Raw genomic sequence first — 42,268 nt, forward strand, 5'->3', positions numbered from 1 at the left:
AGTCGGCTACCTGTCGTGGGCGGGTGACATGGATACCGCCATTGCAATACGCACCGCGGTGATCAAGGACGGCAGGTTATACGTGCAGGCCGGCGGTGGCGTGGTTGCTGACTCGGTGCCGCATCTGGAGTGGAAGGAAACGCACAATAAAGCCCGGGCGATGTTCCGGGCAGCCTCCATGACCCTGGCCGGAGATGCGTAATGTTGCTGATGATCGATAACTACGATTCCTTTACCTACAACGTGGTGCAGTACTTTGGCGAGTTGGGTGCCGATGTAAAGGTGGTGCGCAATGACGAGATCGCCGTGGCGGATATCGACTCACTGGCGCCCGAGCGCATTGTGATATCCCCGGGGCCCTGCACACCCAACGAGGCGGGCATCTCCATGGCGGTGATCGAGGCCTACGCCGGCAAGCTGCCGATTCTGGGTATTTGCCTCGGTCACCAGAGCATTGGCCAGGTCTTTGGCGGCAAGGTAGTGCGTGCGCGCAAGGTCATGCACGGCAAGACGTCACTGGTACATCACCGGGGAGAAGGTGTATTTCGCGGCCTCAGCCAACCCTTCGAGGCAACCCGCTACCACAGCCTGGTGGTAGAGCGCGAAACGCTGCCCGATTGCCTTGAAATTACCGCGTGGACCCAGAACGAAGCCGGGGAGATGGACGAGATCATGGGCCTGCGGCATCGCGAACTGGCTGTAGAGGGCGTGCAGTTTCATCCCGAATCGATACTTACCGCGCATGGGCACGACCTGTTGCGCAATTTCCTGGAGCAATAGCATGGACATTCAGCAGGCTATCGCCGCACTGGTTGACGCACGGGACCTCACTCGACAGGACATGGCTGCAGTGATGCACCAGGTAATGTCCGGTGCCACCACGGATGCGCAGATAGGCGCGCTGCTGGTTGCGCTGCGCATTAAAGGTGAGACCATCGAAGAGATAGCCGGCGCCGCCCAGGTCATGCGTGAACTTGCCACGCCGGTGGTGGTGGATTGTCCGCACCTTGTAGACCTGGTGGGCACCGGGGGAGATGGCGCCAACCTGTTCAACGTGTCCACCGCCTCTACCTTCGTGGTGGCAGCGGCCGGTGCGCACGTGGCCAAGCACGGCAATCGCGGCGTCTCTTCCAGCAGCGGCAGTTCCGACGTGCTGGAGACTCTGGGCATGCCGCTGGACCTGAAGCCGGAGCAAGTGGCGCGCGCCATTGAAGAGATCGGCGTTGGCTTTATGTTTGCACCGGCGCATCACAGCGCTATGCGTTACGCTGTTGGACCCCGCCGTGAGCTGGGCATGCGCACCGTGTTCAACGTCCTCGGCCCGCTCACCAATCCGGCCGCTGTGAAACGACAGGTCATCGGCGTTTTCAGCCCTGAATTGTGTACACCCATGGCCGAGGTGAGCAAGGCGCTGGGCGCCGAACACGTGATGATCGTGCACTCGGACGATGGCCTTGACGAGATATCCATTGCCGCGGGCACCCGGGTCGCCGAGTTGCGCGACGGCAGTGTAGAGACCTACCACATTACCCCCGAGGAGTTCGGCGTTGAACGCCAGAGCCTGGACGGCTTGTCGGTGACAGACGCCGCGGCATCGGCAAAGCTGATTCGCGGTGCACTGGGCGGGGCCGCGGATGAGGCCTCGCGCAAGGCCGCCGCCATTATTGCGCTGAATGCCGGCGCCACTATCTATGTAGCCGGTGTGGCCAGTACCCTGGCGGACGGTGTGGCGATGGCAGAAGACCTGCTGGCGAGTGGCCAGGCGGCGGAAAAACTGCAGTCGTTTATCGACTTCACCCAGCTTATGCGCGGCAAGGGAGGCTGAGCTTATGGCTGTGAATGCGCCTACCATCCTGCGCAAGATTCTGGCGCGCAAGGCCGAGGAAGTGGCGGAGCGTCGCGCCAGGGTGTCGCTGGGGGAGCTGGAGTCACGTATCTCCGGGCAGGCGGCAGCCCGTGGTTTTGCCGCGGCGATGGCCGCCAGCGTGGCGGCCGGTAATCCTGCCGTGATTGCCGAGGTGAAAAAAGCCTCGCCCAGCAAGGGCGTTATTCGAGCGGATTTTCACCCGGCCCGGATCGCGGCCAGTTACCAGGCCGGCGGGGCCAGCTGCCTGTCAGTGTTGACCGATATCGACTTTTTCCAGGGTGCCGATGCCTACCTGCAGGCAGCGCGCGAAGCCTGCGAGCTGCCGGTTATTCGTAAGGATTTTACTGTAGACCCCTATCAGGTGGTGGAGGCACGGGCGATCAGTGCGGATGCCATACTGTTGATTGTCGCGGCCTTGGCAGATGAGCAGATGCGAGAGCTGGCTGCCACAGCTGCGGAGTGTGGGCTGGATGTGCTGGTGGAGGTTCACGACCGTGCGGAGCTGGATCGGGCACTGGAGCTGGAAACGCAACTGATCGGTATCAATAACCGCGACCTGCACACTTTCGATATGCGCCTGGAGACCACGCTGGACCTGCTGCCACACATACCGGCGGATCGTCTGGTGGTAACCGAGAGCGGCATTCATACGCCTGATGACGTGGCGCTTATGCGGGAACGGGGTGTGAACGCTTTCCTCGTTGGTGAGGCATTTATGCGTGCCGACGAGCCCGGTGATCGCTTGCGCGAGCTATTCTTCGCCGCGGGCTAAGACGGGACGCCCGTATTCAGCGGGCGCCCAATACCACCATGGTCTTGCCGGAGACAGACACCAGGCCATCCTGTTCCAGGGTCTTGAGTACACGGCCGGCCATTTCCCGTGAGCAACCCACGATCTTGCCGAGTTCCTGTCGCGTGATCTTGATCTGCATGCCGTCGGGATGCGTCATCGCATCCGGCTCTTTGCACAGGTCCAGCAGGGTGTGGGCAATCCGCCCGGATACATCGACAAAGGCCAGGTCAGTGAGCTTGCGCGTGGTCTGGCGCAGGCGTTTACCCAGCTGGCGGGCAATGGCGTAGAGAATTTCCGGGTACTGGGCGCTGATCTGGTGGAAGCGGGCGTAGGATATTTCCGCCACTTCGCATTGCGTCTTGGCGACAACCATGGCGCTGCGCGGCTGGACATCATCTTCAAACAGCCCCATCTCACCGACAAAGTCGCCTGGATTGAGGTAGCTGACCACCATCATGTGATCGGGTTCGGATTCGTCCTCGACCATCACTGACACGGAACCGTCCAGGATAAGGTACAGCGTATCTCCGGCCTCGCCCTGTTTCATTACCGTGGCCTTGGCTTTGTACTCCTTGCGCTGGCAGTGGCGCAGAAAGCTTTCGATAGTGGGTATCGCATTGATAATTTGTGGCTTCAGCACCCGTTTTTACCCTACCTTGCTTAATAATTGTTCGTTTATTTGTAGCTCGATTCTAGCCCAGACCCGGCCCAAGTAAAACGGTACTTGTTGTGCTAAGCTGCTGCGCCTTCAATTTCACGATGGAAACAGGAAAGCATGAAAGCGACGGTAAAGTGGACAGACGGCGCCATGTTTGTAGGCGAATCCGGCAGTGGTCATGCGGTGGTGATGGATGGCTCGCCGGACCTGGGCGGACGTAATCTCGGCCCGCGCCCTATGGAGATGCTGTTAATCGGCACCGGGGGCTGTTCCACGTACGATGTCATGGCCATGTTGCGGAAATCGCGGCAGCAGGTCGTCGATTGCCGGGTGGAAATCGATGCCGACCGGGCCGACGCGGTGCCCGCGGTGTTTACCCGAATCCACCTGCACTTCGTGGTGTCCGGCATCGGCCTGAAGGAGAGTCACGTCAAGCGTGCGGTGGAGTTGTCCGCGGAAAAGTACTGCAGCGCGTCGATAATGCTCGGTGCCGCCGGGGTGGAGATGAGCCACAGTTTTGAAATCCTCGAGTACCAGGCCGGCTAACCTTTACCTGAGCGGGTGATTCCCGCTGCCCGGTTCTGGCCTGCGCCCGGCGTGATAGCGCCGCGTTGCCAACGCTAAATCGCCCGGCAGGTCATCCTGCCCCGCTCATCCTGCCCGGGTCATTCAACCGTAAAGCCCAGTGCCTCCACGGCCGCGATCGACTCCGGCGCAAATCGCGATCTTACATCGTGTTTACGGTAACGCTGCATGGAGCCGGGCTTGTGGACCAGTGCCAGGGCCCCTGTTATTTCGTCTTCACTGGCATCCGGCTGCAGGAACTGGCCCAGGCGCCTGACCTCGGTTTCGGGCTGGCAGCACAGGGCGTCGAAATCGACCAGCAGGAAGCGATCTCCCAGTAATTCACTCGCTGTCGCTATGGCGTGGTTGTTGGCTGCAATCCAGTAGGCCAGCAGGTCTTCGGGTGTGGGCGGGTCCTGGTGTTCAATCCCGAATCGCCAGCCCCAGTTCTTGATCTGGTTACGATTGCCGCTGAAAGCCATGTCCAGGCCGTGGCGCATGAAATGCACGTAGCGCATGCGCGGGAAATAGCGGGAAGTGTAGGGTAGCCAGTAGAAGGAACCGGGGATTTTCCAGCCCCACGAGCGATACCTTTGCTGGTCTTGCTCAAGGAAGTTTTCCTGCATGGTGTGTTCAAATTCAGCAAGACCTTTGAACACAATGGTTTCGCGTTCTGCCTCTGACTCGACCTCTTGCAACAGGCTGGCCAGCGGAGGAAAAGAAAAATTGTCCTTGGCGGTATTGAGCAAGGGACCAAGGTAAATGCCCAGGGCCTGCATGATCTCGGCGCCCACCCGGGTGCCGCTGCCGCCGACGCCACCCATGCACACCGGGTCTACCAGAAATCGGGCGCTGTCGTGCATCATCGGCTTCTTGGTCGGCAATGGATCGGGAGATCAGATGCGGTAACTGGAACCGGTCATCACCCGGGACACCGCGCTCATGGCATCTTTCACCGGGCGCGGGAAGTCTTTGCCGCCGGCTTCCAGCGCGTTGCGGCCGTGCCGCTCCTCGTCCTCAAGCATTTGTTGCAGGATAAGCCGCGACTTGCGGTCATCCTCCGGCAATTGCTTGAGGTGGTCCTTGAGGTGGTTGCATACCCGCTCTTCCGTGGCGGCAACAAAGCCCAGGCTGACCTCGTCGCCGATGGCGCCGGCAATGGCGCCGAGTGCGAAAGACATGCCGTACCAGGCCGGGTTCAGTAAGCTGGGTCGGCTGTCGAGTTCACGCAGGCGTTCCTCACACCAGACCAGGTGGTCAATCTCCTCTTCTGCGGCTTCGCGCATTTCGTCGCGCACGGTAGGCAGGCGCGCGGTCAGGGCCTGGCCCTGGTACAGCGCCTGTGCGCAGACTTCGCCGGTGTGATTCACACGCATCAGCCCGGCGACATGTTTGCGCTCCTCTGCTGGCAGTTCGGCGTCGGTGTGGCCATCGGAGGGCGAGGGGCGCCCGGCGGAGTGCCCGCGGTTGGTGATGGTTCGCATCACCGCGTCCGCCTCGCTGATCAGGCGGTCTACCATGGTTAATCTGCGTTCACGCATTGACTTCGGTGCTCAGTAACTCAGCCCTGACTATACCGCGCGATGGCCCGCCAGCCAATGTCGCGGCGCAGGGTCATGCCGTCCCAGTCGATCCTGTCTGCGGCCCGGTAGCAGGCCTGCTGGGCAGCGGCGATATCTTCCCCCAATGCGGTGACGCACAAGACCCGGCCACCACTGGTCACAACTGCATCACCGTCGCGGGCGGTGCCGGCGTGGAAAACCTTGATGCCCTCATCCTGCGCGGCATCCAGCCCGTGGATCACAGTGCCTTTGGCATAGCTTCCGGGGTAACCCCCGGCGGCCAGTACCACGCCGATGGCACAGCGTGGGTCCCAGTCTGCCTGGGCAGTGTCCAGTTTTCCGTCCAGCGCCGCGTCGCACAAGGTGACCAGGTCGGACTGCAGGCGTACCATGATCGGCTGGGTTTCCGGGTCACCAAAACGGCAGTTGTATTCGATAACCCTGGGCTCACCTTCTGGTGAAATCATCAGTCCTGCGTACAGGAACCCGGTGTAGTCGTTGCCTTCTGCGGCCATGCCGCGAACCGTTGGTGTGATCACCTGGTCCATGATGCGCTGGTAGACGTTTTCGTCGACCACCGGCGCGGGTGAGTAGGCGCCCATGCCGCCGGTGTTGGGTCCGGTATCGCCCTCACCGATGCGCTTGTGATCCTGGCTGGTCGCCATCGGCAGGACGTTGGTGCCGTCCACCATCACGATGAAGCTGGCTTCTTCACCTTCCAGAAACTCTTCGATCACTACCCTGCACCCGGCTTCACCGAAAGCATTGCCGGAAAGCATGTCGGTGACGGCGGCCTCGGCCTGCTCCAGCGTTTCGGCCACGATGACGCCCTTGCCCGCCGCCAGTCCATCGGCCTTGACCACGATGGGGGCGCCTTGCTCCCGCAGGTAGGCGAGGGCGGCATCCAGGTCGGTGAAGTTGGCGTAGGCACCGGTGGGGATATCATGGCGGGCAAGGAAATCCTTGGTGAAAGCCTTCGACCCTTCCAGCTGTGCCGCGCCCCGGCTGGGGCCGAAGCAACGCAGGCTGCGTTCGCTGAAGTAATCGACGATGCCTTCCACCAGCGGCGCTTCCGGCCCGACAATGGTGAGCCCGACTGCGTTGTTGGCGGCAAAGTCAGCAAGGCCCGTGAAGTCCATCACGTCGATGGCGACGTTTTCCAGTCCAGGCTCCATCGCCGTGCCGGCGTTGCCCGGTGCGACATAGACGGTGTCTACGCCTGCCGACTGTGCAGCCTTCCACGCCAGTGCGTGCTCGCGTCCGCCGCCGCCAATAATCAATACATTCATGCTTTAGGGCTTCCTCGTAATGTCGTGACCGCTCCTGCACGGATGCGGTTCCAGAGAAGGCGCCGGGAGAGCGCTGCTGCTTAGTGCCGGAAGTGGCGCATTCCCGTGAACACCATGGCCATACCATGCTCGTCCGCCGCGGCGATGACTTCCTCGTCGCGAATCGAGCCTCCCGGCTGGATCACGGCAGCGATGCCGCGCTCCCCCGCGCTGTCGATGCCGTCGCGGAAGGGGAAGAAGGCATCGGATGCCATCACCGAGCCTTTTACCTCCAGTCCGGCGTGTTCTGCCTTGATGGCAGCGATGCGTGCCGAATTCACGCGGCTCATCTGGCCCGCACCGACACCCACCGTCTGGCCATTGCTGGCATAAATGATGGCGTTGGACTTGACGAACTTGGCTACTTTCCAGGCAAACAGCAGGTCCTGCAATTGCTGCTCGCTGGGCTGCACCCTGGTGACGACCTCAAGATCGGCTGCGGTAATCATGCCCAGGTCGCGATCCTGCACCAGCAACCCGCCATTCACCCGCTTGTAGTCCAGTGCCGCAGACGGTGCCGACCATTGACCACACGCCAGCAGGCGCACGTTTTTCTTGCCGGACACGGCCTCGATGGCCTCGGCAGATACACTGGGTGCAATGATGACCTCGACGAATTGGCGCTCGCATATTGCAGCGGCGGTGGCGCCATCAAGCTCGCGATTGAAGGCGATGATGCCGCCGAACGCGGATTCCGAATCGGTGGCGAAAGCCAGGTCGTAGGCCTTGCCGATGTCGCTGGCAACGGCCACGCCGCAGGGATTGGCGTGCTTGACGATGACACATGCCGGCTGCTCGAAGTTCTTGACGCACTCCAGCGCGGCGTCGGTGTCCGCCACGTTGTTGTAGGAGAGTTCCTTGCCCTGGATCTGTTTTGCGGTGGCGATGCCCGCCTCGGCAGGATTTGCCTCTACATAGAAGGCGGCTTTCTGGTGCGGGTTTTCGCCGTAGCGCATTTCCTGCACCTTGTGGAACTGCGTGTTGAAGGTGCGCGAGAAACTGGCGGAGCCGCCGGGGACCAGCTTGCCAAAGTGGTTGGCGATGGCGCCATCATAGGCCGCAGTGTGTTCGTAGGCCTTGATGGCCAGGTCGAAGCGTGTGTCCAGGCTGGTGGCACCGTCGTTGGCCTGCATTTCGTCGATAATGCTGTCGTAATCCGCCGCATTGACCACAATGTTGACGAAGCGGTGGTTCTTGGCCGCTGCACGCACCATGGTGGGGCCGCCGATGTCGATATTCTCCACTGCATCTTCCAGAGAGCAATCCTCCCTGGCCACGGTTGCCTCGAAGGGATACAGGTTGACTACTACCATGTCGATGGCGTCGATGCCGTGCTCGGCCATCACCGCGTCGTCCTGGCCACGGCGAGCAAGAATGCCGCCATGCACCTTTGGATGCAGTGTCTTGACACGCCCATCCATCATCTCGGGGAAGCCGGTATATTCGGACACCTCGGTGACCTCCAGTCCGTTCTCCTGCAGCAGGCGATAGGTGCCGCCGGTGGACAGCAGCTCCACACCGAGTTCGCGCAGTTTGCTGGCGAAATCGACGATACCTGATTTATCGGAAACGCTAATCAGCGCGCGGGAGATTTTTACGGGTTCGTTCATGTTCTCAGCCTTTCTTGCCAATCAGGTTGTACTGCTTGAGCTTCTTGCGCAGGGTGCCCCGGTTGAGGCCAAGCATGACGGAAGCCTTGGTCTGGTTGTGGCGCGTGTACGCCATGATTTCCTCAAGCAGGGGTGCCTCTATTTCTGCCAGCACCATCTGGTATACGTCGGTGGACATCTGGCCATCCAGTTCGTCGAGGTATTTGCGCACGCTTGCCGTGACGGCATCGCGCAGGCTGGAGCCCTGGTGGGATTGGGCCTGTTGTTCATCGTTGGCGGCGGTATCGCCGTCCACTGCTGCGTGTAGGGGTTCAGCCCTGGTCATGCTGCGAGTTCCTCATTGGTTGCAAGTGAAAAAAGCTGTTCGATATGTTGCAGCTGCTGTGTCGCGGACTCCAGCCGGTTGAAGGTGCTGCGCGAAGCGGCGTAGTCGGCCAGTCCCTGCAGGTACCAGGCGACGTGCTTGCGGGCGATGCGTACACCCATGAATTCACCGTAGAACTCATGCAGTGCCCGCACATGGCGGTGCAGTATCGCCAGCTGCTCGCTGGTGTTGGGCGTCTGGAAGGATTCGCCGGCCAGGTGCGCGGCGATTTCCCCGCACAGCCAGGGGCGACCCTGGGCGGCGCGACCCACCATGACGCCGGCTGCGCCGGTGCAGGCGATAACCTGGGCTGCCTTGGTTGCGCATGTAATATCGCCATTGGCGTAAACCGGGAAGTCGGTAGCCTCGACGATGCGGGCAATGGTGTCGTACTCCGCCTCGCCGTTGAACTTGTCAGCGCGGGTGCGGCCGTGCACTGCCAGTGCCGCCACGCCAGCGTCTTCGGCAATGCGGGCTATGGCAACGCCGTTGCGGTGCGCCGGATCTGCGCCGGTGCGTATTTTCAGGGTGACGGGCACCGTCACCGCTGCTACCACGGCATGCAGGATGTCGCGTACCAGCGCCTCGTCGGCCAGCAGCGCCGACCCGGCTGCCTTCTTGCAGACCTTCTTGGCCGGGCAGCCCATGTTGATATCGATAATCTGCGCACCCTGGTCCACGTTGTAACGGGCAGCTGCGGCCAGTTCGGCGGGTTCACTACCGGCGATCTGCACCGAGCGCGGTTCCACCTCGGCGTCATGCACGCTGCGCCATGCGGTCTTGCGTGAGTTGCGCAAACGGGGGTTGCTGCTGATCATTTCCGACACCACGAGGCCGGCTCCCATCTGCGCGCACAGGCGCCGGAATGGCAGGTCGGTCACGCCCGCCATAGGTGCGAGTGCAACGGGGTTGGCCAGCTTGTAGGGTCCAATCTGTGGCATAGCTTGCGGCATCGAAGGGGTGGTGCAAAAAAGAGGCAGTAGTCTACTCGCAAGCCTGCTGGCGGGGAAGAATTACTGGATAAAAAACCGCCAGTTTGTGCGCCCGGTCAAGAATTCGGGCGTGTTTACCGGTCCCGGGCGTAAACTGTGCAGGGCCCGCCCCGGCGGCCTGTCTGCGACGCGGGGTGCTGCAGCGGTTGAAGGCGGATCTTCTTGCGGCCGGTGAGGGCCGGTGGGCGCTCGATCAGGGCCTGTTTGTGCCCGCGAGGCAAACCCAGCCCTCGTGCTCCCCGACAGCGGTGAGTTCGATGTCACTGGCATAGTGCTCAATCATCTCCGCTGCCTGGGTGGCCAGCAGCCCGGAGATCATCAGCGTGCCGCCCGGTTTGAGAAAGCCGAGCAGGGTACCGGACAGCTGCATCAGCGGGCCAGCGAGAATGTTGGCGATCACCACTTCTGCCTGGTGCTGCCAGGCATTGCTGTCATATTGGCCGGGCAGGGCCACGGGAAATATAGCGGGATCGACGCTGTTGCGGCCGGCATTGTCGCGGCTGGCAAGCAGCGCCTGCGGATCGTTGTCTACCCCCAGTGCCCTTGTTGCTCCCAGCTTGATTGCGGCGACTGCGAGGATGCCGGACCCGCATCCGTAATCGACCACGGTGCTTCCCGCCAGGTCCATCGCATCCAGCTGTGCCAGGCACAGGGCCGTGGTGGGATGCGTGCCGGTGCCGAAAGCCAGCCCTGGATCGAGCAGCAGGTTAACGGCCTCCGCCTCCGGGGGTTCCAGCCAGCTGGGACAGACCCACAGCCGGTTACCGAAACGCATGGGCTGGTAGTGCTGCATCCACTCGCGCTCCCAGTCCTTGTCCTCGAGGATCTCCACGCGCTGGTTACAGCGAGCGAGCGTCTCCGCCGGGAAGTGCTGCAGCACCGCCTGCATGTTGGTGTCCGCCGGGTACAGGCCGGTCAGCCTGATCTGGCCCCAGAGTGGCGTTTCCCCCACCGCGGGCTCCAGTACGGGCTGGTCGGCGTTGTCTTCCATGGTGACAGCAACCGAGCCGCTGTCGAGAAGGAGCTGTTCCAGTGCCTCGGCGTGCTCCGGCGTGGTGTCCAGGCGCAGTTGCAGCCAGCTCACAGCGGCCGCGTGCAGCTCAGGCGACTGCTGCTTTCCGGGCGCCCGTAGGCTTTGCCTGATGCGTTTTCAGCCTGGATCACGCTCAATCTTCAAGCTTGCTTTCGAGGTAGTGAATGCTTACGCCGCCGGCCTGGAAGGCGCGGTCGCGGGTCAGGTCCCGGTGCAGCGGCACATTGGTGCGAATGCCCTCGATCACCAGTTCGTCCAGGGCCTGGCGCATACGCGCGAGGGCGACGTCGCGATTCTCGCCAAAAGTGATGATCTTGGCGATAAGTGAGTCGTAAAAAGGCGGCACCGTATAGCCGTCATACAAGTGGGAGTCGCAGCGTACACCCAGCCCGCCCGGAGCGTGGAAGGTGGTAACCTTGCCGGGCGAAGGCAGGAAATTCTGCGGATCCTCGGCGTTGATGCGGCACTCGAAAGAGTGGCCGTGAAAACGCACGTCTTCCTGCTTTATTGAGAGCGGCATGCCGGCGGCGATACGCAACTGCTCCTTGACGATGTCGAAACTGGTGATCATCTCGGTCACGGGGTGCTCTACCTGCACGCGGGTGTTCATCTCGATAAAGTAAAAGCCGCCATCTTCGTACAGGAATTCGAAGGTGCCCGCGCCGCGGTAGCCGATCTCGATGCAGGCATTGACGCAGGCCTCGGCCACCTGTTCGCGCATATTGTCGGGAATGCCGGGGGCGGGCGCTTCTTCCAGCACCTTCTGGTGCCGGCGCTGCAGTGAACAGTCACGGTCGCCGAGGTGAACCGCGTTGCCCTGGCCATCGGCCAGCACCTGAATCTCCACGTGGCGGGGCTTCTGCAGGAATTTTTCCAGGTACACCACATCAGAACCGAAGGCGGCTGCGGCCTCGGACTTGGTGACCTCGATGGAGCTGATCAATACTTCTTCGTTGTGTACCACCCGCATACCGCGGCCACCACCGCCGGCGGCGGCCTTGACGATGACCGGGTAGCCAACACGTTGCGCGATTTCCCGGGTGCGGTCGTGATCGTCAGTCAGCGGTCCGTCGGAGCCCGGAACCGTCGGTACCCCCGCCATCTTCATGGCTTCGATGGCGGAAACCTTGTCACCCATAAGGCGGATGGTCTCGGCTGTGGGGCCGATAAATGTGAAGCCGCTCTTTTCAACCTGGTCGGCGAAATCGGCGTTTTCTGCCAGGAAACCATAGCCGGGGTGTATCGCGTTGGCGTTGGTCACCTCCGCGGCCGAAATAATGGCGGGGACGTTCAGGTAGCTCTCCGCGGACGATGGCGGGCCGATACAGACGGATTCATCGGCCAGGCGCACATGCATCAGTTCCGCATCCGCAGACGAGTGCACCGCCACCGTCTTGATATCCAGTTCCTTGCAGGCCCGGAGAATGCGCAGCGCGATCTCACCGCGATTGGCGATGAGTACTTTGTCGAGAATGGGCATAGCTGGTTCCTCGGCGCGCCTTATACGATTGATATCAGCGGCTGGTCAAATTCAACAGGCTCACCGTTCTCTACCAGGATGGCCTCGATGGTGCCGGACTTGTCTGCCTCGATCTGGTTCATCATCTTCATCGCTTCGACAATGCAGATGACATCGCCCACCTTGACGGTCTGGCCCACTTCAGCAAAGGCGGGGGAGGTGGGTGAGGGGGCACGGTAGAAGGTGCCCACCATGGGCGACTTGATCGTGTGACCCTGCACCGCGGGCGCCGCTTCCGCGGGGGCGGCGGGTTCTGCTGCAGGTGCCGGGGCTGCGGCCACCGGTGCGGGTGCCGGAGCGGCGTAAACAGGGGCCTGCGCGGCGGCGAACAGGTTCTGGCCGCTGTTGCGGCTGATGCGCACGGACTCCTCGCCTTCCTTGATCTCGATTTCATCGATGTTGGATTCTTCCAGCAGTTCGATGAGCTTTTTTACCTTGCGAATGTCCATGTCGTTGTCTCCCGTCTGATTATTCGGTTTGTTCGAGGTGGCGCAAGGCGGCCTGCAATCCCAGTTCATAGCCTTGCGGTCCAAGTCCGCAAATCACACCCAGTGCGATATCGGAAAAGTAGGAATGCTGGCGAAACGCTTCTCGCGCATGCACGTTGGAAAGATGGATTTCAATAAAGGGTATCTGTACCGCCGCGAGAGCATCGCGCAGGGCGACGCTGGTATGGGTGAAGGCAGCGGGATTGATGAGGATAAAATTTACCCCCTCGTGGCGGGCATCCTGTACCCGCTCGACCAGTTCGTACTCGGCATTGCTTTGCACGTGCAGCAGGTGATGGCCCCGGTCTCGCGCCTGTTGCTCGAGCTGCTGGTTGATGTCAGTGAGGGTGGCGTGCCCATAGATGTCCGGTTCGCGTTCTCCCAACAGGTTCAGGTTGGGGCCGTGCAGCACGAGAATGGTCGCCATGTCGAGTTGCTCCAGAAGGGCAGGCACAGTTTGACAAAGTGTGGCCCAATTATGGTGCACTGTCTATGGTAAATGGTAATTTTTCGAATTTTGACGACAGTTCGCCGCTTTATTCCAGAAGTTAGCCAGTTTTATCCATTTGTCGGTATCTACGGGAGAGTACAGTGGCGTATCGAAGAAGATGCCAAATAAAACGCTTATTTGTCGCTATTGTGCGGTCAAAGTGTGGGCAACTTCCGTCTTTTTGACCGAAACAGCCTGTAACGCCTCCAGCACTGCGGCGTCGGTGAGAATTTGCGGCAATATTATCGGTGCCAGCGTCGGATCCGCCGGGTACATCAGGTAAAGCGGTATCCCTGTGCGGCCATGTGCGCTGATAAAGCGGGCGATGTCAGCATCATAGTTGGTCCAGTCGGCGACCATGTAGGTGACCCCGTGTTCGGCAAAGGCCGCCTGCATGGTGTCGGTGAGCAGCACGGCGCGCTCATTGGCAATGCAGGTGATACACCAGTCCGCCGTGACGTCCACAAACACCGGCTTGCCGGCAGCGCGCAGTTCCGCCAGCGCGGGTTCGGACCAGGCGACGCGACCTTCGGCCAACAGGCTGTTGCGGCTGCCACTCTCGTCAAGGCCCCGCCAGCCGCCGAGGGAGATAGCCGCCAGCGCAAAAGCGACGGCCAGCGCGCGCCGCCAGCCGCCGAAGCGCCACAGCCACAGTGCCATCGCCAGGGCCAATGCGCCGGTGAGTACGGCGGCCATGGTGTTGACCCCAGTCTGTCGGCCCACTACCCACAACAGCCAGATCGCTGCAGCATAGAGCGGGAAGGCGAGAAATTGCTTCAGCGTGTCCATCCACGGGCCCGGCCGCGGCATGAGCTTGCGGGCGCCGCCGCTGTAACTGAACACCAGCAGCGGGGCCGCCATGCCCAGGCCGAGCGCGGCGAATACGAGCAGCCCGGTCAGCGGCGGCTGGGTCACTGCAAAGCCCAGCGCGGTGCCCATGAAGGGGGCCGTACAGGGACTCGCCACAACCACTGCCAGCACCCCGGTAAAGAAGCTCCCGGGCAGGCCCTGCTTGCTGGCCAGCTGGTTCCCGGTGTTCATCAGGCTGCCACCCAGTTGCAGCAGTCCGGATAGCGACAAGCCCATGACCAGGAACAGGTAGGTCAGCGCGATGACGAAGCCCGGGCTCTGCAGCTGGAAGCCCCAGCCCACTGCGCGGCCGGCCTGTTGCAGGCCGATCAACAGCGCGGCCACGGCGACGAAGCTCACCACGACGCCGGCGGTATAGACCCAGCTGTGCAGGTGGCGATCGTGCTCATTGCTATTGGCGAAACTCAGTACCTTGAGCGAGAGGATGGGAAATACACAGGGCATCAGGTTGAGAATCGCACCGCCCAGGAACGCCAGCAGCAGCATATAGGGCAGTGTGCCCGGAGCTCCGGTGCCGGCGCTGGAACCCACATCCTGCGCGCTCCGTGCGGGTCGTTCGAGCTCCTGTGCCGTGGCGGCTACGGTATCCAGTGAAAAATACTGGGTGCGCGGTGGGTAGCACAATCCCGCGTCGGCGCAGCCCTGCGAGGTGACTGCCAGTGTGCCGCCGGTCGGTATGGCGGTTTCGGTTTCGAGCACCAGGTCGGCCTGCTGGTAGTACACGCGCACCTCGCCGAAGTATTCATCGGTGCGTTCCAGTGCCGGGGGGAAAGTCGGGGTGAGGGCGATGGCGCCGCCATCAAGCTTGAATTTAAAGGCGTGCTGGTAAAGGTAGTATGCGTCGGCAATCTGCCAGTAAAGGCGGATGCGCTTGTCGCCCAGTATCTCCACTTCCAGACGATAGGCCTCTTCCACCGGCAGGAAATCCGGCGTGGAGGCGGCACCGAAGTTCACTGTCGCCTGTGAGCCCAGGCCCTGGGCAAAAGCGAGTGACGCGCTAAATAAGAGCAGCGCTGAAAGTAGTCCGCGCATGGTTATCCTTGCTGGCTGTCCGTAATGGGTGCGAAGTGTAACAGCCAGTTGCAACCGGCCCAATCCACTGCCCCATGTGGTATGGGGGTGCTATAGTGTACGACGCTGAAAAACGCTGTAAGTTTCCACCTGGAGTAAAATGTGTTGCCAAGTCGTACCCTGCTTTGCGCAGCCTTGATGCTGCTCACCACGCCCGCTTTGGCGGAGCTACACCTGTCCTCGGCGTGGATCCGCGCCCTGCCACCGACGCAGCCGGTCACAGCGGCCTATGCAGAGGTGATGAACCACAGTGATACTGCCGCAACCATAAGCGGAGCCCGGGTGGATGGCGCTGGCAGGGTGGAAATTCACACTACCCTTGAGCAGGACGGCCTGATGCGGATGCAGCGGCTTGATGAGCTGGTCGTGCCTCCCGGGGAGACCGTATCCCTGGCCCCCGGCGGTGCGCACCTTATGCTGTTTGATCTGCAAGCCATGCCCAAAGAGGGGGAGAGCCGCCAGCTGTGTTTGCTGCTCGCTTCGGGAGAAGAGAGCTGCGTGGCCGCTGAAGTGCGCAAGGATGCCGCCGCGAGCGGCCATGAACATCATCAACATCACTAACAAGGCAGTAGGCATATGAACGCAGTGAAACAAACCCTGGCCGATTGGCGCGATAGCCTGGTCGACCTCGTTCCGGACGCCCGCCCCGTGCGCTGGGTATTGCTTGCGCTGGTGGCGTACCTGCTGGTCGCACTGGTGCTCGGTATGTACTGGAGCCTGTCACCGGAGCATTTCGACCCCAGGGAGAAGGCTGCAGAGTACGCAGTGGCTGATGGCGGGCAGGTCGTGACCGGGTCGGTCACCACCGCAGCGCTGATGGGCGTGATGGAAACCCTGCTGGAAAAGCCCGGTGGCTACCTGCACAACGATCGCTTCCCCCCGGGCATCTGGCTCGACAACATGCCCAGCTGGGAGTACGGGGCGCTCATCCAGGTCCGCGACCTGTCGCGTTCCATGCGTGAGGTGTTCAGCCGCTCGCAGTCACAGTCGACAGAGGATGAAGACCTGGCGATGGCCGAACCGCGTTATCACTTTGATTCCGACAGCTGGGTATTGCCGTCTTCGGAGTCGGAGTACAGGCAGGCAAACGCCTACACGCGCGGCTACTTCCGCCGGCTGTCGGATGCCAACGACTCGCAGGCGCAGTTCTATGCCCGTGCCGACAACCTGCGTTACTGGCTGTCGACGGTTAACACCCGGCTGGGCTCGCTGTCACAGCGCCTCAGCGCCAGCGTCGGTCAGCGGCGCCTGAATACAGACCTGGCGGGTGACGTGGGTGCCAGCCAGTCGACGCAGGCGCCCCAGGAACTGCTGGTGAAAACTCCGTGGCTGGAAATCGACGATGTCTTCTACGAGGCACGTGGCACTACCTGGGCACTGATTCATTTCCTCAAGGCGGTGCAGGTCGACTTTGCCGAGGTGCTGCAGAACAAGAACGCTATGGTGAGCCTGCAGCAGATTATCCGCGAGCTGGAGGCGTCACAGGAAACCGTCTGGAGCCCGTTTATTCTCAACGGTACCGGATTCGGCTTGGTGGCCAACCACTCGCTGGTGATGGCGTCCTATATCAGCCGGGCCAACGCGGCCATTATCGACCTGCGGGACCTGCTATTGCAGGGCTAGGGGTGCCGGGCGGTGGAGGCTAGTCTTCCAGGTAGCGCAGGCGGGTGCCGGTGTCCAGGGACAGCCGGATTTCCTCCGGGGGCAGTTCCTTGGGGAAATAGGTGCCCGAGAGCTTGGCGTCGAGCAGGCTGGCGCCCTCGAGATTGGTATTGCGGAAATCGATACCGCTCAGGTCGGCATTGCGGAAGTACGAGTCACTGAAGTCCAGGCCGTCGGCGTTCATGTTGCGCAGATCACGTCCGCGATAATCACCGCTCTTCAACTCGCTGGTATCCAGTTGGTCACGCTGTTCGTTGAAGCTCTTGATGTCCTCATTGCGCAGCAACTGGTAAAGGGGGTCTGGCTTGATGACGGGCTTGTTCATGACGCTACCTTTAAAATAATGCCCTAGCTTAAGCTGCGGCGGTGGGCGATGACAAGAGAACAGGTTTGAGTACACAGACTCTAAACGGCTTCCTGCTGACACGGAACTGGCGCGATGGCGCCGGAGGAGTGGAGCTGGAGTTCTGGTTTGCCAGCGACGAGGGAGCGATCTGTGTACAGGTGCTGGGAGAGCACAGTGTGTTTTTCGTGGCCTCGAACCAGCGCGAGAAGTTGCGACAGCTGATAGCGGATGAAACCGGGATTGACGTCCGGCCGCTGGCCTTGCGCGACTTTTCCATGACCGCAGTAGACGGTGTTTATTGTCGCAGCTACAGGCAGTCGCGCGCGCTGGCGGAGCGGTTGCGTGCCGAGGGCCTGGAGCCACTGGAAGCGGACATCAACCCTGCAGATCGCTACCTGATGGAGCGGTTTATCGCCGGAGGTGCGGAAATCCACGGGCAGTTCACGCGGCGCGGCAAGCACCTGCGCGCGCTCAACCCGTCGCTGCGCAGTGCAGACTACAGGCCCGGTCTCAGGCTGGTCTCGTTTGACATTGAGACGGCAATGCAGGGCGTGCAACTGTACTCGATCGCCGCGCACGGAGTGGCTCCCGGGGTGACCGAGCAGCGCGTATTCATGCTGGGCGAGGGTACCGGGCAGGACTATGTGCACAGTTGTGCCAGCCAGGAGGCGGTGTTGCAGGCCTTCATAGACTGGCTGCAGGCCTTTGACCCGGATGTGCTGATCGGCTGGAATGTGATCAATTTCGACTGCTGGTACCTGCAGCGTGTAGCTGATGCCGCGGGCCGCCGCCTGTTACTGGGCAGGGACAGCCGCGCCGCGCGCTGGCGCAACGTGGATAGCGAGGGCGAGCGCAGGAGTATCCACTGTCCCGGCCGCGTGGTGCTCGATGGCATCGACATGTTGCGTGCGGCCTTCTACAACTTCGAGAGTTTTGCCCTGGACCATGTGGCCCATGAGCTGCTTGGTGAGGGTAAGCTCATCCACGGCAGCGACAGGGGCGAGGAGATTGGCCGCCTGTTCCGGGAGGACAAGGCTGCTCTTGCAGCCTATAACCTGCAGGATTGTGAGCTGGTCACGCGGATATTTGACGCCACTTCGATGCTGGATTTCGCCATCGCGCGCAGCGTCATCACCGGCCTGAACATGGACCGTATGGGTGGATCGGTTGCCTCCTTTGATAATCTCTATCTGCCGCGCCTGCACCGTGCGGGCTACGTGGCGCCCAACGCCAGTGTCGAGCATATCGCCAGTCCCGGAGGCTGGGTGCTGGACTCCATTCCGGGGCTGTACAACCACGTCTTGGTGCTCGATTTCAAAAGCCTGTATCCCAGCATTATTCGCAGCTTTGCTATCGACCCCCTGGGCCTGGCGCTCGGTGTTTGCGGTGAGTTGGCCGAGGCAGATACCGTCCCGGGATTTCTCGACGCGCGCTTTGCGCGTGAGGGGCACATCCTGCCGCAGTTGATCCAGCAACTCTGGGCCCAGCGCGACGCCGCGCGCAAGGCGGGTGATGCGCCCCTGTCGCAGGCCATCAAGATCATCATGAACTCTTTCTACGGTGTGCTGGGTACCCCCGGTTGCCGCTTTTTTGATGCCCGCCTGGCCAGTTCCATCACCCGCCGCGGTCACCAGATTCTCAAGCGCACGCGCGACCATATCGAGCAGTCCGGGCACCGCGTCATCTACGGTGACACCGACTCGGTGTTCGTATGGATTCAGGACGCCGCCAGTGACGCCGAGGCCGAAGCAGCGGGTATGGCGCTGCAGGCCAGCCTCAATACCTGGTGGCGGCAGCAGCTGGCCGATGAATTCGGCGTGGACAGTGCGCTGGAGCTGGAATTTGAAACCCATTACAAGCGTTTCCTGATGCCCACCATCCGCGGCTCCGACAAGGGCAGCAAGAAGCGTTACGCGGGCCTGGTAGGCACAGAGGACGGCGACAGGCTGGTGTTCAAGGGCTTGGAAAGCGTGCGCACTGACTGGACGCGACTGGCGCGGACATTCCAGGAGGAGTTGTATGCTCGCGTGTTTGCGGACCGGCCCTACGCAGAGTTCATCTGCGAGACCAACCGACAACTGCTGGCGGGCGAGAGGGACGATCAGCTGGTTTATCGCAAGCGCCTGCGGCGCAAGCTGGACGAATACCAGCGCAACCTGCCGCCACACGTACAGGCCGCACGCCTGTATGAGTCCCGTGGGCTGGCGCCACCGTCGCGTGGGGACTGGGTGGAATACGTGATGACCAGCGCTGGCGCGGAGCCCGCCGCCGCGTACCTCGCGCCCCTGGACTACGAGCACTACTCGGAGCGCCAGTTGCAGCCTGTTGCCGATGGTATCCTGGGTCTGTTGGGCAGCAGCTTTCGCAGCCTCGTTGACCAGCAGATCGACCTGTTTTAATGCCTGCGTGCAGTCCGCACGCCTGCCGCAATCAGTCGCCGAAAAATTCTGCGCGCAGGGCCGGGTAGTCGGCCGCGGGCAGGCGCGGGCCGTAATTGGCCACTACCTTGCCCGCAGCCAGGCTGGCGAAACGCCCGGCAGTGGGGAAGTCTTCCCCGCGGGAGATAGCGTAGAGAAATGCCCCGGCAAACATGTCGCCGGCGCCATTGCTGTCCACGGCGTGCACGCGGTGCGGCGGTATTTCGGCGGTTTGCTCGCCGTCCCAGGTGATCGCGCCATTGCCGCCGCGAGTAATCACAAAGGTGTCAGCGGTTTGTTTCATGCGCTCGATGGCCACGGCGAGGTCGTCGGTGTCGCACCACCCCAGCGCCTCGGACTCATTGCAAAACACCAGGTTGACGCGCTCGCCGATCATCTCCTGTAAACCGTCGCGAAAAAATTCCACCATTCCGGGATCAGACAGGCTGATGGAGGTTTTCACCCCGGCTGCCTCGGCGATTTCCCGCGCCCGCACCGCTGCTTCACGCCCCGTGGGCGATGTCACTAGGTAGCCCTCCAGGTACAGGTACTCCGACGCCTGGATCGCCTCGGGCACCAGTTGCTCGACAGACAGGGTTTCGCTGATGGCGAGGTTCGTGTTCATGCTGCGCTCGGCATCGGGTGAAACCAGCACCAGGCATTTGCCGGTGGTGCCATTCTCCCGGGTGCCGTTGAGGCAGTGATCAACGCCGGCGGCTTCCAGGTCGGCCAGGTAGATGTCGCCATCGTCATCGTTGGCGACCTTGCAGGACATGAAGGTGCGGCCACCAAACTGCGCGGTGGCGATCATGGAGTTCCCGGCACTGCCGCCGCTGGCATGGTTGGCCTTGACCAGGTGCCCTTCGAGGTGACCCAGCAGTTCGGCCTGTCGCTCGGCATCGACCAGGGTCATCATGCCTTTCTCCACCTGCATTTGTTTCAGTTCTAGGTCATCCACCTTGATTTCGGTATCGACCAGGGCTGCGCCAATGCCGTATGCCACGTACTTCTTCATGCCTGGGTTCTCTTGATAAGTCAGCGCGTATTATCCCGATTCAGGCGCAGGTTTAAAGGGAATTGCCAAACAGAATGGGCACAGCTGGCTGCGATGTTCTGCCCCGGACCGCGCGGGCGAGAGCAGGCCAGCCCGGGTGACGGACTGGCCGGAGTGTTGCGGAGCACGGGGCTGTCCCGCTGGTTTTTGCGTTCCTGGCCTGAAACAGCCGACCGCCCCGCCCAAAGTACGGTAAACTCGCCCACCATGAAAAAGACCCGCACCCTGCTATTCAAGCTGTTTATCGTTTTCCTGGTTCTTGGCGCCGGCTATCTCATTTATCTTGATGCCCGCATTACCAGTACCTTTACCGACAAGATGTGGGAGCTGCCCGCCAAGGTTTATGCTCGCCCGCTGGAGTTGTTTGCCGGCGCTGACATCAAGCCCGATGACCTGGCATATGAACTGGAGGTGCTGGGTTATCGCAAGGTGGCGCATACCCGCAAACCCGGCCAGGTAGCGCGCAATCGCAGTCGCTTCGAGATCTATACCCGGGGATTCGGCTTCCCGGGCGAGCGCGAGCCGGCGCGGCGTGTGCTGGTTGAGCTGGGTCCGACGAAGGTGCAGTCCATAACCGAGGAGGGCCGTGCCGTTGACCTCATGCGGCTGGACCCTGCCCAGATCGGTGGTATTTACCCGACTCACGGAGAAGACCGTGTGCTGGTGCGGCTTGATGCCGTGCCCGAGACATTGCGCCAGGGCTTGCTGGCGGTGGAAGACCAGCGCTTTTACCAGCACTGGGGGTTCTCGATCACCGGCATCGCGCGTGCTGCCTACAGCAACATGGTCTCCGGGCGCGTGGTCGCAGGGGGCAGCACCATTACCCAGCAGCTGGTGAAAAACTACTACCTGTCACCAGAGCGAACCATCCTGCGCAAGGTCAACGAGCTGTTGATGGCGGTGCTGCTGGAACTGCATTACGACAAGGACCAGATTCTCGAAAGCTATATCAACGAGGTCTACCTCGGCCAGGAGGGGCGGCGCGCCATACATGGATTTGCCCTGGCTGCGCGGCACTATTTTGACACCCCGCTGGAACAGCTCGGCCTGCACCAGCAGGCCCTGCTCGTGGGCATGATCAAGGGGCCATCGTTATACAACCCACGGCGCAATCCCGAGCGGGCAACGCAGCGCCGCAACGTGGTCCTGGACGTGATGGTGGCCGAGGGCGTGATCTCAGAGGAACACGCGATGGTCGCCAAGGCCATGCCATTGGACCTGAACCGGGCGCCGAGTATTCGCGACACCTTTCCCGCCTACCTTGACCTGGTTCGTCGCCAGTTGCGCATTGAGTATCGCGACGAGCAGCTGACCCAGGAAGGGCTGCGCATATTCACCGCGTTCGACCCGTTGCTGCAGCGCCAGCTGGAGCGCAGTACGCAGGCGGTGATGTCGCAGTTGGACAAGAGTGGCGAGCTGGAGACGGCATCCATAGTGACCCGGCTGGACAGCGGCGAGGTGGCAGCACTGGTCGGCGGACGGCGCTTCAGTTATGCGGGGTTCAACCGGGCGCTGGACGCGCGGCGCCCCGCCGGATCATTGCTCAAGCCAGCGGTCTACCTCGCCGCCCTGGAGCAGTCGGACAAGTATACGCTGGCCAGTGTACTGTCAGATACGGCCTTCACTGTGCCCCGGCCACAGGGTGAACCCTGGCAGCCGCGCAACTTCGATCGCATGGAGCACGGTGACGTGCTGCTTTACCAGGCGCTGGCGCACTCCTACAACCTGGCGACCGCCAGGCTGGGCATGGACCTGGGGATTGATAGCGTAGCGGATATGCTGCGCCGCCTGGGTATCGAACACGCGGTGCCAGAGGTGCCGGCGCTGACGCTCGGGGCAGGCGAATATTCACCCCTGGATATGGCGGTGCTGTACCAGACCATCGCTGCCGGTGGCTTCCGCTCGCCGCTGCGCAGTATTCGCGATGTGGTGGACGCCAGGGGCGTACCCGAGAAACGCTATGAGCTGCTTTACGACCGGCAGGTCAGCCTGCAGGCGACCTACCTGCTGCAATATGCCTTACTGGAAGTCATGCAGAACGGCACCGGCCGCAGTGGCCGCGCGGCGCTGCCGGAGTGGATGACGGCGGCGGGCAAATCCGGCACCACCAATGACGGGCGCGATTCCTGGTTTGCGGGTTTTTCCGGCGACCTGATGGCGGTTACCTGGATGGGTCGCGACGACAACGGTGGCACCGGCCTCACCGGAAGTACCGGCGCTCTCAAACTGTGGTCACATTTCATGGCCAGGTCGAGTAAGCGAGGCCTGAACTACAACATGCCGGAAGGCATAGAGGTTGCGACTGTGGATTCCAGCAATGGTTACCGCACCGGAACGGGATGCCCCAACGCGCGCAGCGTGCCGTTCGTGGCCGGCACCGAGCCGCGCCGCAAGACCAACTGCTCGGCCAAGAAAAGTGGTATACGCGACTGGTTCCAGTCCCTGTTTGGCGACTAGGTGCTGGCGATGGCGGCCTGCGTCAATGCGTGCCGCCGGTCGTTGTTGTGTGATCCGGCACCGGGCCCATGTCCGGCGCTGGGGTTCGGTACCCGTTCGCGCCATTTTGTAAATTGCCAGCCATGACCTAGAAAACGTAGTCGCCCACGAGCTCGATAAGGCGGTCCGCCCAGGCTTGCGGGAACGGTTCTGTGAGCTCCGTGCTGTGAGCGAAATCCGGCAGGAACAGTTCATCCAGGAGTTCCTGTACAGCAGCCGGTTCCGAGGTGGCCAGGTTGATCTCGCGGTTGATCTTCAGGCTCAGTCGGTCGAAGTTGGCGCTGCCGACGCATGCCCAGCCGTCATAGATCGCTGCCTTGGCATGAGTGAACCCGGGGTAGATATAGACCCGGATGCCATGGGCCAGCATCAGGTTGGCTGCTGTGGCGATATTGCGAGTGATCAGGCCGCGGTCCGTCTCCAGCGGGATGATCACGCGCACATCCACCCCCCTGCGTCGCGCTGCGATCAGTTCCCCCAATAACCGGTCATCGGTGAAATAGGCGTTTTCGATGTAAATGTAATCCCTGGCGCGGCGCATCGCTTCTCGCTGCAGGCTGAATATCTCCTGCTGACCGGGGCGGGTGTGAACCAGGCGCAGTGGATAACCGTTTTCCCATTGGTTGACTGGCACCGGGTCACGACTGAGCATGACGCCGAAGTCGCCGAACCACCCCGCCTGTGCCCAGGCTTCATGAAACTCCTGGTTGAGCTCGTCCACTACAGGCCCGGTGACTTCCATCATCAGGTCGTGCCAGTCGTAGCGGTATTCTCGCCCGATGTTCATGCCGCCGATAAACGCCGTGCGCCGGTCTATGATCATGGATTTTACGTGGTCTCCCATCAGCCAGGTATTCTTCACCGCGCGCACGCTGACTTCCGAGTCTCGCTCCAGGTAGCTGTGTATGGAAATGGGCTCCTGATGGTGCTGCGGCAAACTCTCGGAGCGTTCGCCGCCTGCGAGGATAGTGCCGAGGCCATCGAACAGGACCCGGGTATCGATTCCTGTTAGTGAGCGCTGCTTGAGCAAGTCGGCAATAGCGAGGGCGACGTCGTCGTTATCGAAGATATAGGCCCGAATATCTACCGAAGCCTCAGCAGCAGACACGCTGTCGATAAAGCGGGAGAAGAACTGCTCACCGTCCACCAGGAAATCCACTTTACCTCGGGTGGCGCTGCGCCCCAGTTTCTGGTCCAGGTCCCTTTCCCACTGTTCCAGGTCCATCGGAGGTAGATCTGAGAGGGGCGGGATGATCGTCTCGCTGGGAAGCGCTTGTACGACGGCGCGTCCCGGTTCCACCGCGGTATCGGCCAGTAGTGCCAGCAGTGACTGCGCGGATGTGAAGGGTCGCAGGGGCACGCTGTAGGTATGACTGCCGATAAAGTGCCACAGCGATTGCAGCCAGTGTGCCGCGGGCAGCTCACCCTGCATGGCACGTGGCAGTTCGTCATAGCCGATGAGTATGATCAGCTGTTGCCGGGTGTTGATGTAAACAAATGGAAAGGAGCCTGGATTACGATGGCCGGTGTTGAATAGAACCTCGCCGCCGTCAATGCTTTCACGGCGCAGGTAATCCATGAGTATGGGTTCCCAGCGGCGATAGTAGTCGTCCAGATCAATGCTGGTCGCCACTTCGTACCAAGGCGGTTTGTCGACCAGGCGACTGGCACGAAATCGCCGCTGCCTGTCATAGAACAAGAAATACTTGTCCTGTTCAAAGGTGACGGCCACGCCGGTACCGCTTTCGCGGGGCATAAAACTCTGCAACACGCGATCTCGGAAGCGTATCCAGTCGCTGACGCCGAGAATCGGCACCGGTGTCAGCTGACTGCTTATGCCCTGCCAGTCATCCAGATGGGGGGGCGCGAGTGTGTCCACGCCAGCGGGGTCGTAGACCTCTCCCCGCGCTTTCTGGGCCAGTTGCCGGCCGCGGAGGTCGCCCGAGGTGTAAAAGAAGTCCCCGTTTAGCTGGTAGCGCAGGAAGTAGCGGTCCAGTCCACGATAGGCTTCCATTGCAATCAAGGTGCCTTCGGGTGCAGATGCCTCGCCGATGGAGGAAGGTGGCGACGGTGAACTGCAGGCGCCCAGGCTGCAGCAGGCGACTACATACCAGCACAGGCCGACAACTAAGCGCATGCCCCCTCCTTACTTGGTTTTACCTTATTATCCTGACAGCTATGGCAGAAAAGCGAGCGCTAAGGCCAGAAACCTTGATCTGTGTCGCTATCGACTTTTCGCGGTGATCTGCCCGCTAATGGCCGCAACTGCGTTACACTGCCGGGCCAGATGTCATAGCGGAGTGCCCGGTGGGTTTTTGTAGCTTGAAGTCGCCTGTGTTGGTCGTCGGCCTGGTTATTTTCCTCAGTGCCTGCGGGACCAACCCCTATTCCCTGCCGAAAATAGAGAGCCCGGAACCCGAGTATGAGGAATCGAAGCCGCAACCCGAGGCGCTGCCGAAGCCGCCGGTAGAGACTTCCCGCCCGCAGCCCGTAGGCGCCGCCGCGGGCCTGTTGGCGAAGGCGGACACCGCGCGCGAGCGTGGTGAGTACGATCAGGCCCTGGCCTACCTCGAGCGGGCGCAGCGTATAGACCCGGATAACGCGGAAATATACCTGGGGCTGGCGCAGACCCATGCTGCGGCCGGTAATATGATACAGGCCCGGGCCACTGCCGAGCGCGGTCTGCTCTATTGCAGCGGCGGCAACCAGTGCGATGCGCTGAGGGCCTATACGCGCTAGCGGTTCTCGCACCTCACCACGAATCCGTCGGCGTCGGGTTCAAAACGCAGATGCTGGTTGATGCACGCGGGGACATCCCCCACGCAGTGGCTGACAAATATGACCTGGGTGTCGGAATTCGCGGCGATATGGTCTATGGCGCGCAGCATCAGCCGGCGGTGATAACCGTCCAGCCCCAGGGTTGGTTCGTCCAGCAGCAGTATGGCCGGCGACTTGACCATGGCCCGGACCAGCAGGGCCATGCGCTGCATGCCGAAGGACAGCGCATCGAAAGAGGCGTGGGCAATGTCCAGTATCCCGACCGCGGCAAGCCAGCGTTCTGCGCTGGCGCGTTGTTCGTCCCCCCAGTCGTCGTAAAGGCCCACGCTGTCAAAGTAGCCCGAAATCACCACCTCCAGCACTTTCATGCCGCGTGCAAAATTCAGGTGCAGCTGATTGTCCAGCTGGCCGTATTTCTGCTTTATGTCCCAGATGCTCTCGCCGGAGCCGCGGCGCACCCCGAACAGGTAGATATCCTGCCCGTAGGCCTTGTGGTTGTCTCCTGTGACCAGGCTCAACAGGGTGCTTTTGCCGCAGCCGTTGGGGCCGGAGATATAACAGTGCTGCCCCCTGTCGAAGCGCCAGTGCACATCGCGCAGTACCTGTAACTCGCCGTAGCTGACGTTGACGCCATTGAGTTGCAGTAGGGGTGCGTCCGGCGGGATCTGGTATGGCCTGGGTGCGGGCGCAGGCAGGGTGTCGAGCTGCGCCAGCGGAGGCTGCATGAGTTGCTGCACGTCCGCGCGCGCAAGTATCGAGGTGCGTTCGCCCTGGGCAAGGATATGCCCTGATTGCATCACCATTACATGGCTGACGCCTGCCGGCAGGTCTTCCTGCTGGCGGCAGAGCAGCAACAGGGACAGGTCAGAATGCAGGAGTTCGTCGATAATCAGGGACAGCTCGGCTTGTGATGCGGCATCCAGTCCATCCAGTGGGCTGTCCAGGATCAGCAGGGCGGGCGCAGCCAGTATGGCCCTGACCAGCAGCGTCTTGCGCATCTCGCCGGTGGAAATATAGCGCAGGCCGCGTTGCAGTATATGGCCGATGTTGAGTCGCTCCACCCAGTAGGCAAACTGCGTATCGGGCTTGCGCCCCTGCAGGATCAGCTGCTGTACCAGGGTGCCCGGGTCGGTTGCGTCTGCGCGGGTTTCCGAGTCGTCGAGTTTTTTGTCCCGCTCACACAGGGTACGCGCCTGCTCAAAACAGACATAGGCGACGCCTTGCTCGCGCAACTCCGCAGAGCGTGTGTACACCCCTGAGAAGCGCCTGGCCTCGCCCGAAAGGATCTTCGCCAGGCTGGTTTTGCCGGCGCCGTTTGGGCCCAGGCAGGCCCATTGCTGGCCCCGATTGACCTCCCAGTCCACGTGATGCAGGGCGGGCAGGGCGCGGTATACCAGCTGGACATCCTGCAGGCTCAGTAGATTGCTGTGATTCATGTTGCGAGTTCCAATGCGCTTGTATCGACGGCCGCGGGCTGGCTTAATCCCCTAAATTTCCCTGGATAAGTACTGTTGTCGGTATCGCTGTTACAACTGGTTGAGAATCGTCTGCACGAGTTCAACCCCCGCAAGCCGCTACTGCGACCGCTGATGAAGCGCTCGGCAGTAGCCCTGATCCTGCAGGTCAGGCAGGGTGAGTTGCACATTCTAATGATCAAACGTGCGGAAAGGGAGGGGGATCCATGGTCGGGTCACATGGCTTTTCCCGGCGGGCGCATGGATAAGACCGATGCCCACGGTTATGCGGTAGCCGTGCGCGAGACGGAAGAGGAGGTGGGGCTGGCCCTTGGGCCGGGAGATCGCTGTCTTGGCAGGCTTTCCGATATCAATGCCAGGCCCCGTCGGGGCAGCCTGGGTATGGCGGTCAGTCCCTTTGTGTTCCACCTGGAACGTGAGGTCAGCTTCACCCCGAATTACGAGGTGGCGGAGGTGATCTGGGTACCGCTGGAGTTCCTGCTCAACGCTGATAACAGGGAAGAAATGACCTGGGAGTTCAAGGGGCTGAAAATTCCCATGCCCTGTTACCGCTATCGGGAGCGTTGCATCTGGGGCTTGTCCCTGATGATGCTGGATGAGCTGATGGACCTGATTGAAGGCGGGCGCAATCCACTGCGACCGCGCTGGCGGCGTCGACGTTAGTGCAATACGGTAGGCTGTGGCGACAGCTGTGATGTTCCCAGTTGCTTGGCACGGTACATGGCTCGGTCGGCAATCTCTTCAAGTTCCTGCTGGCTGTCACCGTCCTGGGGGTAGAGAGCGACACCACAGCTGACACCCAGGGTGAACGTCTCGTTGCGCAGTGTCACCGGCTGTTTGATCGCAGCGACAAGTTTTGCCGCGATCATGGGCAGGTCTTCAGTGGAGCGCATGTTCTCCATGATGACGGCGAACTCATCACCGCCGAGCCTGGCAATAAGGTCGGTTTCCCGCACCTGTGAGCGCAGCCGCTCGCCCAGCTTCATCAGCAGGGCATCACCGACGCCGTGCCCGAAGGTGTCGTTGATTTCCTTGAACTCGTCCAGGTCGAATACCAGCAAACCCATAGGCTTCTGCTGTTCCCTTGCTCGCTCCAGTGCAGACGTCATACGCTGCTCGTAGAAGCGCCGGTTGTACAGGCCGGTCAGCTCGTCGTGCGAGGAGAGATATTCCAGCTCCTTGTTCGCGTGCTGCAGCGACTGCCTGAGATACTTGTTCATCTCTGCATATACGATGATCACGCTGACCACGGCCAGTCCCATAGAGGCGTAGGCCAGGGTAATGGCCAGGTTGTAGTTCTGCGGCAGGATAATCTGGGTAAACTGCATGCCCATTCTCTCCAGCCCAACCAGGACCAACCAGATCAGCGCTACCAGCGATGTCCAGAACAGGGTCGCCCAGATACTGCCGACGATGCCGGCCATCACCGGCGCCAGTATCAGCATGGCAAAGGTGGGAGACTTGGTGCCGCCGAAATACAGGCAGGCCACGGTAAAGGCGCTGGTAAACGCCAGCAGGAGAATGTGCATGGCAGCCAGCCGGTTGCGCCAGTAGCGCAGGATCAGCACGGTCGAGAGCACGGCAAAGCCGGTGGTGACGAACAGCGCTGTTGCCGCCGTGCGCCCCTCCGGGGACATATCCAGCACCAGCGGGCTGACAATGGTCAGCGCCAACACGGTGAGCAACCAGAAGAAGCTGGCGATGGCCAGTATGCGCTGGCGGTAGTGCTCCTCGTCCAGCGGGCGCAGCGGGTCGTTTCCGGTGCACAGCCTGATCCAGCCTTCCCGGACGCGCGCGAGGTCTTGCAGTAGTTTTTGCAGTTTCATGCTGTTTATTGTGCCGTAGCCCAGCTGTTTCGATTTTTATACCCCAGCAAGCCTGCAATTTCTTGAAATATCTCTACTTTTTCAAAGTTTTGGCAGTTGGCGCCTACTCCGGGTCGCCGCGCAGGAAGGCGCGTGTATCAAGCTTCAGTTCTCGCAGGGCGGGATCTTCGCGGCTGGCGTGCAGCAGGGCCTCGGCGTCGGTCTTGCCGTGGACGAACGCGGCGACCAGGTCGAGCAGCACCGGTGTCATCTTCGGTTCGCGTTCCCAGCGCGGCGACTGCACCAGCGCGCCGGTGACGTAGTCGCCGGTGACTTGCAGCCAGTAGCCACCGCAGCTGGACAGCTGGTAATCGCCAACGCGCCCGTAGCTGATATTGGGCGTGCCGGGGTTGAACCCCCCGGGTACATCGCGGTCGATGCGCTGCAGCGCCATGAGCCAGGTGGACTCGAGGGGAAAGGTCTCGGTGGGTGGGCGGCAGTAGTCCGCTGTTTGCAGCCAGATACGAATGATGTCGACGGTGGCGGGGCCGCGCAGCTTGCGATCGATGCGCAGGTCAATGGAGTTGCCCTTGGTGGCCACCACGGTACCGCTGGCAACCAGGTCTGCCTTGTCCTGCACCTCAGCGAAAGATCCCTGCCACAAGCACTGGCATTCTGCCTGTGCCCCGGTGGCGACGAACAGTGTGAGCAAGAGTAGCAGTGGTGGCCACATGTTGTTATTGCAGTGCTTTGGCTGCCTCGATGGCGAAGTAGGTAAGAATGCCATCGCATCCGGCGCGCTTGAAGGCCATGAGCGACTCCAGCATTACCGGCTCCCGCTGCAGCCAGCCGCGTTCAAAGGCGGCCTGGTGCATGGCGTACTCGCCGCTGACCTGGTAGGCAAAGGTAGGTGCCTTGAGCTCATCCTTGATGCGCCTGGCGATATCGAGATAGGGCATACCGGGTTTGACCATGATCATGTCGGCGCCCTCGCCGAGGTCCAGTGCACACTCGTGCAGCGCCTCGTCGCTGTTGGCCGGATCCATCTGGTAGCTGAACTTGTTGCCGCCCTTGATGTTGCCGGCGCTGCCCACGGCGTCGCGGAACGGACCGTAGTAGCTGGAGGCGTACTTGGCGGCATAGGACATGATCAGGGTGTTCACAAACGCAGCGCTCTCCAGGACTTGCCTGATCGCGCCTATGCGTCCGTCCATCATGTCCGACGGGGCTACCACATCCGCGCCGGCCTCGGCGTGGGAAACAGCCTGCTTTACCAGCACCTCGGTGGTGATATCGTTGAGCACGTAGCCCTGTTCATCAATGATCCCGTCCTGGCCATGTGTGGTGAACGGGTCCAGCGCCACGTCGGTGATGATGCCAAGCTCGGGCACAGCGTCTTTCAGCGCCCTGACTGAGCGCTGCACCAGGCCGTCCGGGTTGTGTGCTTCCTCTGCCATGAGGCTTTTCTTCTCTGCGGCGACTACCGGGAACAGGGCGATGGCGGGGATGCCCAGTGCGGTAATCTCTCGGGCCTGCTGTACCAGCAGATCGATGCTGAGTCGTTCGATACCCGGCATGGAGGGCACGGCTTCACGCTGGCCGCTCCCTTCCAGCACGAACACCGGGTAGATCAGGTCTGCGGGGGTGAGCAGGTTCTCGCTGACCAGTTGCCGTGAGAACGACCGGGCGCGCAAGCGCCGCATGCGAGTGGCCGGGAAAGGGCCCCGGTGGGAGCTGAACGTCATGCTTGTCTCCTTAACCCGCCAGTGCGGCAAACGCAGAGCGAGCCGCCTCCACGGTGGTTTCTATTTCAGTCTCGCCATGGGTGCTGGACAGGAAGCCGGCTTCGTAGGATGCGGGGGCAAGGTAAATTCCCGCGTCCAGCATCAGGTGGAAGAAGCGGTTGAAGCGCTCGGTGTCACAGGCCATGACCTGTTCATAATTCTGGATGTTCCCGGCCTCGGTGAAGAAACCACCAAACATGGTGCCCGCGCAGTTGGTGGTGAACGGGATGCCGGCATCGCGCGCGGCCTGTTCCATGCCGCGGCACAGGTCCTCGGTGCGCTGGAACAGGGGCTGGTAAAAACCGTCCGCTGAAATCACGTCCAGCGTCGCCAGGCCGGCTGCCATGGCGATGGGGTTACCCGACAGCGTACCCGCCTGGTAGACCGGCCCCAGCGGCGCGATCTGCTCCATGATCTCGCGCTTGCCGCCAAAGGCGCCCACCGGCATACCGCCGCCGATGACCTTGCCCAGTGTGGTGAGATCGGCATCAATGCCGTAGAAGCCCTGTGCGCCCTGCAGCCCGAAGCGGAACCCGGTCATGACCTCATCGAGTATCAATACCGCGCCGCTGCTGCTGCACACTTCCCGCAGTGTCTCCAGGAAGCCGGGAGCCGGGGGAATGCAGTTCATATTGCCGGCCACCGGCTCTACGATAACGCAGGCTATCTGGTCACCGTGCTCCGCAAACGCTTTGCGCACGCCTTCGGGATCGTTGTAGGTCAGTGTCATGGTGTGATCGGCAAGGGCAGCGGGCACGCCGGGCGAGCTGGGCACGCCCAGCGTGAGAGCACCGGAGCCGGCCTTCACCAATAGGGAATCGGAGTGGCCGTGGTAGCAGCCCTCAAACTTTACGATGGTGTCGCGCCCGGTATAGCCACGGGCCAGACGGATGGCGCTCATGGTGGCCTCGGTGCCGGAATTCACCATGCGCACCATGTCCATGCCCGGCATGATCTCGCAGATGCGGTCGGCAAGCTGGATTTCCAGTTCCGTCGGGGCGCCGAAGCTGAGACCTTTCTCACTCTGGCGGATCACCGCTTCGCGTACTGCCGGGTGGTTGTGCCCCATCAACATGGGTCCCCAGGACAGTACGTAATCGATGTAGCGCTTGCCCTCACTGTCATAGACATAGGGGCCCTCGCTGCGCTCGATGAAAATTGGTGTGCCACCCACTGCCTTGAAGGCGCGGACTGGCGAATTTACGCCTCCGGGGATGTGTTGACGGGCGCGTTCAAAAAGTTCCTGCGAGCTGCTCATAGGGTCTCTACTTTTAGGGTTGCTGATCGGTCCCGGCATTCACTGCCGGGGGCGGAATTATCGGCTCTGGCCTGGAGAATATCCAGCGCCCTCAGAATGGTTTGACCACCACCAGTATCACCATGGCAAAGAGAAACAGCACTGGCACCTCGTTGAAAAAGCGGTAGAAAACGTGGCTGTGGTCGTCGCGGTGCTCGTTGATGATCCTGACGTAGCGGCCGCACTGTATGTGGTATACGACGAGAAACGCCATTGCGGTCATTTTCAGCCAGAACCAGGGTGCCTGCAGGTAGTAGTCCGGGTTCATGCTGAACAGGCCCACGCCAAGGGCAGCGAGAATGTACATGAATGGTGTGACGAAGCGATACAGTTTGCGGGCCATCAGGGCGAGGGTCCTGCGGGTCTCCGGATCATCAGTGGCGGCGTAGTAAACGAAAATCCGTGGCAGGTAAAACAGGCCTGCAAACCAGCACACGACAAAAATGATATGCAGTGCTTTCATCCACAGCATTGGGCAGTTCCTCGAATCACAATCGGGCAAGGGTGAATTTTTCAATACTCTCACGGGTGACCACGCCATGGAGTATGGGTTTGCTGGCAGTTCGGCTGCGGCCAAAGACGCAGGCGGCCTCGACAGTCTGCTTGCTGATGCTGTCCCAGGCCTGCCGCAGGTTGGCCTGCATAGGTACATTGGTCATGGTCCAGCGGCGGATATCCGCGTCGGTGATATCGACCTGCTCCGCGTCCTGCTGCTGCAGCCAGGCCAGCAGCGCGCTGCCCTCGATGAGATAGAGGTCTTCGCCTTCACGGGTAACCAGGCACCAGGTCGGGCTGGACTCGAGCAATAGCACCCGGTCCTCTTCGCTCAGCTGGCTGGGCACACGCACTACGCGGGTGTCCATGATCGATCCCACATGGGTCCGGTGCAGCAGCTGGTTGAGAGGGTCATCCGGCACCACTCGCTGCAGCTGGCGCAGGATGGCCTGGTGCAGTGCGCGCTGGCGAAACAGGCCGGCGCTGGTCAGGTTCGCGGCCACGATCGCCAGCATTGCCGGCATGCCGATTTCGATACTGTGGGTCAGCTCGATAACGGCGAGCAGTGCGGCCAGCGGGGCGCTCATCACCGCGCCCATGGCCGCGCCCATGCCGATGAGAATATAGAGCATGGGGTGAGAGGCCAACTCCGGCATGAACTGCTGGCCGAGGTGGCCCAGGGCACCGCCAAGGCAGGCACCGATGAGCAGGTTGGGGCCGATGATGCCCACCGGCATGCCCACACCGGCACTGATGGCCGTTGCCACTATTTTCGCTGCCGCGATAAGCAGCAACAGCGCCACCGCTACCTGCCCCTGCAGGGCGAGATTGAGGGTGTCGTAACCGATGCCCATGATTTGCGGCACGCCCATGGCCAGCAGGCCGGTAATCACGCCCACGACGGTGAAACGAAGCGTCACATCGATGTTGGCAAAGCGGGCGGTGAACCTGGCGATGTGGATGAACGCGACCACAGCGAGCCCGCAGACAAAGCCGAGGAATACGATGTAGGGAATCTCGGCCAGGGACACCAGCTGCAGCTCCGGCAGCACGAAGGCCGCGCCGCCACCGGCAAAGGTACGGCTGACTGCAGATGCCGACACGGCCGCCAGCATAACCGGGATGAAGCCGGCAACGGTGTACTCGGCAACGATAACCTCCATGGCGAAAATAACGCCTGCCAGCGGCGTGTTGAATGCGGCGGCGATGCCGCCCGCCGTGCCGCAGGCGATCAATACCCTGAGGCTGTTGTTGGGCAGCACCAGTCGCTGGCCGATCAGGCTGTTCACTGCTGACCCAAGATGCACACCGGGCCCCTCGCGTCCGCCCGACAGGCCGCTGCCTAGGGCGAAAGCGCCACCGAAAAACTGTACCAGTGCGTTGCGCACTGGCAGTGCGCCGTAGTGTGAGTGCATGCGGCTGAGAACATGTACGATCCCGGTCTCCCTGTCTTCAGGGCGCAGCAGGCGATAGACGACACCGAGCGCCAGGGCCGCCAGCGCGGGCAGCAGGAAACGCAATTCAAGCGGCAGGGATTCGAAGTCTTCGCCGTCATTGCCCACCGCCCAGAGTGTGGCGACCAGCACAATGGCTTTTTCGAAGGCGAGGATCACCAGCCCCGACGCGACGCCGCCCAGTACACCCAGTAGTGAGTACGCCAACAGCGAATCGTAGTTGGTCAGCAGCTGACGATAGTTGTCGATATGTTTGCGCACGCGCTTCGCCGGTCCGGCCCAAAAATCCAATATTACCAGTTAAATAGCTCAATAATGCTTTTATACTACGCCGTTCAGTGTCCGTTGCAGTCGACGGGCCGAGACAGAACGGGATGAGAGATGATCAAGGTTGGCATAGTCGGTGGTACCGGATACACCGGGGTCGAGTTATTGCGCCTGTTGGCGCTGCATGACGAGGCGGAGGTGGCGGCGATCACCTCGCGCGCAGAGAGCGGGCGCCGCGTGGATGACCTGTACCCCAACTTGCGCGGTTACTATGACCTGGTCTTTTCCGAGCCCGACGTCGCCGCGCTGGCGGCCTGCGACATCGTGTTTTTCGCCACCCCGCACAACGTGGCAATGAACCTGGTGCCCGAATTGCTGCAGGCCGGGGCGCGGGTTATCGACCTGTCCGCCGATTACAGGATTCGCGACGCCGAGCTGTGGTCTCGCTGGTACGGTGAGCCCCACGCCAGCCCGGAATTACTGCCACAGGCCGTCTACGGGCTGCCCGAGCTCAATCGTGAGCAGATAGCCGGTGCGGCACTGGTCGCGTGTCCGGGTTGTTATCCCACCTCAGTGCAGCTGGGGTTGATACCGCTGCTGGCCCGGGGTCTCGTCGATACGCAGTCGCTAATAGCTAGTTCTGCTTCAGGCGTCAGTGGTGCCGGTCGCCAGGCCAAGGTGGATAACCTGCTCTCCGAAGTTGCGGACAGTTTCAAGGCCTATGGTGTCACCGGCCACCGCCATTTGCCGGAAATAGAGCAGGGCCTCGCCGATGTGGCGGGCGGCCCGGTGCAACTGACCTTCGTGCCGCACCTGTTGCCGATGATACGCGGTATTCACTCCACACTGTTTGCGCGGCTGGTGGATAATACCGTTGACCTCCAGGCACTGTATGAAGAGACGTATGGGCAGGAACCGTTCGTGGATGTGTTGCCAGCCGGCATGTATCCGCAGACGCGCACCGTGAAAGGCGCGAACCGGTGCCAGATTTCATTGCAGGTGCCGCAAGGGCGGGACACCGTGGTGGTCATGTCCACTATCGATAACCTGGTCAAGGGTGCCTCCGGCCAGGCCGTGCAGAACATGAACATCATGCTGGGCCTGGAAGAGGACATGGGGCTCAGGCAGGTGGGGCTGCTGCCCTGAGCAGGCCACATGCTTTTTCGACGCCAGAACCACCTCAGTAGTCACCAGCAACAGCGCTTGCAGCGACGCAGGTCCCTGCTGGCGGGAGTGCTGCTGATTGCGCTGCTGGTGGGTGCATTCTTCCTGGGTGAGCGATCTGCCTATCGTGGGCTGCGCCTGAACCCGGAAATGTATGTGGCGATGAAAGCGGAAGTCCCGCGTTTGCAGGCCCGCGTCGCCGAGCTGGAGGCCCAGCTGGATGTTGAGCGCACCCAGGCCCAGGTGGACAAGCAGGCACTGGAGATGGTGCGCAGGGAAATCGCGGTCCAGAAAGAGCAGATTGCGGGATTGGTCGAGGGCCTCGGTTTTTACCGCAGCCTGATGGCTCCCGGCGAGATCGCCCAGGGCTTGAGCCTGAGGCCGCTGGAACTGGTGGCGCAGGACGACGGCGAATATGGTTTCCGTATCGTCGCCCAGCAGGAGGCGCGCAAGCATGCTTTGCTAAAAGTCGACTTATTTGCAGAGCTTGTTGGAGTGCGCGCTGGCGAGCGGGTAAGCTATTCCCTGGCTGAGCTCAGTGACGACGTCGACAGCAACCCGATACCCCTGCGGTTTCGCTACTTCCAGTCTGTCGAGGGCACCCTGAGTCTGCCGGAGAATTTTGAACCGAGAAGCGTGAGATTGCTGGCGAAGACGGCTTCACCTCGCGAAATGGAGGCCCAGGAAGAGTTTCCCTGGCAAGTTAAGGAGAAATTTACGCATGTTGGGAAGTAAGAAGTCTGGCTTTGGTGGTGGTGGCAATACCACCCTGGTATCGCGGGACACAATGGTGGTTGGCGACATCCATTTCAGCGGCAATCTGGACGTTGAAGGTGTTGTACAGGGCAATATCATCGCCGAGAAAGGCAAGGACGCACTGGTAAGGATAATCGATAAAGGCCGAGTTCAGGGCGAGATCAGAGCCCCCTCAGTCGTGGTCAACGGCACAGTAGAAGGTGACGTGCATTCCAGCAAGCACCTCGAACTGGCCGCCAAGGGGCGGGTCACGGGCAATGTGCACTACACGCTGCTGGAAATGGCCGCCGGCTCCGAGGTAAACGGTAGCCTGACACATACAGAAGCACAGGATGCGGGCCGTGAATCGGCGCCCAACCCGGCAATCGAGGTGACCGAAGCTCGCGCTGCCAAGGAGTCCGGCAAGGGGTCCGCGGTGCTGGGTAAAAGTTGACTAAAACACTCAGGTATAACATAATTTGCGGTCCTGAAGTCCTGGGTGCCACCCCGGTGGCCGTTGAGTAAAGTCATGTCCGTAGCTGAATCGTTTAATCCTGCCAGTATCAACCTTACCGCGAATGCCGTGCGCAAAGTCCGTGAGTTGGTGGAGGAGGAAGGCAACGAGGGCCTGAAACTGCGCGTCTATATCACCGGCGGCGGCTGTTCCGGTTTTCAGTACGGTTTCAGTTTTGATGAGGATGCTGCCGAGGACGATGCGGTCATCGAGGAGGGGGGTGTCACCCTGCTGGTGGATCCGATGAGTTTTCAGTACCTGGTCGGATCTGCGGTTGACTACACCGAAGGATTGGAAGGGTCCCGCTTCATCGTCGACAACCCCAACGCCACTACCACCTGCGGGTGCGGCGTGTCCTTCTCCGTCTAGCGAGTCAAACATCGTGTTCCCGGCCCGGCTGTTGAGTCCCCTGCTGGGCCTGTTTATTTCCCTGGCTGTAGCAGCAGGGGATGACCCTCTACCTCACCAGCGCTTCGTGGCTGATGTCGAGTTGCAGACTGCAGAAGACCTTGGCGTCTTGCTGCAACGAGCACAGCAGATGCTCGTCGCAGGTGATTTCGGCCAGGAGGACGGTGCAGTCGTGCTGGTGCTCCACGGTCCGGTTCTGCGCTCACTCCTGCGCAACAACTACCCTGACAACCAGGTGCTGGTTAACCAGGCGGCCAGTCTTACTGCCATGGGTGTGCTTGAAGTGAAGGCCTGTCGTACCTGGATGGCATCCAACGCCGTCGATCCCGGGCAACTGCAGCCCTTCGTGGACGTGGTGGCCTATGGCCCTGGAGAAGTGGTGCGGCTGGTAGAGAAAGAGGGCTATATCAACTTCTAGTCGGGATAGCGCGGGCGCCGGGGTAAATCGCGCCCAGTACCCGTGGCCCGGCGGCACCGGTTACCACAGGCGCATTCCCCGACAACCCGGCGAGGCTACACATGGCCAGCCATGCGAATGTCGCAGCCTCTACCCAGTCAGCCGCGATGCCAAGCTCTTCCGTATCGGCTACTCGTACCCAGGGCAGGGCGTCACCAATACGTGCCCGCAGGTTGTCGTTGTGCGCGCCACCGCCGCAGATATACAACTCACTCACTTGCAGGTCGCTGTCGCGCAGCGAGCGGGCGATCGCATCCGCAGTAAACTGTGCCAGGGTTGCCTGGACATCTTCCGGCGCAGTGCCCGGGAAATCGGCCATGACGCCATCCAGCCAGTCGAGGTTGAAGTCCTCTTTACCAGTGCTTCTGGGGCCGCGTAAATCGAGGTAGGGATGCGCCAGCAGGCGCTGCAGCAGGGCGGGCTGGCACTCCCCTGAAGCCGCCCAGCGGCCGCCGGCGTCATAGGTTTCGCCGCGGTGGCGATGTGTCCAGTGATCCATCAGGGTGTTGCCCGGTCCGCAATCAAAGCCTGCAACCAATTCAGTTCCTCGCAGCAGGCTGACATTGGCTATGCCGCCGATGTTGACCACGGCCCGCGACACGCCGGGTTCGCTGAACGCAGCGACATGGAAAGCGGGTGCCAATGGTGCCCCTTCGCCTCCCGAGGCAATGTCGCGGCGGCGGAAGTCTGCAACCGTTGTAATGCCGGTGATCTCGGCGATGCTGTTGGGGTCGCCTATCTGCAGGCTGAAGCTATCTGATCGAGAGCGGCCACCCGAGGGCGGCCGATGGCGCACGGTTTGTCCGTGGCTGCCTATCGCAGTCACGGCTGCAGCGGGCACGCCGGCGGACTCGAGCAGGGCATTTGCAGCGTCAGCGAATAACTGGCCGAGGTGCCTGTCCAGCACACCTAGGCGCTCTATCTCGCCGTCGCCACTGTGGCTCAATGCCGCCACGGCCTCACGCATAGGCCCCGGCATGGGGTATTGCAGAGTGGCCTCCAGTAACAGCTTGTCCTCTGCGGCGCGCAGCAGGGCACAATCGATACCATCAACACTGGTGCCGGACATCAGCCCGATGTATAGCCCGTCAGGCAAGGCGCTCAGCCCCTGTCGTCCGCGGCCCCGGTCATCGCCAGCCGGGTGTCTGTTTCCTCTCTGAGTTTTGCCAGTTGTGAGGAGACCGCGGCTATAGACTGCCTGAACTGCGCCATTTCTGACTCCGGCAAAGATTTTGCCTTGGGCAACTTCTTGTGGATGGTGCGAGGATTGCGGTGTACGCCGTTCATCAGGAACTCATAGTGCAGGTGCGGGCCAGTGGCCGCACCGGTGGAACCCACGGTGCCGATGACCTGGCTTTGCACCACCCGCTGGCCCTGCTTGACCCTGCGCTTGTGTAAATGCAGGTACTTGGTCACGAACTGTTCGCCGTGCTGGATGAATATGTAGTTGCCGTTTGAACGGCTGTACCCGGCCTTGATGACGCGTCCGTCCCCTGCGGCGTAGACCGGAGTGCCGGTCGGGGCGGCGTAGTCGGTACCACGGTGCGGCCGGGCGGTCTTGTAAATCGGGTGTATTCGCCGCGGATTGAAATTCGAGCTGATACGAGTGAAATCGACCGGCGCCAGCAGGAAGGCCTTGCGCATGCTCACGCCGTCTTCGTTGTAGTAGCCCACATCTCCCTGCGAATCCTGGTAGCGATAGGCGGTAAAGGTTTTACCCTGGTTGGTGTAGGACGCGGCGATAATGTCGCCGTCGTCAAGTTTCTCGCCATCAAGGTACAGCTCCTCGAAGATGAGGTGCATGGTGTCGCCCTTGCGGGGGTCGCCAACGAAATCGATCACGCCGCCAAAAACATTGGCCATGTCCATTATGGTGGTATGTGACAGGCCCGCCTTCTGGCCGGCGAGAAACAGGGAGGAGGTGATGACGCCGGTGGCGTCGGCCACACGTACTTCCGGTTCCCTGGTCAGGGTCTGGCTGGTGAAGCCTTGCTCCCCCAGGGTATAGGAGACCGTTTCCAGGTCGTTCTTGATGTGCCGTACCGCGACCAGTTGGCCTGACTCATCGCCCTGGAAGGCTATTACCTGTCCAGGGTAGATTCTTGCCAGCCCTTTGCCGTCCTCGGACTCGGTCACCACCCTGTGTACATCGCGATTGTCATAGCCTGCGCGCTTGAATATCAGCGACAGATTATCGCCGCTGCGCACAACCTGTTCCTCCCAGGGCGCCTCAACGGGTGCTTCAGGAGTCGGTGCAAATGTGTCTGTGGGTGCCTGCTCCTCGGCCGGTTTTTCTGTGGCGATAACCGTGGCAGTGTCTATAGCCTCAGCGGTCGGTGAGGCGTCCTCCTCGCGCTGGCTGAGCCCGATGAATACGGCGAGGCAGCCGAGCAGCAACAGGGCGGACATGACGTGCCCCCGCCTGACCTCAAAACGAGGCAGTTGCAGCGATGCGAGTGAGGGTTGCTCCGCGCGAATCGCGGTGGCTCCCCGTGGGCGGTTTCCTGCTGGCATGTCCGTGCAGTGATTCCAGATATATGACGGCGCAAGTATATAAAATAATCAACCAGTTCTATAGCCAAGAAGTGCCGGAAGCTTGCATTTGCAAAGGGGTGTTGTATGGTTGGCGCCCTTTTTGTGGCCAACCGACTTTGCCAAGAGATTAACCGATGAGCAGTGCCCTACTTGCAGATCTTCGCGCCCGCGGATTGATATTCCAGATTGCCGGCGAGGACGACCTTCCAGCCTGGCTGGATGGTGGTGTGCGCACGCTCTATTGCGGCTTTGACCCAACGGCGGACAGCCTGCACATCGGCTCCCTGGTGCCGCTGCTGATGTTGCGCCGTTTCCAGTTGGCCGGGCACAAGCCATTGGCGCTGGTGGGCGGCGCGACGGGGCTGATAGGTGACCCCAGCTTCAAGGCCCAGGAGCGGCAGTTGAATACGCCCGAGGTGGTTTCGGGCTGGGTGGCCAAGCTGCAGCAACAGGTGTCGCGCTTCATCGAGTTCGACGACGGGCCCGTTTCCGCGGAGGTGGTCAATAATCTCGACTGGACCGCCAACATGGATGTGCTGACCTTCCTGCGGGATGTGGGTAAGCACTTCTCTGTCAACGCAATGATCCAGAAAGAGTCGGTGAAGCAGCGTATTGAGCGTGAGGGTAGCGGCATCAGCTACACCGAATTTACCTACATGATCCTGCAGTCCTTCGACTTTGCCGAGCTCAACAAGCGCTATGACTGCACGCTGCAGCTTGGCGGATCGGACCAGTGGGGCAATATCACCGGCGGCATCGATTTAACCCGGCGCCTCAATGGCAACCAGGTGTTTGGCCTGACCATGCCGCTGATCACCAAGGCTGACGGTACCAAGTTTGGCAAAACCGAGTCCGGTACCATCTGGCTGGACGCTGCCAAGACCTCCCCTTACGCGTTCTACCAGTTCTGGCTCGGCTGTGCCGACGCCGATGTGTACCGTTTCCTTAAGTACTTTACTTTCCTTGAGGTAGACGAGATCAATGAAATAGAGCGCGCAGATGCCGAGCGCCAGGGCCGCCCGGAGGCGCAGGCGATACTGGCGCAGGAGGTTACCCGACTGGTGCACGGTGATGAAGGGCTGGCGGCTGCGCAGCGTATTACCGAATCCTTGTTCAGTGGGTCGATTGAGGACCTGGCAGAGGGCGACCTGGCCCAGTTGCGCCAGGACGGCCTTCCCGCTAGCACGGTCTCCCGTGCTGATTTCCCTGAAACGCTTACCCAGATGTTGACTGATGCCGGCATGGCCGGCTCTGGCAAACAGGTTAAGGATGCCCTGGGGCGTAACGCGGTTACGGTAAACAATCGCTCTCTGGGCTGGGAAGATAACGCCCGGGTTGCTGCCAGTTTCGAGCCCAGTGAGGCGCTCCATGGCCGTTTCTACCTGTGCAAGCTGGGAAAAAAGAAGTACCACCTGTTCGAAATTGGCGCGTGAGCGCACCTGCCCGGTACGTTTGAGTGCCGCGCCGGCGTCAGCCGGAAACGGCAAAAATTGGCATTTCAGAATTATTTTTCAAAACTGCTTGCGCTACCCTGGGGTGCTGCGTATAGTTCGCGTCCCTCGAGTGACGGCGGCGCCCAGGGCGCAACGGAACCACCCGGTAAAACCTGAAGTTTTTCAGGGCCTTATGAAGGACAAGTGGTGTTAACACTCAGGGCAGTTCAGGCAACTTTTTTTCACTGAAATGGTTGCCAACTGGGGCGCCGGCTGTATAATGCGCCTCCACGTTTGGGGAACAGCCCAAACACTATCCCACGCCCTGGCGGTTTGGGAGTTGCTTAACAAGAAGACGAAGACAGATGTGTGGGCACTTGTTGGGATAGTTGTCACGACTATTCAGATACAACAAGTGACCATTGATTCATAGTTTTATGGAACATTGATTTCGAATTGTATCTGAGCCTCTGATTTGGTTGT

The 42,268-nt window shown here is 61.2% G+C and carries 41 protein-coding genes (1 of these 41 running past the window's edge); 17 read left to right on the forward strand and 24 right to left on the reverse strand.

Annotation, left to right across the window (positions count from 1 at the left end):
- The 4 genes in view from trpE to trpC are tightly spaced (at most 4 nt apart) and all read left to right on the forward strand, a layout consistent with a single transcriptional unit that may run on beyond the window.
- Positions 1-202, forward strand: the 3' portion of a protein-coding gene (trpE, locus tag F0M18_RS11010) for an anthranilate synthase component I (RefSeq protein WP_149611473.1). It extends 1,283 nt beyond the left edge of the window; only the last 202 of its 1,485 coding nucleotides appear in the window; the start codon falls outside the window, past its left edge; its stop codon occupies positions 200-202.
- Positions 202-780, forward strand: a complete 579-nt coding sequence (locus F0M18_RS11015) for an anthranilate synthase component II (protein ID WP_149611474.1) — start codon at positions 202-204, stop codon at positions 778-780. The genes trpE and F0M18_RS11015 overlap by 1 nt, the downstream gene beginning before the upstream one ends.
- A gap of 1 nt (position 781) precedes the next feature.
- Positions 782-1,825, forward strand: coding sequence for an anthranilate phosphoribosyltransferase (trpD, locus tag F0M18_RS11020; protein WP_149611475.1), 1,044 nt, complete (start codon positions 782-784; stop codon positions 1,823-1,825).
- 4 nt (positions 1,826-1,829) lie between these two features.
- Positions 1,830-2,639, forward strand: coding sequence for an indole-3-glycerol phosphate synthase TrpC (gene trpC, locus F0M18_RS11025; RefSeq protein WP_223177963.1), 810 nt, complete (start codon positions 1,830-1,832; stop codon positions 2,637-2,639).
- A 16-nt stretch (positions 2,640-2,655) separates the two neighbouring features.
- Here trpC and crp read toward each other — a convergent pair whose 3' ends face one another.
- Complete coding sequence (gene crp / locus F0M18_RS11030; protein ID WP_149611476.1) at positions 2,656-3,300, reverse strand: cAMP-activated global transcriptional regulator CRP; 645 nt, start codon at positions 3,298-3,300, stop codon at positions 2,656-2,658.
- A gap of 135 nt (positions 3,301-3,435) precedes the next feature.
- On the opposite strand from crp, the gene F0M18_RS11035 reads away from it, so the two are divergent.
- The gene (locus F0M18_RS11035; RefSeq protein ID WP_149611477.1) at positions 3,436-3,864 is read left to right on the forward strand and encodes an OsmC family protein; all 429 of its coding nucleotides are present in this window, start codon (positions 3,436-3,438) and stop codon (positions 3,862-3,864) included.
- Positions 3,865-3,983: 119 nt separating this feature from the next.
- Here the strand turns inward: F0M18_RS11035 and F0M18_RS11040 are convergent, their stop codons facing one another.
- From F0M18_RS11040 to F0M18_RS11090, 11 genes are all read right to left on the reverse strand, one after another.
- Positions 3,984-4,745, reverse strand: a complete 762-nt coding sequence (locus tag F0M18_RS11040; protein WP_188109690.1) for a sulfotransferase — start codon at positions 4,743-4,745, stop codon at positions 3,984-3,986.
- Positions 4,746-4,778: 33 nt separating this feature from the next.
- Positions 4,779-5,423: a 2-polyprenyl-3-methyl-6-methoxy-1,4-benzoquinone monooxygenase gene (coq7, locus tag F0M18_RS11045; protein ID WP_149611479.1), complete on the reverse strand. Its 645-nt coding sequence runs from the start codon at positions 5,421-5,423 to the stop codon at positions 4,779-4,781.
- A gap of 20 nt (positions 5,424-5,443) precedes the next feature.
- Positions 5,444-6,733, reverse strand: a complete 1,290-nt coding sequence (gene purD, locus F0M18_RS11050; protein WP_149611480.1) for a phosphoribosylamine--glycine ligase — start codon at positions 6,731-6,733, stop codon at positions 5,444-5,446.
- Between the two features lie 80 nt (positions 6,734-6,813).
- The gene (gene purH, locus F0M18_RS11055) at positions 6,814-8,382 is read right to left on the reverse strand and encodes a bifunctional phosphoribosylaminoimidazolecarboxamide formyltransferase/IMP cyclohydrolase (protein ID WP_149611481.1); all 1,569 of its coding nucleotides are present in this window, start codon (positions 8,380-8,382) and stop codon (positions 6,814-6,816) included.
- A 4-nt stretch (positions 8,383-8,386) separates the two neighbouring features.
- A complete protein-coding gene (fis, locus tag F0M18_RS11060; RefSeq protein WP_149611482.1) occupies positions 8,387-8,707 on the reverse strand; it encodes a DNA-binding transcriptional regulator Fis in 321 nt (106 codons plus the stop codon).
- Positions 8,704-9,687 carry a tRNA dihydrouridine synthase DusB gene (gene dusB / locus F0M18_RS11065; protein WP_149611483.1) on the reverse strand — a complete coding sequence of 328 codons (984 nt, stop codon included), beginning with the start codon at positions 9,685-9,687 and terminating at the stop codon, positions 8,704-8,706. Before dusB ends, fis begins: the two co-directional genes overlap by 4 nt.
- 244 nt (positions 9,688-9,931) lie before the next feature.
- Positions 9,932-10,822 carry a 50S ribosomal protein L11 methyltransferase gene (gene prmA, locus F0M18_RS11070; protein ID WP_149611484.1) on the reverse strand — a complete coding sequence of 297 codons (891 nt, stop codon included), beginning with the start codon at positions 10,820-10,822 and terminating at the stop codon, positions 9,932-9,934.
- 82 nt (positions 10,823-10,904) lie between these two features.
- Positions 10,905-12,245: an acetyl-CoA carboxylase biotin carboxylase subunit gene (accC, locus tag F0M18_RS11075; protein ID WP_149611533.1), complete on the reverse strand. Its 1,341-nt coding sequence runs from the start codon at positions 12,243-12,245 to the stop codon at positions 10,905-10,907.
- A 26-nt stretch (positions 12,246-12,271) separates the two neighbouring features.
- Positions 12,272-12,739 carry an acetyl-CoA carboxylase biotin carboxyl carrier protein gene (accB, locus tag F0M18_RS11080; RefSeq protein ID WP_149611485.1) on the reverse strand — a complete coding sequence of 156 codons (468 nt, stop codon included), beginning with the start codon at positions 12,737-12,739 and terminating at the stop codon, positions 12,272-12,274.
- Positions 12,740-12,758: 19 nt separating this feature from the next.
- Complete coding sequence (aroQ, locus tag F0M18_RS11085) at positions 12,759-13,205, reverse strand: type II 3-dehydroquinate dehydratase (protein WP_149611486.1); 447 nt, start codon at positions 13,203-13,205, stop codon at positions 12,759-12,761.
- Between the two features lie 207 nt (positions 13,206-13,412).
- Positions 13,413-15,170 carry a protein-disulfide reductase DsbD family protein gene (locus tag F0M18_RS11090; RefSeq protein ID WP_149611487.1) on the reverse strand — a complete coding sequence of 586 codons (1,758 nt, stop codon included), beginning with the start codon at positions 15,168-15,170 and terminating at the stop codon, positions 13,413-13,415.
- Between the two features lie 141 nt (positions 15,171-15,311).
- On the opposite strand from F0M18_RS11090, the gene F0M18_RS11095 reads away from it, so the two are divergent.
- Both F0M18_RS11095 and F0M18_RS11100 read left to right on the forward strand, forming a co-directional pair.
- Positions 15,312-15,770 carry a copper chaperone PCu(A)C gene (locus tag F0M18_RS11095; RefSeq protein ID WP_149611488.1) on the forward strand — a complete coding sequence of 153 codons (459 nt, stop codon included), beginning with the start codon at positions 15,312-15,314 and terminating at the stop codon, positions 15,768-15,770.
- A gap of 15 nt (positions 15,771-15,785) precedes the next feature.
- Positions 15,786-16,832 (forward strand): DUF2333 family protein, encoded by a 1,047-nt coding sequence (locus F0M18_RS11100; protein WP_149611489.1) that lies wholly within the window; start codon positions 15,786-15,788, stop codon positions 16,830-16,832.
- Positions 16,833-16,851: 19 nt separating this feature from the next.
- Here the strand turns inward: F0M18_RS11100 and F0M18_RS11105 are convergent, their stop codons facing one another.
- Positions 16,852-17,196: a pentapeptide repeat-containing protein gene (locus F0M18_RS11105; RefSeq protein WP_149611490.1), complete on the reverse strand. Its 345-nt coding sequence runs from the start codon at positions 17,194-17,196 to the stop codon at positions 16,852-16,854.
- Positions 17,197-17,261: 65 nt separating this feature from the next.
- Between F0M18_RS11105 and F0M18_RS11110 the strand changes: the two genes are divergently transcribed.
- Positions 17,262-19,616: a DNA polymerase II gene (locus F0M18_RS11110; RefSeq protein WP_149611491.1), complete on the forward strand. Its 2,355-nt coding sequence runs from the start codon at positions 17,262-17,264 to the stop codon at positions 19,614-19,616.
- Between the two features lie 31 nt (positions 19,617-19,647).
- Here F0M18_RS11110 and F0M18_RS11115 read toward each other — a convergent pair whose 3' ends face one another.
- Positions 19,648-20,649 carry an adenosine kinase gene (locus F0M18_RS11115; protein ID WP_149611492.1) on the reverse strand — a complete coding sequence of 334 codons (1,002 nt, stop codon included), beginning with the start codon at positions 20,647-20,649 and terminating at the stop codon, positions 19,648-19,650.
- A gap of 246 nt (positions 20,650-20,895) precedes the next feature.
- Here F0M18_RS11115 and mrcB point away from each other — a divergent pair, with 246 nt between their 5' ends.
- Positions 20,896-23,145, forward strand: coding sequence for a penicillin-binding protein 1B (mrcB, locus tag F0M18_RS11120; RefSeq protein ID WP_149611493.1), 2,250 nt, complete (start codon positions 20,896-20,898; stop codon positions 23,143-23,145).
- Between the two features lie 127 nt (positions 23,146-23,272).
- Here the strand turns inward: mrcB and F0M18_RS11125 are convergent, their stop codons facing one another.
- A complete protein-coding gene (locus F0M18_RS11125; RefSeq protein ID WP_149611494.1) occupies positions 23,273-25,321 on the reverse strand; it encodes a phospholipase D-like domain-containing protein in 2,049 nt (682 codons plus the stop codon).
- Between the two features lie 185 nt (positions 25,322-25,506).
- Between F0M18_RS11125 and F0M18_RS11130 the strand changes: the two genes are divergently transcribed.
- A complete protein-coding gene (locus F0M18_RS11130) occupies positions 25,507-25,923 on the forward strand; it encodes a tetratricopeptide repeat protein (RefSeq protein ID WP_188109691.1) in 417 nt (138 codons plus the stop codon).
- On the opposite strand, the gene F0M18_RS11135 is transcribed toward F0M18_RS11130, so the two are convergent.
- Positions 25,920-27,398, reverse strand: a complete 1,479-nt coding sequence (locus F0M18_RS11135; protein WP_149611496.1) for an ATP-binding cassette domain-containing protein — start codon at positions 27,396-27,398, stop codon at positions 25,920-25,922. The two genes, F0M18_RS11130 and F0M18_RS11135, sit on opposite strands and share 4 nt — an antisense overlap.
- Positions 27,399-27,473: 75 nt before the next feature.
- Here F0M18_RS11135 and F0M18_RS11140 point away from each other — a divergent pair, with 75 nt between their 5' ends.
- Positions 27,474-28,100, forward strand: a complete 627-nt coding sequence (locus F0M18_RS11140) for an NUDIX hydrolase (RefSeq protein ID WP_262500918.1) — start codon at positions 27,474-27,476, stop codon at positions 28,098-28,100.
- Here the strand turns inward: F0M18_RS11140 and F0M18_RS11145 are convergent.
- The 6 genes from F0M18_RS11145 to F0M18_RS11170 all read right to left on the reverse strand — a co-directional run bounded on the left by F0M18_RS11145 (position 28,097) and on the right by F0M18_RS11170 (position 34,533).
- Complete coding sequence (locus F0M18_RS11145) at positions 28,097-29,263, reverse strand: GGDEF domain-containing protein (RefSeq protein WP_149611497.1); 1,167 nt, start codon at positions 29,261-29,263, stop codon at positions 28,097-28,099. The two genes, F0M18_RS11140 and F0M18_RS11145, sit on opposite strands and share 4 nt — an antisense overlap.
- A gap of 103 nt (positions 29,264-29,366) precedes the next feature.
- The gene (locus tag F0M18_RS11150; protein ID WP_149611498.1) at positions 29,367-29,975 is read right to left on the reverse strand and encodes a delta-aminolevulinic acid dehydratase; all 609 of its coding nucleotides are present in this window, start codon (positions 29,973-29,975) and stop codon (positions 29,367-29,369) included.
- A gap of 4 nt (positions 29,976-29,979) precedes the next feature.
- Positions 29,980-30,987: a porphobilinogen synthase gene (gene hemB, locus F0M18_RS11155; protein WP_149611499.1), complete on the reverse strand. Its 1,008-nt coding sequence runs from the start codon at positions 30,985-30,987 to the stop codon at positions 29,980-29,982.
- Between the two features lie 10 nt (positions 30,988-30,997).
- Entirely contained in the window at positions 30,998-32,284 is a 1,287-nt protein-coding gene (gene hemL, locus F0M18_RS11160) for a glutamate-1-semialdehyde 2,1-aminomutase (RefSeq protein ID WP_149611500.1), read from the reverse strand.
- Positions 32,285-32,375: 91 nt separating this feature from the next.
- A complete protein-coding gene (locus tag F0M18_RS11165) occupies positions 32,376-32,795 on the reverse strand; it encodes a CopD family protein (protein ID WP_149611501.1) in 420 nt (139 codons plus the stop codon).
- A 16-nt stretch (positions 32,796-32,811) separates the two neighbouring features.
- Positions 32,812-34,533 carry a chloride channel protein gene (locus tag F0M18_RS11170; RefSeq protein WP_149611502.1) on the reverse strand — a complete coding sequence of 574 codons (1,722 nt, stop codon included), beginning with the start codon at positions 34,531-34,533 and terminating at the stop codon, positions 32,812-32,814.
- Positions 34,534-34,653: 120 nt separating this feature from the next.
- Here F0M18_RS11170 and argC point away from each other — a divergent pair, with 120 nt between their 5' ends.
- The 5 genes from argC to F0M18_RS11195 all read left to right on the forward strand — a co-directional run bounded on the left by argC (position 34,654) and on the right by F0M18_RS11195 (position 37,778).
- Positions 34,654-35,685: an N-acetyl-gamma-glutamyl-phosphate reductase gene (gene argC, locus F0M18_RS11175; RefSeq protein ID WP_149611503.1), complete on the forward strand. Its 1,032-nt coding sequence runs from the start codon at positions 34,654-34,656 to the stop codon at positions 35,683-35,685.
- 9 nt (positions 35,686-35,694) lie between these two features.
- Positions 35,695-36,438 (forward strand): DUF6776 family protein, encoded by a 744-nt coding sequence (locus tag F0M18_RS11180; protein WP_149611504.1) that lies wholly within the window; start codon positions 35,695-35,697, stop codon positions 36,436-36,438.
- Complete coding sequence (locus tag F0M18_RS11185; RefSeq protein WP_149611505.1) at positions 36,425-36,892, forward strand: bactofilin family protein; 468 nt, start codon at positions 36,425-36,427, stop codon at positions 36,890-36,892. The genes F0M18_RS11180 and F0M18_RS11185 overlap by 14 nt, the downstream gene beginning before the upstream one ends.
- Positions 36,893-36,967: 75 nt before the next feature.
- Positions 36,968-37,321 (forward strand): iron-sulfur cluster insertion protein ErpA, encoded by a 354-nt coding sequence (gene erpA / locus F0M18_RS11190; RefSeq protein WP_149611506.1) that lies wholly within the window; start codon positions 36,968-36,970, stop codon positions 37,319-37,321.
- A 31-nt stretch (positions 37,322-37,352) separates the two neighbouring features.
- Complete coding sequence (locus tag F0M18_RS11195) at positions 37,353-37,778, forward strand: DsrE family protein (protein WP_149611507.1); 426 nt, start codon at positions 37,353-37,355, stop codon at positions 37,776-37,778.
- Here F0M18_RS11195 and F0M18_RS11200 read toward each other — a convergent pair.
- Complete coding sequence (locus tag F0M18_RS11200) at positions 37,768-38,913, reverse strand: anhydro-N-acetylmuramic acid kinase (protein WP_262500919.1); 1,146 nt, start codon at positions 38,911-38,913, stop codon at positions 37,768-37,770. The two genes, F0M18_RS11195 and F0M18_RS11200, sit on opposite strands and share 11 nt — an antisense overlap.
- A 5-nt stretch (positions 38,914-38,918) precedes the next feature.
- The gene (locus F0M18_RS11205; protein ID WP_262500920.1) at positions 38,919-40,331 is read right to left on the reverse strand and encodes a peptidoglycan DD-metalloendopeptidase family protein; all 1,413 of its coding nucleotides are present in this window, start codon (positions 40,329-40,331) and stop codon (positions 38,919-38,921) included.
- A gap of 155 nt (positions 40,332-40,486) precedes the next feature.
- On the opposite strand from F0M18_RS11205, the gene tyrS reads away from it, so the two are divergent.
- Entirely contained in the window at positions 40,487-41,785 is a 1,299-nt protein-coding gene (gene tyrS / locus F0M18_RS11210; protein ID WP_149611508.1) for a tyrosine--tRNA ligase, read from the forward strand.
- Positions 41,786-42,268 lie beyond the last annotated feature (483 nt).

The sequence above is a fragment of the Pseudohalioglobus sediminis genome (genome assembly GCF_008370495.1).
Taxonomy (GTDB): Bacteria; Pseudomonadota; Gammaproteobacteria; order Pseudomonadales; family Halieaceae; genus Halioglobus.

Coding starts and splice junctions, on each gene's coding strand:
- F0M18_RS11015 (WP_149611474.1), top strand. CDS start 202: ATGTTGCTGATGATCGATAACTACGATTCCTTTACCTACAACGTGGTG.
- trpD (WP_149611475.1), top strand. CDS start 782: ATGGACATTCAGCAGGCTATCGCCGCACTGGTTGACGCACGGGACCTC.
- trpC (WP_223177963.1), top strand. CDS start 1,830: ATGGCTGTGAATGCGCCTACCATCCTGCGCAAGATTCTGGCGCGCAAG.
- F0M18_RS11035 (WP_149611477.1), top strand. CDS start 3,436: ATGAAAGCGACGGTAAAGTGGACAGACGGCGCCATGTTTGTAGGCGAA.
- F0M18_RS11040 (WP_188109690.1), bottom strand. CDS start 4,745: ATGCACGACAGCGCCCGATTTCTGGTAGACCCGGTGTGCATGGGTGGC.
- coq7 (WP_149611479.1), bottom strand. CDS start 5,423: ATGCGTGAACGCAGATTAACCATGGTAGACCGCCTGATCAGCGAGGCG.
- purD (WP_149611480.1), bottom strand. CDS start 6,733: ATGAATGTATTGATTATTGGCGGCGGCGGACGCGAGCACGCACTGGCG.
- purH (WP_149611481.1), bottom strand. CDS start 8,382: ATGAACGAACCCGTAAAAATCTCCCGCGCGCTGATTAGCGTTTCCGAT.
- fis (WP_149611482.1), bottom strand. CDS start 8,707: ATGACCAGGGCTGAACCCCTACACGCAGCAGTGGACGGCGATACCGCC.
- dusB (WP_149611483.1), bottom strand. CDS start 9,687: ATGCCACAGATTGGACCCTACAAGCTGGCCAACCCCGTTGCACTCGCA.
- accB (WP_149611485.1), bottom strand. CDS start 12,739: ATGGACATTCGCAAGGTAAAAAAGCTCATCGAACTGCTGGAAGAATCC.
- aroQ (WP_149611486.1), bottom strand. CDS start 13,205: ATGGCGACCATTCTCGTGCTGCACGGCCCCAACCTGAACCTGTTGGGA.
- F0M18_RS11090 (WP_149611487.1), bottom strand. CDS start 15,170: ATGCGCGGACTACTTTCAGCGCTGCTCTTATTTAGCGCGTCACTCGCT.
- F0M18_RS11100 (WP_149611489.1), top strand. CDS start 15,786: ATGAACGCAGTGAAACAAACCCTGGCCGATTGGCGCGATAGCCTGGTC.
- F0M18_RS11105 (WP_149611490.1), bottom strand. CDS start 17,196: ATGAACAAGCCCGTCATCAAGCCAGACCCCCTTTACCAGTTGCTGCGC.
- F0M18_RS11115 (WP_149611492.1), bottom strand. CDS start 20,649: ATGAAGAAGTACGTGGCATACGGCATTGGCGCAGCCCTGGTCGATACC.
- mrcB (WP_149611493.1), top strand. CDS start 20,896: ATGAAAAAGACCCGCACCCTGCTATTCAAGCTGTTTATCGTTTTCCTG.
- F0M18_RS11125 (WP_149611494.1), bottom strand. CDS start 25,321: ATGCGCTTAGTTGTCGGCCTGTGCTGGTATGTAGTCGCCTGCTGCAGC.
- F0M18_RS11135 (WP_149611496.1), bottom strand. CDS start 27,398: ATGAATCACAGCAATCTACTGAGCCTGCAGGATGTCCAGCTGGTATAC.
- F0M18_RS11145 (WP_149611497.1), bottom strand. CDS start 29,263: ATGAAACTGCAAAAACTACTGCAAGACCTCGCGCGCGTCCGGGAAGGC.
- F0M18_RS11150 (WP_149611498.1), bottom strand. CDS start 29,975: ATGTGGCCACCACTGCTACTCTTGCTCACACTGTTCGTCGCCACCGGG.
- hemB (WP_149611499.1), bottom strand. CDS start 30,987: ATGACGTTCAGCTCCCACCGGGGCCCTTTCCCGGCCACTCGCATGCGG.
- hemL (WP_149611500.1), bottom strand. CDS start 32,284: ATGAGCAGCTCGCAGGAACTTTTTGAACGCGCCCGTCAACACATCCCC.
- F0M18_RS11165 (WP_149611501.1), bottom strand. CDS start 32,795: ATGCTGTGGATGAAAGCACTGCATATCATTTTTGTCGTGTGCTGGTTT.
- argC (WP_149611503.1), top strand. CDS start 34,654: ATGATCAAGGTTGGCATAGTCGGTGGTACCGGATACACCGGGGTCGAG.
- F0M18_RS11180 (WP_149611504.1), top strand. CDS start 35,695: ATGCTTTTTCGACGCCAGAACCACCTCAGTAGTCACCAGCAACAGCGC.
- F0M18_RS11185 (WP_149611505.1), top strand. CDS start 36,425: ATGTTGGGAAGTAAGAAGTCTGGCTTTGGTGGTGGTGGCAATACCACC.
- erpA (WP_149611506.1), top strand. CDS start 36,968: ATGTCCGTAGCTGAATCGTTTAATCCTGCCAGTATCAACCTTACCGCG.
- F0M18_RS11205 (WP_262500920.1), bottom strand. CDS start 40,331: ATGCCAGCAGGAAACCGCCCACGGGGAGCCACCGCGATTCGCGCGGAG.
- tyrS (WP_149611508.1), top strand. CDS start 40,487: ATGAGCAGTGCCCTACTTGCAGATCTTCGCGCCCGCGGATTGATATTC.